The following is a 57,671-nucleotide window of genomic DNA, read 5'->3' as shown; positions in this document are numbered from 1 at the left end:
TGAGTAAAAACAAGGTACAAAAAGACTTTACCGTCACAGGCATAGAACATTTACACCGCGCAAAAGAACAGAATCGCCCTGTGATTTTACTGACAGCACATATGGGCAGTTTTTATTCGCTGCCGATTTTACTGGCGCCGTACGGTTTTCGCTTGAATACAGTCGCACGCACTGTGGACAATTCATACTTTAATCCATTGCCGCAACAGCTTTTTGAGCGCCTAAATTACCGCCTGACCGGAGCCAGAATGCCGGGGCGTTATGTTTACACAAATTATTCAAACAAAATGGATAGATATATCGTTACCGCCTGTAAGGAAAATGACACTTTACTGGTTTTGCCGGATATCCCCCGCAAATTCTTGCCGTCCAACCGGTGTTCTGTGCAGTTTCTTGGCAAAAAATCTTCGTTGCCCGGACGAATTATTGATTTAGGCTTAAAATATAATGCAGTTTTTTTAACAGTATGGAGTACGTTTGAACTTGAACCCAATTTTTCGTTTATGCGCCACCTGTATGTCGATCCGCCGATTACCGCCACCGATAAAAAAGAAATACTACAATACTACGCCGACAGGCTATCCAATATCGTTTATCAACAACCCTGGCAGTGGCTTGGGTCGATGATCATCAGTCAATATAACGAGGAAACCGGATAATGAAAAAACTATATATCCATATTGGGCTTCCTAAAACAGCCACATCAAGCATTCAAAGCTTCTTATTCAAGCAGAACGATACTTTCTTGAAAAAACATGGGTATCATTATATTAACACCGGTCTTGGCATCGATTTGAAATGTCATCATAATTTAATCTGGACACTCGGGTTACACCAAGGCCCTGATTTTGTTCCAAAAGACATTCAAAAACACAAGGACGAAACCCTGCAGAAACTCGCCGCTGAGAACGCACAACACAGCGACAAACACCTGATTATCAGCAGCGAGCTTTTGACCTTTCTCGACGATTTCAAAAAACTTGCACCGATTCTGGAAATCTTCAAAAACAGGGACATCAAATTTATCGTTAACCTGCGTCGACAGGATACTTTTCTCGAATCGCTGTATCAGCAAATCGTCAAGGATGGTCTCGATGAAACATTCAAAACATGGTTTTCCAAAACAAGAAATGCCGCAGACTACAACCAGTTGATCAAAAATATTTTACAAGTCACGGAAAAAGAAAAAATCGCTATCGGCACCTTCAATAATAGCCATAAAAGGGAATTCAATCCGATCAAGGCGTTTTTACCATTAATAGATATTTACGATGAGACAATTACCATAGAAAATATTTATACTAACAAACGTTTGCCAACCACCTGCATAAAAATAATACAGCTTTCGAATAGCCTGAATCTGAAAATAAACCATAGACTCGTTGATTTTTTTCTAAAACACAAAAACATAATGCGTCTTTTGGACAACAACGGGAAGTATCTCGACAATGAACAAAGAGCAGTCATCCGGGAAGAATACAAGGCTTCCAATAAAGCGCTAACCCAGCAGATTGAAATGCCTCTTGATGTCAAAAATGAAATCCTATCCTGGTAAACCGACAGGCCGCCGACCATGAAACATCAACCTGTAAATAAAAAATTCTTCGGGCAGATCTGTTCAACCAAACTGAACGGCATCGCTTGGCGTCATTACAAACAAGGTTGCGAAACAGTAATAATTTTCCCGATATAATTTCTGATTGTTCATCCAGGCATTATTTGACCAACAATCCCGTTATCTAGAGTACCACTATATTATACAAAACCATGCAGATCGATTATTCAGTATCGGTGATCGAAAACACAGCACAGATATGGCCTGGATCAATAATCATCAGTCAATATAAAAAAGAAACCACATGAACGAGCCGCTCACAATATTTACAACTGTCACGCCATCCTATTCCAGTTCATCTGAACTTCGGTTGTCGCTGGAGATGCTGCAAAGAGCCTTTCCTCAAGCAACATGGATAACGTACACGCCTGATACATCGCTGTCGATAAAAGAACTGATCGCACAAAATTTACCCGCAACAGGATATGTTTTATTTATCAAAGAACCTGCTATGCTTGTCAGCGAGTGTATGTATCCTATTTTAAAAAAACATCTTGCCGATGATCCTGACATTCTTGTCGCAATGCCCGTTGATCCGCCCCACGCCAGCACGCTACTTGCGCGCAACTACCATACATTACGCGGTTTTGAGCGATTCAGCCATAAACTCAGTCTGCAAGACAAAGCGCCCATTCAATACGATGGACGGAAATCCTGGGTGTTTCTAATTTCGGCGCAATCGCTGAATACATTCGATTTACCTGATGATCCTTTTCAGCTGCTTGATCAGTTGCCGGCTGAACAGGTGGCGATCATACCTCAGGCATATGCACATCCTTTTTATAATTATTACAACGAAACACGTTCTGATATTCTGCCTTTTGTACCGCAAAACATTCAGTCGCTGCTTGATATCGGCTGCTCTCGGGGCGGTTTCGCCGCAACAGTCAAACAAACACTACATTGCCGCGCTACAGGCATCGAGATAAACTGCAATGAAGCAGCGGTTGCCATGGAAAAACTTGATGCCGTATGGGTGGGTGATGTTTTGTCGATGAGTATTCCCGAACGGTTTGACTGCATCAGTTGCCTTGATGTTCTGGAACATATACCCGAGCCTGAAGCGCTATTATTCAAGATTAAACAGTGGCTCACACCGGATGGCAGCATACTCCTGGCCGTTCCCAATGTTGGTTTCTGGGCAATCGTGGAAGACCTGCTTGCCGGCCGCTGGGATTATGTGCCAACAGGCATAATGTGCAATACCCATTTGCGTTTTTACACGCAGCATTCCCTGCAGACATTGTTGAAAGCCTGCGGTTTGACTCCTGTTTCATGGAAGAAGCGCTATATCCCGATACCAGAACAACTAGAAACGGGTTTCAAACATTATCAGAACACAGGCTTTGATATCGACTATGAAAATTTATCCACTAACACTTTTATCGTTTTAGCGAAACCTGAAAAATAAACACACAGCCATTCCCTGAGTTGACTCCAAAGTTTATCTCTGATAGCTTCCTGAGTCTTCTAAAGAAGGCTTTCTTGCCTCCAAAGATATTATTACAAAATAATGAAATGGCATTGCCGTTGGGCCACCAAACAAGATCAAGGCGCATTACTGGAACTGTTCACTTCCGCATTTGGCCAACCCATGCCAACCGGGCTCTGGCAGTGGAAATATGCCTGGCAAGAAAAACCGGGTATTCTGGCGCATGTTGATGATGCCATCATCGCATATTATGGCGGCATCCCGCGCACCTTCAGCCTGAATGGCCATGCAGTCTCAGCCACACAAATTTGCGATGTCATGGTTGCCCCAAAAATGCGCGGTATTCTGACACGCAGAGGCCCATTTATGCATACTGCGGATACTTTTTTAACTGAACAGGCAGGGCCGGAAAAACCTTATCGTTTCGCTTTTGGCTTTCCTTCTCACCGGCATGCAAAGCTGGGTGAGAAATCAGGCTGGTATAAACGCTCCGAAACTTTTCTGGAAGTAAGTTGGGCTACTGAAACTTATCGACCTCGTTTTCCCTTTTGGATAAAAACCAAATCACTGACTGTTGAAGATAAAGCATCAGTCGATGTGCAGTGGCAAAGAATGCTGACTTCATTACCGGATTACCTCATACCGCAAAAGGATGCCAACTTTTTTGAATGGCGCTATCTTAACCATCCAAACTATATTTATTCTTCCTATATCGTTTTCAGGCGCTTAGGTAACACAATACTTGGCATGATCACAGTGCGCGACCATGGTTCTGACCAGGGCATGGAACTCATGGATTTGCTCGGGCCGCCACACCTGTTACCCACACTTTTTGAAACAGCGTTGGGAATCGCCAAGCGCGCTGACCGGAAGAAGCTTTTTAGCTGGATGACAGCAAGTATTCTTGCTCGCTTACCCAACCCAACAACAACGAATGAAATTTGCGGTATCTATGTTACACCCGACTATCAGCAAATTATCGATCAACAACACTTATCCTGGTGGTTCATGAGTGGAGATACCGATTTCAGGTAGTCCGGACATAACCTGCAGCAAGAACGGTTAACAAAATTTTTATGATCTCTGCCATACTGGTGAATTATCATGCCGCCCAGCATATTCTGGATGCAGCAACGTCCATCCTGACTCAACAGGATATCAAAAGACCCGAGATAATTGTCATTGATAATAGCACAAGCTATTCTGAAAAAGCGTTGTTGAAATCCCGTTTGCCGCATGACACCACATACATTTACAATTCTGAAAATTCCGGTTTTGCAAAAGCCTGCAACCAGGCATTTAGTCATTCCAGCGGTGAGTTTATTCTTCTGCTCAATCCTGACGCACGCTTATTACCGGGAGCATTATCGGCACTTGTAACCTGTTTAAAAAAACACCCGGATGCAGCTGCTGTCGGACCGCAAGTATACTGGGATGAAGACTGCCGCTTTCTGATGCCGCCCAGCACATACCCATCGATATGGAATTTTTATAAAGAAACCATTTCACAACTGCATCCCAGACTGAACAGTTACAAATCATTCGATTTCCGTAAAACGGCGCTACAGGTCTGGACATGCGCCAGGCCTCTCATTGTTGAAGCGCTTTCCGGGGGACATGTTCTCATTCGCCGTGAGGCAATTCAAAAATGTGGCGGCCTGTTTGACGAACGCTTTTTTATGTACTGGGAAGACACTGATCTCATGCATCGTTTAAAAAAAAGCGGTTTCCGTTTATATATGGAGCCAAGGGCAAGCTGCCTGCATTTTTACGAACATTCCCGTGCTAAAGAAAAACTCATCACCCAAGGTTGGTCTGTTTATCAGCAAAAATATTTCCAAAAAAATTCCTTCTTTCAGTTTGCAAACTGGCTCAAGAAACGGCTCTCACCCGTCAGAACACCCGATATTAAGCAAATTACCGTTAGCAATGAGAAACTTATTTTTCCCGTTCCGAAGGCGCTGAGGAATGCTTGGTTACTGGAATTAGGTACAACACCACAACTGATCCCTGCGATTGGCCATTTTGGCAGTGGCCCAGAAGCTGAAGTGGAAACGGCTTTATTTAAAAGACTGCAAGAAAAAAATTACTTTGCGCGTTTATCCACGCCGGACCCGAAGCCGAATTTGATATATTATTGGCAGTGGCAGGGCTATTCACCAAAGATTGATAATGGGCACCTCTAAAAATCCATACTTCGTTGTTCACAAAAAATGTTTCCTTACATATCAATCATATGCTGCGTCAACATTTTTTGTTCTCGACTTGTCTTGTTTAAAATTATGAATTTTTGGTAGTACCCTAATAACAAAACACACATTTTCAGCAAAATCATTGGAAAACATACTCGTTCCCTACCAAGCTGTCAAAAAAATTGACGGCAACTGCGTGCTGGTTTTCGCACCCCATCCCGATGATGAAGTATTCGGTTGTGGCGGCGCCATTATGCGGCACGTCGAACAACGGATACCTGTTCATGTCATTATCGTCACCAACGGCGCTTTTGGCATCGGTGAAGAAAACAAACAGGATCATATCTACCAACGCGAACAAGAAAGCATATCCGCTGCAGCCGTACTGGGCTATGGCAAACCCATATTCTGGCAATATCCTGACCGAGAGCTCGGTTATGGCGAAAAGCTGATTGCTGAGATTACACATGCAATCCATGAAACCAAAGCTGATCTTGTATATGCCCCTTCGGTTTACGAAATACATCCGGATCACCGCGCACTGGCCATGTCAACCGTTGAAGCGGTCCGCCGATTGGATCAGCCAATCCAGTTGGCGCTTTATGAAATCGGCCACCCGATACGACCCAACCTGCTGCTCGATATCAGCGATCTGGCGGCGCGTAAGATGGCAGCGATGGGTTGTTTCACATCACAAAACAAAATACAGCGTTACGACCTGGATATCGCCGCACTCAACCGCTATCGAACCTATACGCTGCCCGCCGAAATTACCGCAGCGGAAGCTTATCTGCTGACGAACACAACAGAATTGGCCAATGATCCATTAAAACTTTACCAGTCCGAACATAAGCGTCAGCAAAAAGAAAAAATGGTTTTAGACGCGAAAGATCTGCCCCTGGTCAGTGTCATTATACGCAGCGTGGATCGATCCACCTTATCCGATGCCTTGGATTCTGTCGCACTGCAAACATACCCCAATATCGAAGTTGTCCTGGTTAATGCGAAAGGTCAAGAGCACCAAGCAGTTGGTGATTGGTGCGGTCATTTTCCGGTAAATATGATCAGTACCGATGAACAACTCAGCCGCAGCAGTGCAGCAAACACTGGAATGCAAGCCGCAGCAGGTATATATGCGATTTTCCTGGACGACGATGACTTTTTTTATCCGGAACATATTGCAAATCTAGTTGCTGCTCTGCAAGCGCATACCAGTTATCGTTGTGCCTATGCCGGGATACGCGTCGAGTATTATGTTAACGAACAGTTTGAAACGTCGACCATATTTAATGAACCTTTTGATCAACGCCGACTTTGGGGACGAAATTTTATACCCATACACGCCATGATGTTCGAGCGTGCCCTCGTCACTGAAGGGTGCTGTTTCGACACGAACCTCGATTTCTTTGAAGACTGGGATTTCTGGCTTCAACTGTCGCAGCACACCTCTATATTACACGTAAACAAGATCGGCGCAGTTTACAAAAATTTTGGTCGCTCGGGTTTAGGACTCGATCAGGATAAAAGCTCTGTAAGAGCATTGAGGGGGAAATTCTTCAACAAATGGAAACATAACTTCAGTGGGGAACAACTGGACGATTTGATTGAATTCCGGGAAGAAGTCATAACGGATCTGCGCGGCAAACAGGCCGGCCTACGCGACCAGTTGGCGCATCTACGCGACCAGTTGACTCATCTGTGCGATCAGTTAACTTCCAGCAAAAATCAGGTCGCCACACTATTGCAACAGCAAAACCGGTTGATGCACGAAGCGCACGCGGCGAGTACACGAGAAAAAGCCCTGAAAAAAACAATCCAGGAGCTCATGCATTCAACTTCTTGGAAAATCACTGCACCTTTGCGCTTTATTTCCCGAATTATTCAAGGCCGCCACTCAGAGGCTTTCGTTGCACTGCGCCACCGTATTGCACCACTGCTAAGGGCTGTATACTGGCGAATTCCCGCCAGGTGGCGGGACAAACTTTTAATACTGGCTTATCGCATCGCCGGTCCATTCTTCTCGGGCATGAACCATTATGAGTCCTGGCGGTCAATTTCGAAATATTCCACCAATGACTTTCCCGCCAATGACGCAAGTTATCTGGCTAGTATGGTAGACATATCCAGATTTTCTCCACTTTCTGATGACAAACCCGGGCGCATCGCCATTCACGCACACATTTTTTATCCTGATCTGGCTATCGAGTTTGCGCAGTTTTTGCGTAAAATGCCGTTTACTTACGATCTTTTTGTCTCCGTACCCGACGAGCAAGCTAGCAATCAATGCAAACAACGATTTACAGAGCTGCCACAACTCGATCAGCTGACCGTCACGATCGTTCCAAACAGGGGGCGCGATCTGGCGCCAATGTTTTGTACCTTTGGCAACGCTCTGAAAGAATATGATTTTATCGCCCATATTCATAGCAAAAAGTCACTGTACAACAAAGGCGGCACTCATGGTTGGCGGGAATATTTATTAGAAAATCTGTTGGGTAGTGAGCAACAAATACGCAAGATTTTTACGCTTCTTACCGATGAGAGCAGAATTGGCCTTGTTTATCCACAAAACTTCGCCAGGCTACCTTACTATGCGCACACATGGCTATCCAATCTGACCAATGGACGCGCGTGGTGTAATAAACTCGGGATAAATCCATTTCCGCACGGCTATTTCGACTATCCCGCCGGTTCTATGTTCTGGGCCAGGGCAGAGGCATTAAGACCACTGTTCGAAGCACAAATCAGGCTTGAAGACTTTCCTGAAGAAACCGGGCAAACGGATGCAACGCTTGCACATTGCCTGGAAAGATTGCTGGTGCTGGTAACCAGAAAAACGGGATTTAACGCTACGATTCTTCACGACGCTCAATCAAACAGCTGGTCCCGCTGGCGATTTGAACAATATCTGGCTCGAAAACCGGAAAAATTTCAGACGATATTGTCTGATTCCTCCATACAGATTGTTGTTTTTGATATTTTTGACACACTCATCACTCGACCGTTACTCTATCCTGAAAAAATAAAATTGATTATCGCGCAACAGGCGAGTGAGGAAACAGGGAAAACCTATCTCGATTTACGTGCGACAGCGGAATCCCATGCACGACAAAAAGCCGGACGCGATATCAGCCTGGATGAAATTTTTGCAGAGCTGGCTGCCTTATCCAACCTATCCTCCGAGGATATCGCCAAACTGCGCCGTCTCGAGGAAACCATTGAAATGGCAGCTGCCACACCAAGGCCTGAAACAATCGCTTTGTTGAATATGGCGCACTCCCTGGGCAAACGTATAGTACTGGCCAGTGACATGTATTTACCCAAGCCGACAATCGAAACCATGCTTAAAAAAAATGGCATAACCAACTGGCATCAGTTATTTGTTTCATCCGATCTGGGTTTGCGCAAAGACACCGGAGACTTGTATCGCCATTTATTATCGACAGAACATGTAACGCCAGATCAAATTATGGTGATTGGGGACAACGAACACTCCGATGTGCAGATACCCGATAACATGAAAATGAAATTGCTTCATATTTTACGGCCTGTCGAATTGGCGCGCGCCATTCCGCGCCTGGGACCGTTAATTGAAAATTCCGTTTATCAGGATGACTTGAATATACAGCTTGCGCTCGGCGCCATCGTTCAAGAAAACTTTCAACCCCTGACATTCCCCAACTTCGATCCGTCAGACTTGGTTCCGGCTTCACCGAGAGCGGTCGGATTCAGCATTGCAGGACCCTTGATTCTATCCTTTGTTCAGTGGCTGACAAAAAAAGCAGCCGCTGACGGTATTCAACGTTTATTTTTCCTGTCACGCGAAGGTCATATTCTAAAATCAGTTTACGATCGATGGGTATCCAGTGATCCGCAAAAGATACCGTCAGACTATCTCATTCTTTCACGTCGTGCAGTCGTTGTGCCAATGATTTCAAATATTGATGACATTTTTGAAATCGCACGCACAAGATTTTTTCCAAATCAACTGACCATGTTTGTTCAAGAACGTTACGGAATTACCTTGTCGGCAAAAGAATGTGATGAACTTGTCCATCGCAAACTATTACCAAAAAACAAATTGGTAGAAGTTAACAATCAAAATATCGATCATCTGATTCCACTCCTTCAAGCACTTGAAAACAAAATTCTTGCGCAAGCCCAAGCCGAACACTCCGGATTAATGACCTATCTGCACTCAATGGGATTTGAAACTCACGATAAATCAGCAATTGTTGACATTGGCTATGCGGCAACAATTCAAGGCCGTCTGAATAAGCTATTGAACAAACCCGTACATGGTTACTATATGGTTACAGAGGATCGCGCGCAGAAGGTTTCTGCAGAAAACGCGGTTATTACTCAGGGTTGTTTCGGTCATTTTGTCAATGCGCTCAATGATCCTCCACTGATTTTCAAAAAAAGCTTTTCTATGGAAAAATTACTCAGTTCCGATGATGCACAAATAATTCGCTATCATCTCGAAAACGATGGCAGCATTCTTCCTGAATTTCGTCAGCTAACCGAAGCAGAACGGCAGACAATGGCAATGCGCGCTGAAATTCACCGTGGCATAATGGACTTTGTTGATCGTAGTATTACGATCAGAGACAAGTTAGTGAGCGATTTCGTTGTTCCTCCGGAACTGGCAAAAGACCTGTTTGAAAAATTTGTTGAACAACCGTCTGAATCAGAACTGGATATTTTGAGCAAATTAACACTGGATGATTATTACTGTGGCCGCGGCTTGGTGAATTAAGCTACTATATTAAAGTATGTTGTAATTATACAAATTGATGGAAAATCCTTTAATAACAATTGTCGTTATCAACTACAACTCCGGCGATATGCTGTCTAAAGCTATGGCAGCGCTGGCAACACAAACTTGCTCCAATTTTGAAGTCGTTGTTATTGATAATCACAGCACAGACGAATCCTGGCAAGCTGCTGAAGAGACAACCTTTTCATGCCGTCTGGTCCGATTAGACCGAAATATCGGCTTTGCGGCAGCAAATAATCTGGCAATAACAAACCATGTTCAAGGCGATTGGATTTTTTTGCTGAATCCTGACGCTTATCCTGAACCCGATTGTCTGGAAAAAATTACCGCATATATTATCGAGATGCCTGAAGTCGATTGCTTTGCATGCACCCTGATCAATGCAAATCAACCGGCACTGCTCGATGGCATAGGTGACATCTATCATGTATCCGGATTACACTGGCGCCACGGTCACGGTTCAAATCGCGCAATTATTCCGGCGGCACCTATGGAAGTATTTTCTGCATGTGCGGCCGCAGCCGTTTATCGTACTTCAACATTCCGTCAGTTGGGCGGTTTTGACGAAAGCTATTTTGCTTATTCTGAAGACGTTGATCTGGGTTTCAGGTTACGCCTTGCAGGCGGTGTCTGCATTTTGTTGCCTGACGCCAGAGTGCATCATGTCGGTTCCGGGATTACAGGACGTTCAAGCGATTTTTCAATTTATTATGGACACCGCAATTTGACCTGGACTTTTATCAAAAATATCCCTTCATTTTTATTGTTTTTTTTGTTGCCCATTCATTTGGTTATGACAGTATATGTAGGCTTCATGTTTGCGATTGCCGGCCGCTTTAGACCATATGCACAAGCCAAATGGGATGCCTTCAGGCAGTTAGGCCCGCGTTTAACAAAACGTAAAAAAATCCAGCATTGTCGCGTTTGTTCCTGTTTAGATCTTCTTCGCATCATGTGCTGGTATCCCCGCAGCCGCTTTTATAGATGAATATTCAAAAGACCGGACAGCACCATCACAGCACACCTGAACTACCTGTATCAATTGTGATCGTCAACTATAATGCAGGTGCATTATTGGCAACATGTGTTGCTGGCGCACTCAAGACATCAAAAGAAATTATTATTGTCGATAATGCGTCGACCGATTCTAGTGTTGCGGATTTAACTTCGCAATTTCGTGGGGAAACACGTTTAAGACTGATTCGGAATGACACGAATCTGGGTTTTTCTGCCGGTTGCAACATTGGTCTGGAAGCAGCGACTATGCCCTATATTTTGTTTCTCAATCCGGATTGCCTGCTTGAGAAACAGTCGTTGCAGCGCATGCTGCAGGTTCTTGAATCAAACCCTCGGTTCGGCATGGTCGGCGGCTACTTAATCAACCCTGACGGCACCGAACAAGGTGGTGGAAGGCGGGCCATCCCAACTCCTTGGCGCGCGTTTGTTCGCGCCACCGGTTTATATCACCTGAGTAAGTTTTGGCCAGAATTATTTTTTGACTTCCATCTGCACCGGCAGCCTTTACCCCAGGAACCCGTCGAAGCAGAAGCGATTTCCGGCGCCCTGATGCTTGTTCGTCGCAGTGCCATCGATCATGTCGGCAACTGGGACGAAGGTTATTTCCTGCACTGCGAAGATCTCGATTGGTGCATGCGCTTCAGGCAAAAAGGCTGGAAAATTATTTTTGTCCCGGATGCGCCCGTCATTCATTATAAGGGAAGCTGCAGTCGGTCGCGTCCTTTCTTTGTCGTCTGGCATAAGCACAAAGGCATGCTACGTTTCTACCGGAAATTTTTCCGTCACAAATATCCAAGTTTTTTTTCCGTTGCAGTCAGTTGTGGAATATGGCTACGTTTGAGCGCAGCATTACTATTTTGCTCGACGCGATATCTCTTTAAATTGTTAAAATTCAAGAATGGATAAGAGACATATCGGGCTATTAGGGGCTACCAGTCTGGTTGGGGAATGTATCTTGAATCAGTTGGTTTCAGACCACTGGCAAATCGTTGCTTTTTCGCGCCAAGTTAAACAACGAGATCACCCACAAATAAACTGGGTACAGTTAAATTCCACAAGCACATGCCAGGCTCAAAAGAAAAACAAAATTGCCTTGTGGATTTGTACAGCGCCCATTTGGATATTACCGGAACATTTTTCGCTTTTATTAGCCTGTGGTGTGCAAAGAATTGTCATGTTATCCTCAACCAGCCGTTTTAGCAAAACCGCTTCAGTCGATCCGGACGAACAGGTCATTGCACAACAATTGATCCAAGCAGAAAAAACCATTGAAATCTGGGCTACCGAACATCATATTGAATGGATTATTCTACGGCCAACATTAATTTACGGTCTGGGGCGGGATAAGAATATTTCGGAAATCGCCTGGTTTATTCTGCGTTTCGGTTTTTTTCCGTTATTCGGTACAGCCCAGGGACTCAGGCAACCCATTCATGCAAAGGATGTATCAACAGCGTGTATACTTGCGCTGAACACTTTAAATTTAAAAAATTGCACCTATAATCTAACGGGTGGCGAAACACTTACATATTGCGAAATGATCAAACGCATTTTCTCAGCACTGAACAAAGATCCTCGTTTAATCAGAATACCGTTTTGGCTGTTCCGGTTAACAATAACTATATTAAGATGGTTTCCACGCTACCGAAATTGGTCTGTCGCGATGGCGAAACGCATGAATCAGGACTTGGTATTTGACTGTTTAAAAACACAGCGGGATCTTCATTTTTCTCCGCGCCAGTTCACTTTGTCCAAAGAAGATTTGCCATCTATCAAGCAGCGTTTTTAATTTTAATGATATCTCCTTTTTCGCATCGTTTCTGAATGCTTACACACGATCTTAAGAATGAAACCAAAATTTAAAGTTCCACAGAATGAAATCATGGAAGTTCTTGGCAGTTTCAAGAAAACTTTCAACTCTATCGGTGTGTTCAGCGCAGTGATTAATGGTTTGATGCTCATGCCGGCGATTTACATGCTGCAGCTTTATGACAGCGTATTAACCAGCCGCAATGAAATGACTTTGTTAATGCTGACATTGATTGTCATCGGCGCATATATCTTTTTGGGTGCACTGGAATATGTCCGCAGTTTTGTTATGATTCGTGTCGGCGCAAAACTCGATACGCAATTAAATAAACGCGTCTATACGGCTGCTTTTGAACAAAGCCTGAAACAGGGAGAAGGAAATGCCGGCCAGGCCTTAAAGGATCTGACCAATATACGCCAATTCATGACAGGAAATGCCTTATTTGCGTTTTTCGATGCACCCTGGTTTCCAATCTATATTTTTGTTATTTTCATGTTCCACCCCTGGCTGGGCGTCTTTGCGTTGTGCGGAACTACAGTTCTCATTTTGTTGGCTTATATCAATGAAAAAATATCCCGCAAGCCACTCGATGAAGCGAACACCATGGCTGTGGTTTCAACCAATATGGCCTCCAATAACCTGCGTAACGCCGAAGTGATTGAGGCCATGGGGATGTTACCCAACCTGCAAGCACGTTGGGATAAGCTGCACAGCCGCTTCCTCAATCTCCAGGCAGATGCCAGCGAAAAAGCCGGCGTGGTTACGGCAATATCCAAATCGACCACTGTTGCACTGCAATCACTGATGCTGGGCCTGGGCGCATTGCTCGTTCTGGAAAACCAGATTTCCCCGGGCATGATGATTGCCGCGTCAATTCTAATGGGAAGAGCGATTGCACCGGTTCAGTTATTGATCAACGTATGGAAGCAATTTGGCAGCACGCGCAGTGCATACGACCGATTAATTAAATTGCTGGAGCTCAATCCCGCTCGTGAACCCGGCATGGCACTACCCAAGCCGACCGGCGTTATTACTGTTGAGAATGTCACTGCCGCACCCCCCGCTTCGCGTGTTCCTGTGATCAAAGGTCTGAGCCTGTCCGTTTCTGCCGGAGAAGTATTGGGCATTATCGGTCCAAGCGGTTCCGGAAAATCCACACTGGCCAGGCTTCTGGTCGGCGTCTGGCCTGCCGCGGCCGGCAAGGTTCGACTTGATGGCGCCGATGTTTACCTGTGGAACAAGGATGAACTGGGACCCAACATCGGCTACCTGCCGCAGGATATCGAATTATTCGGTGGGACGGTTTCAGAAAATATTGCCCGCTTCGGTGAAGTCGACCCCGAAAAAGTCATACTTGCCGCCAAACGTGCCGGGGTTCATCAAATGATTTTGAATATGCCGGAAGGATATGATACCAAACTCGGCGATGGTGGCGCCGGATTATCCGGCGGTCAAAAACAAAGACTCGGTCTGGCGCGCGCTATGTATGACGACCCTGCTTTAATCGTTCTGGACGAACCCAATTCCAATCTTGACGACATTGGCGAACAGGCTTTACTGACCGCCCTGCTGGATTTACGTAAACGTGGCAAGACAATTATTTTGATCACACATCGAAGCAGTATCATCAGTGTGACCAACAAGCTATTGTTTTTACATGAAGGCATCGCGAAATTATTTGGCCCAACCCAACAAGTACTTGAGGAACTGAAGAAGCAGCAACAAAAACAACACCAGGGACAGCAATCTCAACCAATAAAGGAACCACCTGCCACACAAGTGCAACAGAAACCTATCCAAACTGTCAATATTGGTGATCCAAACATTTGAAAAGCTATACAACACGGTGAGTAAGTATCAGAATGATACGAGTATTCAACAGGAAAAATTATGACGGTGCAGGCAGAAAACAACGCGATCAAATCTGAATTTAACCCGGCGGAGCAGTCTGTTCAGGTAAAAACCGATGAAACAGCACACTCCAGAATTGGCTGGTGGATAGTGTTGGTTGGTGTAGGCGGTTTTATCTTATGGGCGTTTTTTGCGCCCCTGGACAAAGGTGTGCCACTCACTGGTACAGTTACGGTCGACACCAATCGCAAAGCCGTTCAACATCGTACGGGCGGCATTATTGATCAGATTTATGTCAAGGAAGGAGATCATGTTGAAGCGGGCCAGGTTCTGGTGCGCATGAACGATGTTCAGGTCAAGGCTCAAGCGGAGATTACACGCACCCAGCTCATTACTGCACGTACGGTTGAAGCCCGTCTGATCGCCGAACGCGATGAGAAAAGCACCATCGAATACCCGGATAATCTAATGGCAGAATACAATGATCTGCGCATAAATAATAACATTATCACCCAGAACCAGTTATTTAAATCGCGCCGGCTTGCCATGCAACATGAGATAGCTGCACTGGATGAAAATATTGCGGGCCTAACGGTGCAACTAAAAGGACTTGAAGCTTCCAGGAACAGTAAAAAGCAACAGCTCGGCCTTTTACAAGAACAGCTCGACAGTATGCGCGACCTGGCAAAGGACGGTTTTGTGCCACGCAACCGGGTACTTGAGCTTGAACGCATCCATGCGCAGCTGAACGGAGAAATCTCTGCTGAAACAGGTGAAATAGGCCGTACTCAGCGCCAGATTGCAGAGTTAAAACAACGCCGGATACAACGTTTTCAAGAACATCAGAAAGAAGTACGCCAGCAATTGTCCGATACTCAGCGTGAAGCGGACGCGCTCAGCAGTCAGCTCATCGGTCAGGAATTCGAGCTGGACAATGTTCTGGTCAAGGCGCCTGTAGAAGGCATTGTTGTCGGCATGAATGTTTTTACACAGGGCGGCGTTATTCCACCGGGTTTTCTGTTAATGGACATTGTTCCCAGCGATGACCCTTTAATGATTACAGGACGCGTACCGGTACACTTAATCGATAAAGTACATCCAGGTCTTCATGTTGATCTGATTTTTTCAGCTTTTAACCAAAACAAAACACCTAATATACCCGGTGAGGTTGTGCGGGTGTCTGCGGACAGGTTGACGGATGAGCGCACCGAAGAGCCCTATTATCAGTTAAGAGTCAAAGTCACTCCGGAAGGTATGAAACTGCTTACCCATCATCAGGTGCGCGCAGGGATGCCTGTTGATATATTTGTCAAAACAGGGGAACGTTCCTTGATGAATTATCTGTTTAAACCCATTCTTGACCGTCTCCATGCATCTATGAGTGAAGAATAAATGGCATTTACAAACATTTGTCACAAAGCGATATATATTTTCTTACTCACAGGACTGGCTGGTTCTCCCCAGGCATTAAGCCTGCTCGATGCCTATGAAGCGGCGCTGGAAAATGATCCGGTTTTCCGCTCGGCTTTGCATGAGAACGAAGCCGGACTTCAAGTTGAAGCGATCAACCGTGCGGGATTATTGCCGAATTTATCCATTACGCACACAGATAGTAAGAGCATAGGCACAAACGATCAAAGAACACCGACTCCCGGCATATCAAATAATCTAAATTTTCACACACAAGTCAGTGCATTAACATTGCGTCAGCCTATCATGAACATGGAAGCCGTTGCCAGTTACCGTCAGGGACAAGCGCAGGCCTACTCAAGTCAGTCCCGGTTTGCCGGACAAAGCCAGCAATTGATTGTAAGACTGGTTGAAGCTTATTTTGGAACACTGCTTGCACAACATCAATTAAGACTGACGCAATCGCAACTGGACTCACTGACAGAACTAAAACGCATCAATGAGCAAATGTTATTAAAGGGAGAAGGCACGACAACAGATGTTCTGGAAACACAATCGCGGCATGCGCTGGCAATGGCGCAATTGATTGAAGCACAGGATGAACTTTTTGTCGCGCAATTACGTCTGGAATCAATCATTGGCAGGGAAGCAACACAATTACACGCACTGTCTGATGTCTTTCGCATCGATACTGTCTATTTGCCTGATTTTGATGACTGGCGCGCACTTGCTCTTGATCGCAATGCAGAACTTGTCACACAACGGCATATCGTTCAATCAGGCCAGGAAGAAGTGCGTAAGAGCTACGCAGGACACACACCGCGCGTCGACTTTGTCGCCAGCCTCAGTAGAAATAAAGCCGCCTCGTTTTTTACGGCGGACCGGGAGGTTCAGCTTGCGACCGTCGGGATCGAAGTCAATGTGCCGCTGTACGCCGGCGGGCGGGTGAATGCCATCACGAGTCAGGCCAAAGCCAACCATGCACGCGCAAAAGCCGATCTGGATGCCATGATGGATAACGTGCTGGTTGAACTGCGCCGACAATACCAACTGGTTTCAAGCAGTGTCCGGCGTGTTGAATCTTTGGAGCTGGCTGTAAAATCAGCAAAAATGCTGATCCTCGCTACTGAGAAAAGCATACAGGGCGGAATTCGCATCAATCTCGATTTGCTGGATGCCCAGCAACAGCTTTTTAATAGCCAGCTTAATCTGGCCGAAGCCAAGTACAATTTTCTGCTTGCGTACCTGCGGTTAAATTTAACGGCAGGTACGCTTGTTTTGGAAGATTTGCGCAAAATTGCGTCTTATTTCAAGCCGGTTGATTTTGAATTGAAGTAATCAATGCGTATCTACTGGCAATGCATTTTTCAATGCATTCTGGTAGGCAATTTTTGCGGTGCCAGCTATCGCAAGCCTGGCCTTTAGTTGCGCAATTTCACTTTCAACAACACGCAAATTGGTTATTTGCGCCTTGGCTTCCTCGCTCAGAGATGACAACGCATATTCCGTACCATCAATTACAATCTTTTGTTCTTTCTCAGTCATTTCTACCCCTGAAATTAATTAATCATAAATTCGTATTTGACAGTCTACTGTAAAAAACGAAGATCTTACAGTCTGCTTGCCAGATCAAGCAAATAAAGCTCATAAGCAATTAATACACTATAGCCTGACAAAATCGCATAATTTATATGCCCGACTCTTACCCGGTAGAAAACTCTTACATTATGGTGAATAATCAACATGATCAATGCCAATGATGTCAGGGCCATTTTAAACGTAATGAATTTTTCGACGCTATCATCAATCAGAACGGCCATAAACCAGTTAAGTTCTTCCCCACCGTGAGCAAGAATCCTTAATGTAAACAATGCGTCACAAATGCTCAAAAAAAGAATCCCCACGACACAGGCCATTAAATGATCCGCATAACGATCCACATAGGCAGCACCCCATCTTGCTCCGCTCCGGCGACGCTCATTCATCCGTCTGCCTTGTTTAAGTCCTAAATGATAGGCGCAGAAAAATGGAACAGCTCCGCGGCGGTCCTGAGTGCGCAAATCATGTGTTATTACCGTACTCACAATAAACCCCTTCTATGAATCCAAATTTTCAAAATATATGTCCTTTAGATATAACAATTTCTCGTACACGCACATTTTTTCTGCTGATTGGTTCTCAATTTCAAAACATTATTGCATAGCAAGTACAATCAACACACTGTTTTTCATGCCCATGCTAGCGGAACTTTGCAATCAGAAAAACTGAACAAGCGTACAACCGGTATTTATTTACTGTAAAATCCTCACAAATTCCCTAAAAGTCTTTAGCCACGGTCAAATCAAATGAATTCTAAAAATATATCCAGTAATTCTGCAATATTCACAATATTTTACCTAACGATACTGCTTGTGCCGCTTATATTGACCGCCTGTGGCTTCAAGCTACGCGGACAAATTTCCTCCTTACCCTTTAAAACATTGTATATCGCAGCGCCACCCGGTCATACCATCGGATCCGATTTAAGACGCGCTGTTGATGCAACAACCACAACAAAAATTGTCGACAGTATTGATGAAGCAGAAGCCGTTTTACAGGTACTTAATGCGAGTACTGAAAGAAGAATCCTGTCGCTTTCGGGCGGTGGGCGTGTGCGGGAATTTGAGTTGATCTTCAAAATGACCACCCGTCTGGTTGATAACAAGGGCATTCAAATAGCGCCGGAAAATACAATTACCCTGATGCGGATCCTGCCGTTTCTCGATGCACAGATTCTGGCAAAAGAAGCCGAAGAGCAAATGCTGTATCAAGACATGCAGGCGGATGCCGTGCAACAAATAATCTGGCGGCTGTCGACTATCCGTAATTCGCAAGTCAATCCGGACACTGAATCAGCCAACTGATTGCCGAAATGCGCATAAAGGCAGAGCAACTGTCCCAGCAACTGCAGAAACAATTTGCGCCACTCTATACAATCTTTGGCAATGAACCGCTGCTTGTTATCGAAGCCGCTGATTTAATCCGCAGCCATGCACGTCAACAAGGTTTTAGTGAACACGAAATTTTTACCGTCGATCATCACTTTCATTGGACGGATATCCTAAATGCTGGCAGCAATCAGTCATTGTTTGGCGATCGAAAAATCATTGATATCCGTATCCCGTCTGGAAAGCCTGGTCGGGAAGGCGGCAAAACGATTACGCACTTTTGCCAGAAACTGCCACAGGATATTGTCACTTTAATCACGTTGCCCAGACTGGACAAACAAAGCCAGTCCGGACAATGGTTCAAGGCGGTTGAGAATGCAGGCATTACGGTTCAGATCCATCCTGTCGAACGTAATCAGTTGCCTGCATGGATTAAACAGCGCCTCGATATGCAACAACAAACGGTTAACCGTGACACCCTGTGTTTCATCGCAGACAAAGTTGAAGGTAACTTGCTGGCCGCACATCAGGAAATACAAAAGCTTGCCCTGTTGTTCCCGCAAGGCCATCTGGAATTCGACCAAGTTAAAAACGCTGTACTGAATGTAGCCCGATATGATATCTATCAATTAACCGATGCTATAGAGACCGCTAATCCGGCACGCTTCACGCATATTCTGATGGGGCTGCAGGGTGAAGGCACGGCCCCGCCTTTAATTCTTGCAGCACTGGCCGAATTCGTCCGCCAGCTGATTGATCTGCGCAAAGGACTGGATCAAGGACTACCGCCCGGCCAACTGCTCAAATCGGCACGCATTTGGGGAAACAGGCAAAATACAATCATGGCAACAGCCAAACGTATTCCAGTTTGCCGGTTGCAACAGTGTCTAATCCACGCTGCGAAAATTGATCGCGTCAACAAGGGCATGGCCACGGGGGGCGGCAATCCCTGGAATGAATTACTGCAATTGGGTTTGAATATGATTTTAACAACCCATTCTTACGCCAAACAAATTTAAGGTAGTTTCTGGAGGCGCCGGAAACAGATCGGTCATTCTGCTTTTATCCATGCTTAGCTCAAAAATTGGTTTTATAATTCAGACTATATTTAAATCATCATGAGAAAACTTTCAGAGATAAAACAGAACCAATCTCAAGCGCCGTCAATTTTCGGCAATGGCGGAAAACGGGATAGTTCCTTATCCTCTCAGACTTTATTTTGACCCAAGGACATTTAATGGTTGACCGAATTGAATTTATTAAATCTTTTATCGCACTAATAACGGTAACAATGCTGCTTGCTTCGCACACCGTTATTGCCAGCCAATCAACATCTACGCCTGCTTGCGATGAACAATCCGGGAAAAAGCAGCACTGCCTGTTTGAATTGCCCCAGGAAACGATTGAAAAACTCAAAATCGACGCCGGTTTTGGCTGGGGGATTTTTAGTGGCAGCATTTATAACGGTAACGATAAATACATTATCACGCAACTGGAGGTCAGCATGACGCCGATTCATGATCATCACCATATGGAAATGATGGGCGGCATGCATCATGATATGCCGCATGAGACCCGTATTCATCACATCAACATGAACCTGAAACCGTTAACCAAGGGCGCAATATCCATGGCGCTGGACAATGACGTTGTGCATGTGCACGACTTCGAATGGAAAGTACTCAAGGCATTCGGTCATAAAATTCAATAAATGCAACCAATCTGTCAACCGAACAACATTACCCCGGGATCATGCAGCAATCGATAAAAAACATTCGCGCTATACTGATCTATGCCACGATTGTTTTTCTGATTTCGTTCATCTATTTCATTTATGCTTTCTCAGTTCATCCGATACCGGAAGAACGCGAAACATTTCTCAGTGAAATCGGAGAGACCTTCGGGAAAATCGGTTTGGGTTTATTGTCGTTTATCTATTTTCGGACTTTGATGAAACTTGTTCTGGGTCAGGGTAAACTTGCGCAGCGTTTGCTGCCGGATTATCAATCGCCAATTCATTCTTCAGCGCTGAACCGGTTACTCACCTGGATGAACCGCACACATGTTTATTTCGGCATCGCCGCCGTTGCTGTTATCCTGCTGCATATTTCACTGATGGGTTTTTCCCGGTACAGTCACATCCTGTTCTTCCCGGCGCTGCTTGCACTGGTCATCTGGCAGGGTCTATTTGGTCTTTTTCTGACCTGGCGCTATTCTCCGGCGGAAATAAAAAAATTCTCACATGTCGTACATGCCCAGTTTGTTACTGGTATTGCCATCGGTATTTTTGCATTTTTCGGACATATGCTGATCGATAATTGATCAGTAACTTGGCGGTTTCTGTAAGATGGTATCGTGCACTGAGGTCAGCATACTCGGATAATCCTTGCTAAAATGCAATCCTCGGCTTTCATGCCTGAGCATTGCGCTGCGCACAATCAATTCGGCAGTATCTACCAGATTACGCAATTCGAGCAAATCGCTGGTTACACGAAAATGGGTATAATATTCATTGATCTCCTCGCGCAACAGTTCAATCCTGCGCTGTGCACGTTGTAAACGTTTGGTGGTTCTGACAATACCGACATAACTCCACATGCATCGCCGCAGTTCGTCCCAGTTATGCGAAATGACAATCTCCTCATCGGCATCGGTAACGCGGCTTTCATCCCAGTCGGGAATTTTTGGAAGTGTAACAGGCGTCTGATTGTTGATATCCCGGGCAGCGATCCTGGCAACGACCAGACATTCAAGCAGCGAATTGCTGGCTAGTCTGTTAGCACCATGCAACCCGGTATGGGCAGTTTCTCCAACAGCATATAAATTTTTCAGATCCGTTCTCCCGACATGATCTGTCAGAATACCGCCACAGGTGTAGTGCGCAGCAGGTACGACAGGGATGGGCTCTTTTGTCAGGTCGATTCCGAGTTTCGAGCAGCGTTCATAAATAGTAGGGAAATGTGCTTGTAGAAAATTGGCAGGTTTATGAGAAATATCGAGATAAACGCAATCCAGACCTCGTTTTTTCATTTCAAAATCAATTGCTCGCGCAACAATATCGCGTGGCGCCAATTCGGCACGTTGATCATGTCCGGCCATAAAGCACTCGTCATTGGGCAATTTCAACAACCCCCCTTCGCCACGCACAGCTTCACTGATTAGAAACGATTTGGCATGCGGATGATAAAGACAGGTGGGATGAAATTGAATAAATTCCATATTAGCAATACGGCAGCCAGCACGCCATCCCATCGCAATACCATCACCCGTTGCTGTATCAGGGTTGGTTGTATATAAATAAACCTTGCTCGCGCCGCCTGTCGCAAGAACAGTATTCTGCGCTGTAAACGTACAGACCCGGTCTCTCGTTTTGTTCAACACATATGCGCCAAGGCAACGCCGATTATTTATTTCTGGATTACCGTAAACTTTATCACTGGCAATCAAATCGACAGCAATATGGTGTTCCAGAATTTGAATATTTGGAGAACTGCCAACTTTTTCGGCCAGGGCCTGTTGAACCGCCTTACCCGTCGCATCGCCGCTATGAATAATCCGCCGGATGCTATGCCCGCCTTCTTGAGTCAGATGGTAGCCTGTGCCATTATTATGATCACGGGTAAATTCAACCCCTTGCTCGATGAGCCAGTTTACGCTTTCTCGTGCATGTTCCGCGATAAAACGAACAGTGGCTTCATTGCATAGACCTGCGCCGGCGACCAATGTATCCTGTATATGTTTTTCAGGCGTATCCTCATCCGACAACGACGCGGCAATACCCCCCTGCGCCCATCCGCTTGCGCTGTCATTGATTGTTTGTTTGGTGATAATACATACCCGCTGAGTTTGCGACAGATTCAACGCAAGCGTATAACCCGCAAGGCCACTACCGATGATTAGCGTATCAAAATGTTGGGTATGCATTCGCTTGGATTACTCATTTTAGGCTTTTTTTAGTTTTTGTGCGTACTATCATAACAGACTGCATAACCCAAAAGGAATTTACCAACACCCCCACAAATTCATCAATTGTGACACTCTATTTTATTGGCAAGCGATTAATTTAATCGAACCACGTTGATGGATACCTGTAATATCAGTCGAGTTTTCATCACTTTCAAGCGTAAGCGCGTGCCATGTGCCATCGAAATTTGATGCGTTCAGTTTCGCTGCAAATGTTTCAGCCCAGACCTCTACACCTTCCTCGTGGTCAGTGCTAACAATAGTCAGTTTGATGTTTTTACCCGTTAAAATAGCATTGCCATGTGAAGCTGACACACCATTTTCGCCATAATCGACCGATCCGTAAAGTGCAAAATGCCCGCCTTCCTTTTTATAAATACCAAACTTGTATTTCCAGTAAGGATCTCCAGACTGATTGAATACTTGCCAGCAAAATTCTCCAAGATATTTATCGGCAAACGTTTTAGAAGAAATCAGGAGTAGTAACAGGCAGATCAGGAGCAATAAACTGTGTTTATGCATGATTTCTTTTCCTTTTTTCAAGAAAATACTTTTTTAAAATAACTAAATTTTTCAGCTTAATAATTTCTATCACGGATCGAATTGCGTCCGAATAAAGATAAACCAAAAACATATTCATTCGCGATTCAATACGGTAAAATCGCGCCCAGCAGTAATTCTGAAAGATATTGTTTGTATGATATGAACCAGAATTCCCTGCTTTAAAAATAAAAGTACAGATAGCAACATTATAGACTGTTGCTGATGTCAACATGTTCAACTTTATAGACTGTAAATCAAAAGGAAATTTTATGACAGCAAATATTCCTGGTTATACCTATGGCACCGCCGAAGTGGCAAAATCTCCTTTGTCGGTGGATGATTTCGCCAATCTAAAACAAGCCACCTTATTTGGCGATGAAGATGTTCGTTATCTCAAAATGTCGCATGATATCCTAAAAGACCAAGTTGAACAGATTCTGGATGTATGGTACGGCTTTGTTGGCTCCACACCATTTCTGTTGCACTATTTTACGAAAAAGTCCGACAACCAACCCAATATGGACTATCTGGGTGCAGTGCGTAAACGTTTCGGTCAATGGATACTGGATACCGCAAACGCAGACTATGATCAAAACTGGCTGGATTATCAATATGAAATCGGTCTGCGCCACCACAGCACTAAAAAAAATAAAACAGATAGCGTAGATTCACAACCGATTATTAACTTGCGTTATGTACTGGCGTTGCAGGTACCGATTACCACAACACTGCGCCCGTTTCTGGAAAAAGGGGGCCACTCCAGTGAAGAGGTAGACAAAATGCAGGACGCCTGGCGTAAGTCAGTGCTCATGCAAGTCATTTTATGGTCCCAACCCTATATTCAGGAAGGACAATTTTAGTTTACAAAAAGTAAGAGCAGCGGGAACGCTGCTCTTTTTCATAACGCTTCAAGTTTATTTAACACCGATCCTTCTTGGCCTGCCCCGGTGGACAATGATAACCCGCGCCATTTCCGTGCGGATATCGGGAATCGTAGCGCGGATAGGGGCGCGGTGCATTAGAGTAAGGTTCTCTATAAGGAGCTCTATATACTTCTCTATGCGGTACAGCATGACGGCCGCCATGATCCGTAGCAACATGCGCACCCACTGTTGCACCCAGTGCACCACCGATATACGCACCGTCCCAGCCGCCCAGCTCGTTTCCAATTGCCGCACCTACAGCGCCACCGATTCCCGCCCCGATTGCCGCATCCAAAGCGTCATTGCCTGCATGAACACCGAATGACATCAGTATAAGCATTGACAACAAAATTCCTGTTTTCATATTCATGATAATCCTATTCAAAAGACATTAGTTTTTTAATCGTAATCTATACTTTGAGCTTTAGTTTTGGAATGAAGAAACCAATCGTTGCAACGTATGAATGCACTACTGCATGCATCAACTGCAATATGTTTCATCATTTCTGAGAAGAAAACCCATTTTCAAGATTTTGATAAAAGACATTTCTTAAAAATTGATCCAAATTATTTTCAAGTTGCTTCAATTTAACAACTTCTGTATGGGTACGTATGTAAAGCTCTTGTTTATCCAATTTTTCATATCGGCTTACTTCCATACCGCCAATTCGGTAACGGCTTCGACGTTGTCTTTCCGTGCTGTCCCTAAGGTCGAATTCTTCAATATTGGAATGGGGAAAACGTTTTTCCTCCGACATGCGATCATAGATAAAAGTCGAATAAGTAAATTTATCGCTGTAGAAAGAAAACTGATATTTTGTAAATGCATAATCAATTGAAAACTTGATAATGAAACCACCGACAATCACAAAAATTATGCCCAGAATAAAAGCCACAAGCATCGACCCGGACACATTAACGTCCCATCCAAGCTTTTCATGCAAACCGATACTGATCAGGGTTGAATTACTGGTGACAAATCAAGTATGAGTCTTTCTTAGGATTTGTTTGTGAATTTTTCCACATCTTTACAATTTAATTGGTTGTAGCCTATGACTTAGTCAGTTTTAGTCAAACCGAGCAAATAGCCCCAAAAAGAAGTATAGCTATTGGATCGCTGTAATAAATCCGGATAACAGGAATGATATTAATCGGATTATGCTCTATCAGCTAACAAGACTGGTAAATTTTGATTCAAAATCATTGTCATAGGAGCTATATCATGCTTGTGATTGCCGTACAGCAAACATCTAATGCGTTTTCATATACGGTACGCAGTAATGACAGATGCGATGAAAATTGTTTTGCGCAAGCGTCAGCTGTTGTTTGCTGTCCAACAGAAATGATCGGGCGCTTAACTCCTGAGGAAATCACCGGACCCAGAATACTATGCAGCAATTTTCATTTATTGCTGAGCAGCAGCGGGAATAAGATGGAAGGTATAGTAGTTTCTTTAGTACTAGTAAGCTTAGTAATGTCCTTGTTTTTTTCCACCCCTTCCAGGGCAGATTATGTAGGAGTGCATATCGTTGGAAAAGAGTACATTGAAGAGGGGGTAGATATCGGCAATACAGTATCGTTTTACCCGAAAAGTGTGGCGGACATCACTGAGCATCTGATAGAAATAAATAATAGGTCCCACGCTGTTTTTTCTGTTCAAGCTTTTTTCTGGCAGGATGAAAAGGGATTTGTATATGAGGATACAAGGTTTTTGCTTGAAGCAATAGCTAAGAGCGGGCATACAATGGATGTAATTGTTTTTTTTGATGAACCGCTGTGGGTCATTAGAAGAGCGTGTTGGGCAGGAAATCAGTTAGCATGTAAAGATGTAGCTCAGGGCTTCCCAGAGACTTTAAGAAATCTGACACAGATAGCAACAGAAATACAAAGCTATGGTATCAAGGTGGCACATACCGAAGCACACACAGAGGTTTATTACCAGTACGCTGAGCAAGGTAAGCTAGGAATGGTTTATACAGCGGATTTTATTGGTTCGATATGCTATGGACCGGTAGATGGTTGTGGGGGGCAGTTTGGCGTGCCCAGACTGCCACAAGTAAATTATATTAAATTTGTTGTTGAGCAAATGCACTTGAACAATAGTGACGCAAAATTAGCATTAGTTCCAGGTGTTGCCATAGGAATGGGGGGCTTAGCCGATTGGAATGAAGCAGTAACCCAAATTCTAGGTTATCGAGATTTCTACTTACAGCACAATTTTGACATTGGTGCGTTTATAGGGTTTGGTTGGAATAGTTTTGGCGATTTAACAGGCGCTCGAGATGGGTTATATCCAAGTGAAATTATGATACTGTTCAATGATCTCCATACCCAATAACCCCAGTTGATCGCTGAAACAAAACCTACTCCCCCGTCCTTCAAGAGTCAGCCGGATAACCCTATTATGAGCTTCCGGTGCGTTTCTTGGTTGATGCTCTTCGCGTATTTGTGTGTGCGCGTTTTGGCGTATGTTGCAATGGGAGAGTAGCAGCGGGACGTACCGAAAGGGATTCCGCTACTCTTCCAAACAACATCCAAATTTTTTCTAAATGGCGTCTTCAGATTAACCCGCGCATGATGTCATCTTGCCGATCCTCTAGAATCAGTTCTTCTTTTAAATTGTTTTTTGTTTCTTCAACGGACTCACCTTGCCCATTAGCGCCGGGAATTTCGGGACAGATAGCCTAATAACCGCCTTCCGGAGCGATTTCGATAATTGCTGTAAATTCTGCCTTCATCATGAAAATTCCTTTACTTAACTATCATTATCAAGTACAAAATTTATTATACTCAAACTCCCGGTATTTAAAATAAATACTTGGTGCGTATTAGTCCTCAACATCCAATCAAGTGTTGTTACAACTGCGTCGCTTATTTTCCCCACCAAAACCCCCATCTCCCGATTTGTACCAAAAACAATGCCTTTTTGCACATTAGCCTTGTCAATCATTGACTGATATAATGCTGCCCCTGTTGAGTGTCTGTAACTGTATATTTTGAGGAATTTTTTTATGTCCCGCCCTATCCGTAATATCGCGATTATTGCCCACGTAGATCATGGCAAAACCACGCTGGTTGACAAGTTGTTGCACCAGGCGGGGACTTTTGCCGCGCATCAGCAGGTTTCGGAGCGCATCATGGATTCAAACGATATCGAACGTGAGCGCGGCATCACAATTTTGTCCAAGAACTGCGCGATTGATTACGAAGGCGTTCATATCAATATCGTCGATACGCCGGGGCATGCGGATTTTGGTGGGGAAGTCGAGCGGGTTTTGTCGATGGTCGATGGCGTATTGCTGCTGGTCGATGCGGTGGAAGGGCCGATGCCGCAGACGCGGTTTGTCACCAAAAAAGCGCTGGCGTTGGGATTGAATCCGATTGTGGTGGTGAACAAGGTCGACCGGCCGGGCGCGCGCCCGGATTGGGTCATTGACCAGACATTCGATCTGTTCGACAAACTTGGCGCGAGTGATGCGCAGCTCGATTTTCCAGTGGTGTATGCATCGGCGTTGAATGGCTATGCTTCTCTGGATTACACGCAACCGGGCGAGAATATGCGTCCATTGTTCGAGGCCATTATCGAGCATGTCAAGGCGCCTGAAGGCAACCCCGATGAACCGTTGCAGTTACAGATCAGCACGCTGGATTATTCGAGTTTTGTCGGGCGCATCGGCATCGGCCGTATCCGGCGTGGGCGGTTGAAACCCGGTCAGGAAGTTATGGTGATGACGGGTGATAAGGTGGCTCGAAAAAAAGTGAATCAGGTGCTGTGTTTCCGTGGCCTTGAACGCGAACAGGTGGCTGAGGCGCTGGCTGGCGATATTGTGTCGATCAACGGAATTGAAGAGCTCAGTATCGGCACAACAGTTGCAGACGTTGATAATCCTGAAGCCTTGCCGATCAGTATGGTTGACGAACCGACCATATCGATGACATTTCAGGTCAATACCTCGCCGTTTGCTGGACAGGAAGGCAAGTTTGTCACCAGCCGTCAGTTGCGCGAACGGCTGGAAAAGGAGTTGCTGACCAATGTCGCCATGCGTATGGAAGAAACCGGCGACACCGATGCGTTTCTGGTTTCAGGCCGCGGCGAACTGCATCTGACGATTCTGCTGGAAAATATGCGCCGGGAAGGTTATGAACTTGCAGTATCGCGCCCGAGGGTGGTGGTGCGCGAGATTGACGGCGTCAAATGCGAGCCGTTTGAAATGCTCACGGTTGATGTGGAGGAATCCAGTCAGGGCGGCGTGATGGAAGCGCTGGGTGAACGGCGCGGCGAGTTGCAGGATATGGTTTCTGATGGCAAAGGGCGCGTGCGTCTGGATTATCGTATTCCGGCGCGTGGCCTGATCGGCTTCCAGTCGGAATTCATGACCATGACGCGCGGCACCGGCCTGATCAGCCACGTGTTTGATGAGTTTGCGCCAATACGCTCGGACATTCCGCCGCGCAGAAACGGCGTACTGATTTCGGGCGAGCATGGTGAAGCGGTGGCGTATGCGTTGTGGAAACTGCAGGAACGCGGACGCATGTTTGTCAGTCCGGGAGACCGACTTTATGAAGGCATGGTGATCGGCATACACAGCCGCGATAACGATCTGGTGGTTAACCCGATCAAGGGCAAGCAGTTGACCAATTTCCGTGCGTCGGGTACCGATGAAGCCGTAGTGCTGACCCCGCCGATACAGTTGACGCTGGAATCGGCGATCGAATTTATCGCCGATGATGAACTGGTTGAAATTACGCCGAAAACCATCCGTATCCGCAAAAAACTGCTGCTCGAGCATGAGCGCAAACGTGCTTCGCGTGCGGCTGCTTGAAGATCCAATAAGGAACCAATGCTGGCAGGATGAGCACTAATCAGGTGTGTAAAAAATTGTTGGATTTGAAATACGTAGCAGATAAGCCCTTGTCAATCCACGTCTTTGATCTTGACAAGCCAACGTCTCAAGGGCAAAATGCTGCCTCTTGTCTTTCCGTGTGGCGAATTAGCTCAGTGGTTAGAGCAGCGGAATCATAATCCGTTGGTCCGGGGTTCAAATCCCTGATTCGCCACCATCTTTACGTTTGTCTGGTGTTGTTTTTTATTTGAATAGCCTTGAGTTGAATGTTCTGAATAGAATGAACAAAAAGCGGGTGCTTCAGTGCATAACCATGATCATATTGGCGTGTATGGTTAGTCATGGCTACGCGCAGATGATCAGGAATTTTCCGATAGACAGCAAGTTTGGCAAACTTAAATCTTATTCGTATCCTGAATTTAAAATCGACAAAAAAACAATGGTGATGGGCGTCGGTGGTCAAATCAGGGATACCAATAATCTGCTGGTCATGCCGACAATGCTGACACAAAAAGGTCACATCCGCTACCAGGTTGATAATATGGGATTTTTGCATCGTATCTGGTTTCTGACACCGGAAGAAATACAGCTGGCCAAAGAGGAAGAAAAGCAGCTTAAAAAACAGAGTCCACAAAAAAAATTCTCAATTCCATTCTTTCAGTGAGTAACAAGCTTTATATTAAAACGTTTGGCTGCCAGATGAACGAATATGATTCGGCCAAAATGGCCGACGTATTGCATGCTGCGCATGGCATGGAACAGACCGATGATCCGGCGCAAGCGGATGTTATCCTGTTTAATACCTGTTCTGTGCGTGAAAAAGCACAGGAAAAAGTGTTTCATGATCTCGGGCGCGTCAAACATCTGAAGGCGTCAAATCCAAATCTATTAATTGGCGTGGGGGGTTGTGTCGCCAGCCAGGAAGGCAAGGCGATTGTGAGCAGAGCACCGTTTGTCGATATCGTTTTTGGCCCGCAAACTCTGCACCGATTGCCACAACTGATTGAAAAACGCAAAACGACCGGGAAATCGCAGGTCGATATCACATTTCCGGAAATTGAAAAATTCGATCACTTGCCGCCCGCGCGCACAGAAGGGGCAACCGCTTTTGTGTCCATTATGGAGGGGTGCAGCAAATACTGCAGCTTTTGTGTGGTGCCTTATACGCGTGGCGAGGAAGTCTCCAGACCATTGGTCGATGTATTAACCGACATTGCGGTGCTCGCCGATCAGGGGGTCAAAGAAATTACCTTGCTCGGGCAGAATGTCAATGCGTATCTCGGTGTCATGGATGATGGTGAAATTGCAGATTTTGCGTTGCTGATCGAATGCATTCACGATATACCGGGTATTGAACGCATCCGTTATACCACGTCGCACCCGAAAGAATTCACTGCGCGATTGATCGCAGCTTATGGTGATTTACCCAAGCTTGTCAGCCACTTGCATTTGCCGGTGCAATCGGGGTCAGACCGTGTTCTGGCTGCGATGAAACGCGGTTACAGCGTGCTGGAATATAAATCGATTATTCGCCGGTTAAAAGCCATACGTCCGGAAATTTCCCTGTCGTCCGATTTTATCGTCGGCTTTCCGGGAGAGACAGAAGCTGATTTCGAGGCGACCATGAAGCTCGTGGAAGAAGTGAATTTCGACGATTCCTTCAGCTTCATTTACAGCGCCCGCCCCGGCACGCCGGCGGCCGATCTGCCTGATGATACGCCGCATGCTGTCAAGCTTGAAAGACTGCAACGCCTGCAAGCGCAAATTAATCAGCAATCACGCAAAATCAGTCAGCATATGATTGGCAGTCGGCAGCGTATTCTGGTAGAAGGCATTTCCAGGAAAAATGCGGATGAGATTTTTGGCCGTACCGATAATAATCGTGTCGTCAATTTCGCCGGGGATAAGGGTTTGATCGGCCGTTTTATTAATGTGCAGATTACCGATGCACTGCCACACTCACTGCGCGGTGAAATAACCGATGTATAAAAACATGTATTTTGCTTGCAAAGTTTGCCTCCTGCTGACAAAATCAAGTTATCTAAACAGCAACATTCAACATTGAAACCCAAACCAATAGAGATTTCATTTACACCTGCAGATAATCAACGACTGGCAAATTTGTGCGGTGCACTTGATGAAAACCTGAAACAGGTTGAAACAGCACTCGATGTTACCATATCCCGACGCGGTGAACATTTCAGTGTGCATGGCGAATTTAATCAGACACAGCTTGCCGCGCAGGTCTTAAGACGATTCTATAACCAGTCGCGCCATCATTTGAGTCTGGAACAGATTCAACTCGGACTCATTGAGGCCAAAGTTCCAAAAAAACCGCTTGAACAAACCGATGAAGAAGTGTTTGCAACGGAAGATGCTTCTCCGTTGCTGATGACGCGTCGCGCCAATTTGTACGGCCGTACACAACGCCAGACACAGTATCTGCACCAAATCCAGAATCACGACATTACATTTGCCATCGGTCCGGCAGGCACCGGAAAAACCTATCTGGCTGTTGCCAGCGCAGTTGATGCCTTGGAGCGGGAACTGGTGACGCGTCTGATACTGGTAAGACCTGCGGTAGAGGCTGGCGAACGGCTGGGTTTTCTGCCGGGCGATCTGACACAGAAAGTGGATCCTTATCTGCGTCCGCTCTACGATGCGCTGTACGATTTAATGGGATTCGATAAAACCAGTAAACAGTTCGACCGTCAGGTCATAGAAATCGCGCCACTGGCATTTATGCGTGGCCGAACGCTGAATCAGTCATTTATTATTCTGGATGAGGCGCAGAATACCACGCCGGAACAAATGAAAATGTTTCTGACACGTATTGGGTTCGGTTCAAAGGCCGTGGTTACAGGCGATATTACCCAGATTGATTTGCCGAAGCATCAAAAAAGCGGCCTGACCGAAGTCAAGCAGGTGCTAAAAAACATACGGGGTATTGCGTTTACCCATTTTGGCTCTGAAGATGTGGTCAGGCATCCGCTGGTTCAGCGCATTGTAGATGCCTATGAAAAACATGACCAACAGGAACAGGATGCTGAATAGCTTTCTGTGCAGATTGTTTTAATCCTGAACAGGATATGGTGAAATCTTTCAAACTCGCTGTGCAATATGCAACCAATGATTCGGATATGGCGGAATTGCCAGTGCGTCCGCAATTCAGACGCTGGGTTAGATCGGCGCTGGGGGAGGATGCGCAGGATGCCGAAATTGTGATTCGCATCGTGGATACGGCTGAAGGACGCGCCTTGAATCAGAGTTATCGCGGTAAAGATTATGCGACCAATGTGTTGACCTTTGTCTACGATGACACCGATCCATTGTCCGGCGACATTGTGTTATGCGCAGACGTGGTAAAAAAAGAAGCGCAGCAGCAGCATAAACCGCTGATGGCGCATTATGCACATCTGACCGTTCATGGCGTTTTGCACCTGCAGGGCTACGATCATATCGAAAATGATGATGCGCTGATTATGGAAAAAATGGAAACCAGCATTCTGGCCCGCTTTGGTATTCAAGACCCCTATGCAGAGTCATCTGCGGTAGCGCCATCAGAATAATGCATTTTATCCTTTTTTATATGTACTTTATCAATCAAATTAAACCAGTATATGGACGATCCCTCGCCTAAAACGGGTTGGCTTGAGCGTGTCAGTAACATGCTCTCGCGCGAACCGGAAGATCGAAAGCAACTCATCACGTTACTGCACTCGGCTTTTGAACGGAATCTGCTTGATTCGGATGCGCTCAGCATGATTGAAGGCGTCATGCAGGTATCTGAAATGCAGGCGCGCGATATCATGATCCCGCGTTCTCAAATGGATGTGATCGATATCAGCGAAACACCGGATAAATTTATCCCATTTGTCATAGAAACCGCGCATTCGCGCTTTCCGGTAACAGAAGGATGCGAAGACAATGTCATTGGTATTTTGCTGGCGAAAGATCTGTTGCGTTATTATGCAGGAGAAGAAGAATTTAATATCCGGTCTATGTTGCGTCCCGCTGTTTTTATCCCTGAATCCAAACAACTCAATGTGCTGTTGAAGGATTTTCGTAAGAACCGCAATCACATTGCGATCGTCGTGAATGAATATGGCGACGTGGCCGGGATTGTCACCATTGAAGATGTACTCGAGCAAATAGTGGGTGAAATAGAAGACGAGTATGATTTCGATGAAGATGAAGATAATATTGTGCTGGAAAAAGAGGACCATTATCGAATAAAGGCGATCACGGAAATTGATAATTTCAATGAAGTTGCTGGCGCCAATTTTAACGATGATGACTATGACACCGTCGGCGGACTGGTGCTGAACAAGTTTGGCAGACTACCAACTCGAAATGAATCGGTCGTTATTGATGATTTTAAATTTACGGTATTAAGTGCGGATAGCCGCAGATTATATATGCTGAAAGCCGAGAAAATAGTCAGCGAACCAGAGGAATGAAGTAAGGCGCATCAATTTGGCGATGTGCGTACGACTGTAAGCGTTGCCGATTTTGTGTAAAAATAGGACTAATGCCTAAAATAACCGTACGCACATTTGAATCCAAAGCTTTTGATGCATTGCACCGTTGTGGATTGCCACCCGTTCTGGCCCGCATCTATGCAGCGCGCGGCATTGAAAATCCTGAGCAGCTTGAGACGGGGCTGGCTCGTCTTATTCCCTTTGATCACATCAAGCATATTAATTCCATGGCCAGTCTGCTGGCCGACGCAATCGAAGCCGGGAAACGCTTGCTCATAGTCGCTGATTACGATTCCGACGGCGCAACAGCGTGCGCAGTTGGCCTGCGGGTGTTGCGCAAAATGGGCGCGGTTGTTGATTATCTGGTGCCCAATCGTTTCGAATATGGATATGGCCTGACGCCAGAGATCGTTCAACTGGCCTATACAACAAAGCAGCCCGATGTGCTGATTACGGTGGATAATGGCATTGCCAGTATCGATGGTGTACAAGCAGCAAAAGCGTTGGGCATGGACGTATTGATTACCGATCATCATTTGCCCGGCGATGAGTTGCCTGACGCGACGGCGATTATCAATCCTAATCAGCCGGGTTGCACGTTTCCAAGTAAATGTATTGCCGGTGTCGGTGTGGTTTTTTACTTGATGCTGGCCCTGCGCGCAACGCTTCGTCAACGGGGTGCTTTTCTGGATAAAAAAGAACCGAATCTTGCCAGTTATCTGGATCTGGTTGCACTCGGCACGGTGGCGGATGTTGTCCGGCTTGATGACAATAACCGCATTCTGGTACAGCAAGGCTTGAGCCGCATTCAAAAAGGAGTGGCCTGTGCGGGGATCAATGCACTGCTTAAGGTCGCCCGCCGAAATCCGAAACAAACGTCTACCTACGATTTGGGCTTTATATTGGGGCCGCGGTTGAATGCTGCCGGGCGCCTGGATGACATGTCACTGGGGATTGAATGCCTGATTACAGATGATGCGGCCTATGCTGAAGAGATTGCCCGGAAACTGGATGCACTCAATGTTCAGCGCCGTGAGATCGAGTCGGATATGCAGGACAGCGCGTTATCCAAGCTGGAAAATACACTGAGTGCGGAAAATGACCGAATCCGGTCCGCTTTCAGTATTTGTTTGTTTGATCATGAATGGCATCAGGGCGTCATTGGCATTCTGGCATCGCGTATCAAGGATAAATATCATCGTCCGGTTATTATTTTTGCACCGGGTAATGACGGTGAAATGAAAGGCTCGGGACGCTCCATCAAGGGTTTTCATTTACGCGATGCGCTGGATCTGGTTTCCAAACGTTATCCGGGATTGATTCAGAAATTTGGCGGCCATGCCGCTGCCGCCGGCTTGACGATCCATGCGGATGGTTTTGAGAAATTTTGTGACGCATTTGAGGAAACCGTACAATCATTGCTGACCGAGGCGGACTTGACGCGCGTGATTGAGACAGACGGCGATCTGGAGGACTCTGAGATCAATATGGAACTGGCGGGCCACCTGACCGGGCAAGTCTGGGGACAGGGGTTTCCTCAGCCGGCTTTTAATGCGACATTTTATGTTGAGAACCAACGTATCGTGGGTGACAAGCATCTGAAATTGAAATTGAAAAAAATGGATCCGGACTGTGCTGGAACCAAGGTGTCTTCCAGTATGAGCTATGACGCTATACTGTTTTTTCATAATGAGCCATTACCCGATATGATCAATGCGGTTTATCGATTGCAGATTAACGAATTTAATGGCAGAACAACACTGCAGTTATTGCTTGAGCATTGGTCTCAAGCAGAAAAACAGTTGGACAGTGATTCGATAGCATCATGAATATCGAATTTTTTCAGGACAGTGCGCTTTTTCATTTGCCGCATTTTGCGACGAGTCTGGCAATTGGTTTACTCATTGGTTTGGAACGTGAGCGTAGCCCGAACTCTCGCGCAGGATTGAGGACATTTGCGCTGGTTGCCCTGTTTGGGACGCTGGCCGCGATGTTGTCGGAAAAAACAAACGCGGCTGGGTTTCTGGTGGGCGGGTTGCTGATTGTCGGCTTAATGACTATTGCCGCGTATATGCGGCACCGGGACGAAAGTGCTGTCGATCCCGGCACGACTACGGTTGCTGCAATTATTATCTGTTATGGCCTGGGCGCAATTGTCTGGTATGGCGATACCAAATTGGCGGTTATGCTGGGCATTATTACGACGATACTCCTGTATTTTAAAACTGAACTGCATGGTATTACCCAGAATCTGGGACGGCGCGATTTGGTTTCAATTTTACAGTTTGCAGTACTCACTTTTATTATCTTGCCCATATTGCCGGATGAGAATTTTGGACCTTATCAGGCCATTAATCCTTATCAAATCTGGTTAATGGTCGTGCTGATTTCGGGTATCAGTCTGGCTGGGTACGTAGCGTTGCGTTGGGTGGGAAAACGTCAGGGGGCTTCGCTGTTGGGTTTGTTGGGCGGCCTGGTTTCCAGTACGGCAACGACGCTCGTCTATACAAGACTGAGCAAGGACAATCAATATTTTATGCAACTGGCGATTGTTGTTATTTTGATTGCCAATCTGACCGTGCTGATTCGTCTTGCAATTATCAGTTCAGTCGTTGTGCCCGGTATCCTGCCGCAATTGCTGCCGGTACTGGGCAGCGGTCTGTTGTTTGGGCTCGGTGCGACAGTTTACTGGTGGCGTCAATTCAATCAACACAGTGATATTCCTGTCCCTGAGATTAACAATCCGGCAGAGATTCGTATCGCTGCGGGATTTGGTTTGCTTTATGCCGTTGTGCTTTTTTTTGCAGCCTGGTTGTCCGATATTGCCGGGAGCAGCGGGCTGTATGTCGTCGCTATGGTATCGGGCCTGACGGATGTTGATGCCATTACCCTGTCGAGCTTGCATCTGTTCAAACTTGGAAAGCTCGAAGCGGCTGAGGCTATCACCGCGATTTCACTGGGTATAATGTCCAATATCGCTTTCAAACTCGGTCTCATTTATTTTGTCGGCAGCGCGTTAATCGCACGGCGGTGCGCTATCGGTATGATTGCTACAATGACCGGGATTGGTTTTGCGTTGTTTGTTTTTGTCTCGTGACACATCATTCAACTTCAGCCCGTTTGCGGTTGAGTACGCGAAATTAAAGCGGGTATTCCGTTTTTCTCCAGTATGGCTTTTTCCAGAGCCTCATAATTTATTTCAAAATCAACGGACAGTCTTGCTTGGCTGTTTTTTTGTGCCAGAAAATTGTTAATGGCATCTATGACGTTTTGCTTGTAATCAGCGTATTTCGCTTCGTCTTCTTCCAGCGGCGGATGAAGTTCAATATATAATTGATTGAGTACCCAGCCTAATTTGATGGGTTGGTTGACGATATTAACCTGGGTTCCCAACGGAACCTTGTCGAATAAATTTTCTATATCTTCCGGGTACAGACGAATACACCCCGATGAAACGCGCATACCAACGCCGAATGGCTTAACTGTTCCATGGATAAGATAGGACCCCTTGCCGATACTCAGCCGCATAGCATGGCGGCCTAACGGATTATCCGGGCCTGGCGGTACGATATCGGGCAGCGGTGGTTCGCCAGAGGCAATTCTGTGTTTTTTGATTGATTCCGGTGGTGTCCAGGTCGGATCTTTCTTTTTTTCAATAATTCTTGAAATGCCTAATGGCGTATCCCAGTCCATTCTACCGATGCCCATTGGAAATGTCATCACTACCGGTTTCTCGCCTTTTTTGGGTTCGGGAAAGTAATATAGCCGCATTTCAGCAAGATTCAATACCAGACCCTTGCGCTCGGCCTGCGGGAAAATATAGCGGCTGGGCAGCACGACTTCTGAACCGTCATCCGGCATCCAGCGATCGACATTGGGGTTGGCCAGCACAATTTCAGTCTGCCCAATGTCATACTGGCGCGCAATATCCAGCAGCGTATCTGCCCGGCCAGCCTGTGTCGTGCGTATTTGGCCAAAAATATCAATTTCCGCAGGCGGCAGTATCCAGGTTTCAGCACGAGTCGATGAAAAAACAAACCCGTTGGAAATGACGAAAAATAATAGAATAAACCTATGCATAAGCCATCTCTTGCCCATTGATTGAAGAATTGTTACAGGCTGAATAATAACTGATATTTATTGTTTGAAACAGGTAAATGCGAATGATTTGAAGTAATACGATTGATAAATCTGCAAATGCAGAATCGTCAAATTTATCTAGAACGAGTGGTTGTGATTGAGTGAACGCCTTGCTGTACTGGATTCTGATGACTTGTTCATTGTTAAAAAACGGCGACGCCATTTTTCACACCAAGATTCCAGGGACGGCTGTATACATGAACCTGTTTGGTGGGCTGTTTTTTGTGATTGAGTAGCCGTCCATTGATGTGCGTCCATCCGAGAATACCCTCGCTCAAATTATAAGCATCAAAGCCCTCTTGCCGCAGTGACCGGGTATAGAATCCACTGCGATAACCAATCGTACAATAGACAATAATCCTTTGATTTTGGTAAACAGAGCGGTTGCGCTCGAATGATTCTTGATCAATGGCGCCATCAATTATGGAAACATTCCGCTCTTCTGGTGTGCGTACATCGACAATGATGTAACCGGAATCATTGTTATTCCTGGATAATTGATGCAATGATGTACCGGAAAACTCAGGGATATCTTCAAATTCGAGTTTTACCAGTGCATAGGCTGTTTTGGTGAAAATTTTGGGTGAAACAATGCAGGCCATCACAAAAATGACCAGTCCAAGTAACGCTATAGCTAGAAATGCTTTTATTGTCTGCATGGAATGATCATAACAAATACGCAGCGAAAAAAACAATAGGGATGCGTTAGACCGGATGTTACATCGGGCAGGCAAGCACTTTCGTACGATGTGGATTTTTGGAAAACACGATTACCCGCAGTCCTGAGTGAATTTGTTCAAGAAGGAATTTGGGATTGTTGAAGAATGAATCAGAGCAGATGAAGAACGGGGTGCGACAGAAAGTTGGGTCTATATAAAAATATAGACCCAATATGAAAATTAATTACTGACAGGCATTTCTGCATCAGCAACAATCTTGTTGATATCAGCACATTTAACGACAACAACCTTGCCGTTATGTACTTTAGTTCTGCTTTTTACTGTAGCATTAGCATCCAGGTCTTTGCAATTCATCCAGTTCAAAACATTCTCGGCGCTAACAGGTGTTAGTGAAGACTCCAGGTTTCCGCTGGCCATTGTCGCGGTAGATCCAAAAATAAACATTGAAGCGAAAGCAGCGATTGCAATTTTTTTCATTTTAATTCCTCTCTCTTTGATTTAGTGTTTAAAATCATTTTAATCTTGCCAGAACTCCACCCAGGCAATAATCATGATTAAGTATATAACAGGTTTCCGGATTCAAGCCAATGTCTTCTTAAACTGCGAAGAATCATAATTGTTGCAAGAATCCAGAAAAACGAGTCAATTAGTCAACGAAGCATCCAACTTAATCATGGTCGCAACATTTAAAGTCCATGACGAAATGACTTGTCTAAAATATTACACTACCATATTACTTACTTATTTGACATTTGCAATATTAACATTCCACTTTATTGCAGTCTAGGCATAGCCTTTTACAAAATTTATTACGTCAAATTATTACGTCAAAAACTACAGGGCAATCATGAATCTGAAGTGTAAGATTATCAGATAGGGTCATTTAGAGCATGTGTTTTTCTGCCACAGCCAGCTTTGCAGTGTCTGCCGGATTGATTTCTGCCGGTATGTATTGTGTATACAAAGTGCGCTTGGTTGACCGTATTTATTGGCCTTTTGCGCTTTATCCGCTGTTTTTTGGGATACAGCAGGCTGCTGAAGGATGGCTTTGGTTGGTGCTGGAGACCGGGAACATCGAATCGATGTGATTACCTGCATTGAGTTTTGTATTTTTTTCACATTTTTTCTGGCTATTCTGGATACCTTATTCATGTTATGCCATAGAAACCTCAAACGCCAAAAAACGGCTTTTTTTCATCATGGCGGTGACGGGGGGGCTGTTTGGCCTGGCTATGGTTATTCCCGTAGTGTTATTTGCTGACTGGATGACAGTATCGTTGATACATCAATCGATATCGTACGAACTGAAACTGTTGTTCGATGATTTTGTGCCGCGTCTGACAGTGCGCGGAGCGTATGTATTAATCATACTGATCCCGTTATTGCTGTCGTCGCAAAAATACGTGCGTTATTTTGGAGTCATTATCGCCCTGTCGGTATTGGGGACTGTTTTATTGTATGCAAAGACATTTATTTCGATATGGTGTTTTTTTGCAGCGGTGTTTTCTTTTTATTTGCTGTATATGATTATCGGTTTGAAAAGGCAAAAAGCGATACACTACTAGACTCAGAAAAAGAAAAATTAACTTGAGCCTATCTAAAATTATGATTTGGAAACCGAATGTAACTGTCGCTGCAGTTGTCGAACAAAAGGGAAATTTTTTACTAGTGGAAGAAAAAATTTCTCCGGATACCATTACAGTATTCAATCAGCCGGCTGGACATCTGGAAGCGGGCGAGTCGTTAGTTCAGGCCGTTATTAGAGAAACGCTGGAAGAAACCGGTTATACCTTTACACCGGAATGGCTGTTAGGCATTTATCAATGGCACTTCTCTGAAAATGATACAACCTATTTGCGTTTTGCTTTTTCGGGAAGTGTCTCTGATTTCGACCCGGATTATGTGCGTGAAGCCTGCATTGTGAATGCAAGCTGGTATGACTTGCCGCAGATTGAGGCGCTGACCATGCGCCATCGTAGCCCTCTCGTTAAGCAATGTATTCAGGATTTCTTGGAAGACAAACGCTATCCATTGGAAATATTGACGCACTATAATTAACGTTATGGGAAAAAAGCATGTAATTGTCGGTATGTCGGGTGGCGTTGACTCATCCGTGGCGGCCTATCTGCTCAAGCAGCAGGGCTACGCTGTGACCGGCTTGTTTATGAAGAATTGGGAAGATGATGACACTGAAGAGTACTGCTCTTCTCGCCAGGACTTTCTGGATGCGGTTTCGGTCGCTGATATCCTCGATATTCCAATTGAAGCGGTCAATTTTTCAGCGGAATACAAGGACCGTGTTTTTTCCAATTTTCTGAGGGAATATCAAGCTGGGAGGACACCGAACCCGGATGTGTTGTGTAACGCCGAAATCAAATTCAAGGCATTTCTGGATCATGCGCATAAACTAGGTGCAGATTATATTGCGACTGGGCATTATGCGCAGGTGAATGAATTTAATGGTAAATTCCAATTGCTCAAAGGCGAGGACGGTACCAAGGATCAAAGCTATTTTCTGTACCGTCTGAATCAGGAACAGCTTGCCAATACCCTGTTTCCGATAGGACATCTCTATAAGCGTGAGGTAAGAAAAATTGCGAAAGACCTCAATTTACCCAACTTTGCCAAGAAAGACAGTACCGGTATCTGTTTTATCGGCGAGCGTCCGTTCCGCGAATTTTTAAACCGCTATCTGCCGCATGAACCGGGTGATATTCAGACGCCAGAAGGCAAAGTGGTCGGTAAACATGTCGGATTGATGTATTACACCATCGGGCAACGGCAGGGACTGGGCATTGGCGGGACACGGGAAGGGGGCGATGAACCGTGGTTTGTCTGCGGTAAAAATCTTGCAGAGAATGTTCTGATTGTAGTGCAGGGACATGACCATCTCCGCCTGTTGCAGCCTTCACTTAACGCTGCTGATTTAACCTGGGTCGGCGGTGAAAAACCGCACTGCAACTGGGTGTATGCGGCAAAGACACGCTACCGCCAGAAGGATGCGCCATGCACGATTGCAAATTTTAACAATGGAGAATGCCAGGTTGATTTCGCGCAGGTTCAGTGGGCTGTGACGCCAGGACAATCGGTCGTCATCTACGAGAGCAGGGTTTGCCTGGGTGGAGGGATTATCGTTGAATGACAATTTTCTTTCTGAATAAATTTATTTTGAACGCTAGGCCGGAGCGGAATGATGCCTGCCATAAACTATACATTGAGGTATCAAATGATAAAAAAAATTATTGCGTTATTATTTTTGCTGATCTGTTCATGTGCTGTCCATGCAGAAGAAAATGACTTAATCAAAGCGATTGAAGGCAGCGCGCGTTCATGGCTTGCATTGGCCGATGACGGTCAATATGTCGAAAGCTGGAGGATGGCGTCTCCACATCTTCGCCACAACAAGACTGAAGCAGACTGGATAAAAACCATTAAAGCCATCCGTGAACCGTTGGGGTTAATGGAAGCGCGGTATATCGCGACTGCCGGTTATACCGATGGCGCATCAGGGTTACCCAAGGGTGAATATGTCGTGGTTCAGTTTTATGCAACGTTCAAAATAAAAGGACTGGCATTGGAAACGATAACACTGTCCAAAGAAAAGGATGAAGTATGGCGGGTTGCTGATTATAAAATCAAGTGAATTCGAAGTTCTGATCCATTTTTACGTGTGGTGTGACATGTTGTTGCATTGTCGCTAAGGCATAGGGGTGTCTAAAAATATAGTGTTGTTTTTCAGGTAATCGAAAGAAGGAGAGTTAGCGTGAAGCGTTACATCAAGTCACTGGTTTCGTCATTATGTCTGTTTGGTTTGGTGGCCAGTTTCAATCCGGCTCATGCCGCGACGACCAATGAAATTGAAACTGTGTTCAACTGGGCGGAAAATAATTTTCCTGGACTGTTTCCCAGTCATCAGGCGACTCAAACGATTGATCCCTGGTTGTTCAGATTTTATCGAGCCACGGGAATATACGTGGGTGTCAAGAACGATGAAGTTTTTGTGCTTGGCGGCCCCTGGGGACGGGAGAGTCCGACATTTGTTGAAAAAATGCCAAATGTACTGGCGCTCATACAACGTACTAACGGCAACGGAAACGTGCCCGCATGCAGTAATACGACGCAATTGCTCGAGGACATGGTTATCACCCAGAGTGGCAATGTCGTCAGTATTACAACGAATGGCCAATGCATTGATGTGCCCGCTCCTGAAAACGCCAATTTCTGCGTGCCGCCTGCGCCAATTCAGCCGACCGGTATTTCCGTATTAAGCACCGCCAATATTACGTCATTCCAGACGACCGGCATAACAATAGGTTTCCCGGGTATTCCAAATCCTTTAGATTCTTTTGCTCAAAATATATCCACGTGTATCGCAAATACTCAGGCGGATGCAATCAACCTTATCGTGAACAGCGATATCTGCTTTGATGTGACCAACCAGTTTTCATCCCAGCCCAGTGGATTCGGTATTACTGTCAATCCGCCAATTACTATTGCAACCATATCTACAAGTTCCAGTCAGCAAGTTTCCGATTGTTTTGCGACAAATGCGTCGAGCATCGTCGATGTATTACCGGAGAGATCTGGCTCAATGTGAATGGCAGTTTCGTGCCGAGTGACGATCTTGGCTCAAGTTTCTGATTTTTTTATTCTGTTTGATGCGCTGCCCGCAGGCTGTGTGTCTTCTTGTTTCAGTCTAGTTTGAGGATGTTATGCAATTTTCCCCGATTACCGCAGTGTCGCCACTTGATGGCAGATATCAACAAAAGGTCGCTGCGTTGCAGTTTTTTTTTAGTGAATTTGCGCTGATACGTTTTCGCGTACAAGTGGAAGTTGCCTGGCTTAAAGCGCTCAGTAATGAGCCGGGAATTGTCGAGGTTCAGCCATTCACCGATGAAACCAATGACCAACTCGATACACTTGTGGCAAATTTTTCGGTATCCGATGCGGAAGCTGTCAAGGCGATTGAAGCGACAACCAATCATGACGTCAAAGCGGTTGAATACTGGTTAAAACAAACACTTGCAGATAATCGTGAAATTGCCAATGCATCCGAATTTATTCATTTTGCATGTACATCCGAAGATATTAACAATCTTTCGCATGGCTTGATGCTTAAACAAAGCCTCGAGCAGGTCATGTTGCCCGCATTCGATCAAATCATTGCCATATTGACCAAACTGGCGCATCAATTGGCGGAAATGCCCATGCTTGCCCGTACGCACGGACAAGCGGCGACTCCAACCACGTTGGGCAAGGAGATTGCCAATGTCGTCTATCGTTTGCAGCGCGGTAGAAAGCAGCTTCTGGATGTATCCATACTGGGCAAAATCAATGGCGCGGTCGGTAATTACAATGCGCATTTGTCTGCATACCCGGATCTGGACTGGGAGCATATTGCGCAATCATTCGTTGAATCGCTGGGGCTGACATTTAATCCTTACACGACGCAGATTGAGCCGCACGATACTATCGCGGAACTGTTTGACGCGTATGCGCGTATCAATACCATTTTGCTGGATTTGAACCGGGATGTTTGGGGATATGTTTCACTGGGTTACTTCAAGCAAAAAACAAAGGCAGGCGAGGTGGGTTCATCAACGATGCCGCACAAAGTGAACCCCATTGATTTTGAAAACTCTGAAGGCAACCTGGGAATTGCCAATGCGATACTTCGGCATTTAAGCGAAAAATTACCTGTTTCACGCTGGCAGCGCGATCTGACGGATTCGACAGTGCTGCGCAATATGGGTGTAGCGATGGGACACACGCTACTTGCGTATGACTCCTGCGCCAAAGGTCTCGCCAAACTGGAAGCCAATCCAGATCAACTGGCGCATGATCTGGATAATACCTGGGAAGTATTGGCCGAACCGATTCAAACAGTCATGCGCCGTTTTGCCGTGCCGAATCCCTATGAACAATTAAAAGCGTTGACGCGTGGCAAAAGCGGTATAACCCGGGAGGTGCTCCATCAATTTATCCGTGGTCTGGATATTCCGGAAGCTGAAAAAAACAGGCTGCTGGCCATGACGCCGCAAAATTATACGGGTATGGCCAGCGTGCTTGCACACAGAATAAAAAATTAACGAATGTTGATATCCCGCACTACTTTGACATCAATCCTTTTCTTGGCATCGTAAAAATATTTCTGAAAAAGCTTGAAATCCTGAAAATCGTCCTTATAACCCCCTGATAATCTATTAGGAGGAACGATGCAAAATTCACAGAATCCGCAAGATACACAACCCGGTGAATCTGAAGAATTGCTGGAAACTAAAAAGGATGGAGCGTTTGAGGCTGTCGATGAAATAATTCAGACTGGCGAACAAGGAGAAATAGCGCCAGCGCCGCAGGCTGACCCGGATCAATTGCTGAAGGCGGCAGAATTGAAGGCGGCTGAACATCATGATGCCTGGATACGTGCAAAAGCAGAGACTGAAAATATTCGCAAGCGCGCGCAGACCGATGTCGCCAACGCGCATAAGTATGCCGTTGAAAGTTTTTCTGCTGAGTTACTGGTTGTCATGGATAGTCTGGAAGCAGCATTGGCCGTCGAAAATGCCAGCGTCGAAAATTTCAAGAACGGCATGGAACTCACACAAAAGCAATTAACCACAGTATTTGACAAATTTAATATCAAAGTCATCGATCCCGAGGGTGAAAAATTTGATCCGCATCAGCATCAGGCAATGTGTACCGTAGATTCCGAATTAGCGCCCAATACCGTCGTGCAGGTTATGCAAAAAGGCTACAAATTGCATGACAGGGTTATCCGGCCTGCGCTTGTGATGGTTTCCAAAGCAAAAGATGCCTGATTGGCGCTTGAAATTTGATAATGTATCTCCATTTATCTAATTAATTCATAGACTGTTTTTTTATTTATAAGGATCTTAACATGGCAAAAATTATCGGTATCGACTTGGGTACGACCAATTCGTGTGTGGCGATTATGGAGAACGGCAAACCCAAGGTGGTTGAAAATTCAGAAGGCGCCCGCACGACGCCGTCAATCGTTGCCTATACGGAAGACAACGAAATTCTGGTCGGTGCATCTGCGAAACGCCAAGCGGTGACTAACCCGAGTAATACCTTGTTTGCGGTAAAGCGGCTGATTGGCCGTCGTTTTGACGAGGACATGGTACAAAAAGATATCAAGATGGTGCCGTACAAGATTATCAAGGCAAGCAACAGCGATGCATGGGTCGAAGTGCGCGACAAAAAAATTGCGCCGCCGGAAGTTTCTGCGCAAGTGCTCAAGAAAATGAAGAAAACGGCTGAGGATTATCTTGGCGAACCTGTAACCGAAGCTGTCATTACCGTTCCGGCCTATTTTAATGATTCCCAGCGTCAGGCAACCAAGGACGCAGGCAGAATTGCCGGTCTGGAAGTCAAACGGATCATCAATGAACCCACGGCTGCTGCACTGGCATTTGGGCTGGACAAGAAGGAAGGCGACCGCAAAATCGCCGTGTACGATCTCGGTGGCGGTACTTTTGATATCTCTATTATCGAAATTGCAGAAGTCGAAGGTGAGCACCAGTTCGAAGTGCTGGCAACCAATGGCGACACTTTTCTGGGTGGTGAGGATTTTGATTCGCGCGTTATTGAATACCTGGTCGATGAATTCAAGAAGGAAAACGGCATTGACCTCAAGCAGGATATGCTGGCGTTGCAGCGTTTGAAAGATGCGGCGGAAAAAACCAAAATAGAGCTTTCTTCCAGTCAGCAGACCGAGGTGAATCTGCCTTATATCACAGCAGATGCGAGCGGACCCAAGCATATGGCGGTCAAAATTACGCGTGCAAAACTGGAGAGTCTGGTTGAAGAACTGATAGAGCGTACAGTAGAACCATGCCGTATCGCGATGAAGGATGCCGGAGTTTCCGCTTCTGAAATTGACGATGTGATTCTGGTTGGCGGGCAATCCCGTATGCCTAAAGTTCAGGAGAAAGTAAAAGAAATCTTTGGCAAGGAGCCGCGTAAAGATGTGAATCCTGACGAAGCAGTTGCGGTGGGTGCTGCTATTCAGGGCGGTGTGCTGCAGGGCGATGTTAAGGACGTGTTGTTACTAGACGTGACGCCATTATCGCTGGGTATTGAAACACTTGGCGGCGTGATGACCAAATTGATTCAAAAAAATACAACTATTCCGACCAAGGCGCAACAGGTGTTCTCGACTGCGGAAGACAATCAGACTGCTGTCACGATTCATGTGTTGCAGGGTGAACGTGAAATGTCTTCAGGTAATAAAAGCCTGGGTCAATTCAATTTGACCGATATTCCGCCAGCACCGCGCGGCATGCCGCAAATTGAAGTCGCTTTTGATATTGATGCCAACGGTATTTTGCATGTGTCAGCGAAAGACAAGGCAACAGGCAAGGAAAACAAAATCAAAATACAGGCGAGTTCCGGCTTGTCGGATGAAGAGGTCGAACGCATGGTCAAAGATGCGGAAGCGCATGCGGAAGAAGACCACAAAATCCTGGAACTGGTTTCCAGTCGCAACCAGTGCGACGCGATCATCCATTCGGTGAAAAAATCACTGAAGGAACATGGCGATCAACTGGATGAAGATGAGAAATCCAAGATTGAAGCGGCATTGCAGGATGCGGAAGCAGCCTTGAAGTCGGATAATAAAGATGAAATCGATGCTAAAACCCAGGCGTTGACCGAAGCGTCGCATAAACTGGCCGAAAAAATGTATCAAGGTCATGACCAGCAATCGCAAGCGCAGCCGGGTGCAGCAGATGCTTCATCTTCGGATAGCCGCGAAAAATCAGTTGAAGGCGAAGTGGTTGACGCCGAGTTTGAGGAAGTTAAAGACAAAAAATAAATTTTGTAGATCTGGCGTACTTGGCGCAGAGGCGGCAAAAGAGATTAATAGACCTCTTTTTCGTGCTCTGCGCTTTGTTGTTTGCTTGAAAATCAATGAACTAGGAAAAGCGGAAGTATCGATACACACTGAAAATGGTGACAGGAACTAAATATGGCCAAGCGCGATTATTATGAAGTACTCGGTGTCAATCGGGATGCCGATGACAGCACAATTAAAAAAGCCTATCGTAAATTGGCGATGAAGCATCATCCCGACCGGAATGCGGGAAATCCAAAATCAGAGGAATTGTTCAAGGAAGCCAAGGAAGCCTACGAAGTATTATCCGATGCCAACAAACGCGCAGCATACGATCAATTCGGCCATGCCGGAGTGGATACGAGTGCGGCAGGCGGCGGAGCAGGTGGAGCACAGGGATTTGCCGACGCATTTGGGGATATATTTGGCGATATCTTTGGCGGGCGTGGGGGGCGCTCGAACGTACACCGGGGTTCAGATCTGCGCTATAGCCTCGAGGTTACGCTTGAACAGGCGGCGAATGGTACTGAAACCAAGATTCGTATTCCTACAATGGATGCCTGTGAGACGTGTCACGGAGATGGCAGCAAGCCAGGCAGCAAGCCCCAAACCTGTCCAACCTGTCATGGCCATGGTCAGGTCAGGATGCAGCAGGGTTTTTTCTCGATTCAGCAAACCTGTCCGAAATGTCATGGCAATGGCAAAATAATCACCGACCCATGCGGCACATGCCACGGCACCGGGCGCGTAAAACGGCATAAGACATTGAATGTGAAAATTCCGGCCGGCGTCGATGATGGAGATCGTATTCGTATTGCAGGCGAGGGTGAGGCCGGGACAAACGGTGGTTCCCCAGGTGATCTTTATGTCGTCATCCATCTTGCGTCACACTCTGTTTTCCATCGCGACGGTGATCATCTGCATTGCGAGATACCGATCAGTTTTACAACGGCTGCGTTGGGCGGTGAGATCGAAGTGCCTACACTCGAAGGGCATGCCAAAATAAAAGTACCCGCCGAAACGCAGACTGGCAAGATTTTTCGCTTGCGGGGCAAGGGCATTAAAGGCGTGCGCAGCCATGGCAAGGGGGATTTGCTTTGTCATGTCATTGTAGAAACGCCGGTGAAACTGACTGCGCGCCAAAAAGAATTGCTTGAAGAACTGGAAACGATCAGTCTGAAAGATGGCCCCCGCCATAGTCCGCGCGCCAAATCGTGGATGGATAAGGCGCGTGATTTCTTTTCAGACTGAGAATCTGCTCAAGATCTCACTGAAGCGCGCATTACGGCGTTAAAATAGAACTCAAAATGCTCACATACTTTATGTATGCTCCGCTTTTGAGTTCTATTTTGCCTTGTACTGCATCACTTGATTGAGATCTTGAATAGGTTCTGTGGGACTTCTGAGGGACATCGAGTAGATGATTAAATCTGTCGCCGGAATCAGACTGAAGCAGAACAAACCCTGATAAGCATAATGTCACGATTACACAACCTGTTTTGCTATAGCCTCCTGGTGTTACTGGGTATGAACGCCCCACTGGGTCACAGTGTGACGCCGGATGATGACCTTGGACTGACTGTCAGTCAATCAGGCGCCGGTTTTTTGGACTCCGATTCTGGCGATGTGCATATCGGGCTTACCCCGGAACAATACGAGGCGGGACTGAGGCATCTGGAAAAGGATCTGGAAGCACGCTACGCCAGGGCGCATGCCAATGACCGGCAGCACCTGGCAGCCCAGTTGCATGTTATTCAAAGTCATTTACAGGGCGTCAAACAAAGCTACCAGAAACATATCGAGGATCTAACAACGCGCATCGTGCAGCTGGAGTCTATCCGGGGCCAGGTTGCAGATGACCTGTTGAACCGGACCCAACAAGCATTGGCTGACGGCGATAACCCGCAAGTCGAGCAGTTGTTGCAACAACTGGAAACCCAGTCGGACAACGTGAATACCGTTACCGCAGAAATAAATTATCAGCGCTGTCAGATCGCCAAGGACGAGATCCGCTATCGTCAGGCATCCACGTTGTGCCGTTCCGCCGCGCAATTGGCGCCTGACAGGACGGACTATCTTTCAGATCTGGCGGGACTGGCGTACACGCTGGGCGAATACGACAAGGCGGTCGGTTATTATGAGCAGGCACTGGCCAATTCCATCAAAACAGTTGGTGAAGATCATCCCGATGTGGCGATTAGCCGAAATAATCTGGGCACGGTCTGGGATGCGATGGGTGACTATAAAAAAGCCATTGGTTATTACGAGCAGGCGCTGGCCAGCGACATCAAAACTTTTGGGGAAAATCACCCCGATGTGGCGATTGACCGCAATAATCTGGGAATGGCCTGGTATGCGCTGGGCGACTATAAAAAAGCCGTTGTCTATCTGGAGCAGGCGCTTGCCAGCGACATCAAAACGTACGGAGAAAATAACCTCCAGGTGGCGGCGTACCACAATAATTTAGCCGGCGCCTGGTATGCGCTGGGCGACTATACAAAATCCCATGAATACCTGGATCAGGCATTAAAGATTTTTGAGAATGTTTTGGGAGAAAACCATCCGGATACACGCGGCGTGCGGGCAAATTACCAGCAATTGCAGTCGGAAATACAGGGTCGGGAAAAGGAATCCGGTGCATTGGAGTAATGGAGAAAGAGGGAACTGGATAACCCGTTCGATTACTGCAAGGATCGAGCTGCCTTTGTTTAAAAAATGTAAATTTCAGATCGACTGCTTTCGACCCAAAGCCGCCGGAGGGATAGGAAAGGTCCATGTTTCAACATCAACAGAGATAACGTCAACCATCAGCCGCGAGCGTTTTTGGCGCGTCCGCCGGATGGTTTTGTTAGCGACTGTTAATAGCTATTAAAAGTAATTTTCTAATAAAAGTGTATATGTAAACGAGTTGCCAAAAGCCTCTTTTCCAGCTTCACATTTCAACATAAACTCGGCAAAGTGACGATCATCTGCAAATACCTGGCATCCGGCTGAAAAAATATCATTATCTGGGTTCGCTGCGCCGTTTCGAGGCCCTCTGTGGATATTGATTCCAAACTTCCCGGTTTGTATAGAATTCTTATCGATATCTAATGAGCCATCTCTATCACTATCTCTGTAAACAGTTACGTTTCCTAGACGCTGACACAGTGCCTTATGAGCGCCTTGCCGACCTCTTTTATGAATATCAATTTTATATGCGGACTTATATTGACCTTCCATCAAAATGGCAGTGCCTTTGCTGTTTATAGGGTGTTTTAGATAATGTGTGCTTGGGTCTGTAGTAATTGGATAATACGTAACATCCCAGTTCCCCATAAATCTATGAAAAACAACTAACAGATCGTCAAATTTCTTTGTGTCTAAGTTTTTAGATCGTATGCCAACAATATTTAGGTTCCAATCTATTGATGGAGTATCATATACACGGTATCCCTTAAAATTCATCACTGAAACAATATTTTCTACAGTTGGTTTTTCCATGATTTTACCTCGTATTGATGTAAGGACTGAACGCCGCCAACTAGAATTAGATGCCCGAAATGACGCAATATATTACGTCAAAAATGAAATCTAACACCTCAAGTTGCATACTATCTCTTTAATTTATTTGATGATACGCTGATTTAGTCTTCATCATAACAAACTTTGTTATTGGAAGTTTATTGAAAAAAATTGACAGACCGGTTTTGGCCGATACCTGATATTCTAATAATGCCAACTGTACGCTTGCTAATTTGCTTGTGCTGTTTTAGAAAATAGTACGCGTTATAATTCAGACTAACTTCTCAGGTTACCATCAGATTCTAACGACAACTATAATTCACCTTAATTTGCCACGACCACGACACTCATTCGTGGACGCTATAATGACCGCTGATACTAACCCGCAACCAGGGAAAGCAAGCGGCGTTATGCCGGGTGTTAATTACAGCGGATCATGAAACACATTCACGACCATTATCCTGTTTACTAATTTTCCTGGATTGTGGCAAAAGACACCAGGTATGAAAAGTATTTACAAGTTAAGTTGCGACTTGTTCTTATGTTGTTGCCAGGTTTCAATTGTCCACAGTTGATTTTTTAGGAAAGATTGAATATGAAAATTAATATTACAAAAAAAGAATACAGATTGTTACTTGATATTCTCTATCTTGGAGAGTGGATGTTAACAGCGCACGACCAGGAAGAAGCGCCGGAAAAAAAGCAGTATCAAGATGTAATCCAGAAATTTTATTCATATGCTGAAGAAATGGGTTATGAGAATTTGATAAAGGCTGATAAAGCATTAAATAAATACTTTGAAACAATGGAGTATGAAGAGAACAGTAAAGTTAACGAGATCATTGAGAACTATGATAATGCAACATTCTGGGACGAATTAGTGACAGGACTTGCGATGAAAGACGCTAAAGAAATTGTAGGAAATGATGCGTTCAATAAGATGTCTCCCGAAGAAAGAATACAATTATTGTACCCATTGGAGGAAAAATATCATGAGGAATTTATGGCAAATGATCTGGCCAATCTTCAAATAAAAAAATGAGGTGCGCCATAACCTGTACTGATTTGTCGCTGTAGAGGTGGAAATAATTCTTCGAATGTCCTTGGTCATTGATTTCCTGCCAGCCTTAAAACATTATTTATTCATTTGACACCAGAATAGTTAGTGTGTTTGAATACTGTTACGTATTTCATAACGGAGTAACTCAACATGTCAAATCGTGGCGGAAAAAGAGAAAACGCAGGCAGGCCTGGCGGACAAGGGAAGTATGGCGAGCCGACAACCACAATACGCATACCGAGAAGTCAGAGAGATAACATTAAAAACTTTCTTGACGCATACCAGTGCAAAAAAGAAAATTTCAGTCATGAAGCAGACCGTGTGGATGAGTTTTTGATTCCCGCGATGAGCAATCAACCAACCCGATTGCCACTTTTTTCTACCAAAGTTGCCGCAGGTTTACCCAGTCCTGCAGATGATCATGTCGAGAAACGTCTTGATATCAGTGAATTTCTAATTGATCACGCCGATTCGACCTTTTTCGTGACGATCAAAGGAGAATCGATGATTGATCTGGGTTTGTTACCGGATGACAAAGTTGTGGTAGATCGATCAAAAAAGCCAGTTATCGGTGACATTGTGCTTGCAGTGGTTGATCGGGAATTCACCATCAAGATCCTTGACTACGGGGCGAACAAGATGCCAAGACTTATGCCGGCCAATTCATCGGGTACTTACAGACCCATTTACATTCGTCCGGATACACAGTTTGAGATTTTTGGTGTAGTGACAGGATCATTCAGACGTTTCAAATGAGCACGTTGGAGCCATGTTATGTATTGCTTGATCTGAAAGCAACCGGTGCAACCCAACTCAAGATCATAGCTGTGAAACTGGCCTGATTCGTTATGAGAACGGTATTGAAGCGGGCCGATGCACTACGCCCATCATTCTGAAAGCTGGCTGTTCATGGCCGACAGCCGTTTTTCTCAATTACAACATTAATACCGGTTACTGCTTCAGACCTCCTCAAGAACTAAGCCGGGTACGTGGGTTGCCTGGTCAGAATTCAATCAGCATAAATAGCTTCAACCGGATAGCTTTAGCCGGTCAGTTTTAAACAAGCGTCAACAATCACTCGGCGGCTAAGTTCATTCCGGGGCAAAGCAAATAGCCGTAATCTTATTGCCATCAGGATCCCGCAGATAGGCTGCGTAAGCATGTGGCGCAAAACTGCGTGGACCAGGCTTGCCTTCATCGGTACCGCCATTGGCCAAACCGGCTTCATGAAACTTATGTACCGCATCCCGACTGGTTGCCGCAAATCCAACAGTCCCGCCATTTGCACTGCAGGCAGGCTCGCCATTTGAAGGTGTGAGAATCACAAATTCAAAAGATTCCTTGCCATACATCATGGCGGTATCGTGAAACTTGCCAAGATTATTAATGCCCAGCGCGCCTAATACAGCGTCGTAAAAAGTAACGGCTGCATCAAAATTATTTGTACCTAATGTAACATGGGTAAAAATTGCCATAGTAGTTTCCTTAATTAAAATAAGGCGTAGTGTAGTTCATTTTTTATGGAAAAGATTTTTTTATAACGTGGCCGGATTTGGTTCCTGTTTTCCTGGCAACGGATTTTTGAAACGCCTATTACATGTCGCTAATCGACCCAAACTGGCCAGTGAAATAGGAAAAGGTTCATTTTTAACAGGGACAAAGTTGGCGGTAGCGGGCTAATGCAAGGAGTGCAAGCGATGCGATATTGGATCTGTTTGACAACCTTTGTTACGTGTTAATTTATTATTAGCATTGATAGCCACCTCCAAACTTTTCAATTGCTTTGTCTATCTTCATTTTTAAAGAGAACAGAAATATTATTTCTAGAAGTAAAAGACAATATTTTTAAAAGTAAAAACAACGGGGGCGGTGTCTCGCCCCCGTTGCCCACCGCTATATTAGAATGAGGGTGACGACCTTGGTCGCCAATATAACTAACACAGGATGTATTCTGACTTTCAATTCAATAACCATGAATAATCCTCAAGTCTAGATCGTAAAGTTGCGATGAGAAACGGTTACACCGCACCACACCATGGCGATCTAGGACACCATGCCTAGTCGGTGGATGACAGATGCCACCTGTCAGAGCCACTTTTGCCTAGTTTTATACTTGAAGCATCAGAAATTCTTTAATTCCTTCATTTTACAAACACATCACCTCTCCTAACCGGGGGTTGACACTATGTTAGGGTCTATATAGAAACCAAGAAAATGACCCAGAGCATACAAGACTAGAATTACACCGATTACGGCAAATGAATCGGCCAAAATAGTATGCCTCCACTTGGAAACCCAGATATTAATATTGCCTTCTATTTCTTTCAGATGCGCTCTATAGTGTGCTATTTGTGCACCTATACCAAAGCTAACTAACCCACCAAACAGAATTACCCAATAAACAATGCCACCCGGAATCTGCCGACCCGAAATCATGCCAACTAAGAGTACTAAAAAGCTGACTCCAGTAATTGCCAACAAATAATCAGGCCAGTACTTAAGTTGAATATTTTTGAATGGATTTACCATTAACTACTCTTCTTTGAATCCAATGGTCGCCACTCCCATTCCTACAGCGAAAAGGAGATTGGAAACAAGTTGAACAATCCACCCACCAACCACAGCACCGCCTATCGCCATTAAGCCAATAGTGATAGATTTGAAAAATAAGATATATATGCCGTAAAAGAATACCCCTGCAAGAAAAAACCCTCCACCTACTTGAAGTAGATATCCAAGTCCCATAAACAGCACCAATAAAAACCTTTGCATAGCTTGCTCCCATCGTTATTGAGCCCGACAACTAGCTCATGTACATGAACGACAAAAGAGTTATCATCTTTATTAGTTTGCTAACTATATATCATCCTAAATAGCACGATATGCAGACCTGAATATCATGCCAGTACAGGCTTTCTACTTTTATTAAAGAGAATTATTTAAAGAAATAGACTGGCTAGTTCTGGCCGATAGTGCTCTTTCCAATGATTTCAGTCGACACCGCTTATTCAAATTTCTTGAATGCATCAGATTAAATTCAATTTGTTATCACTGAGTGATTGTTATTTCCTGTCATTTTTCTGCATTACAAAATATTTTCTGTTTCAATCCGGTTCGAAATGACGTGCAGGAGTCCATATTTAAGCGTTACAATCCTGATAAAGAATCGTTAAATACAGTACTTTTTTGAATCACCTGAAGCGTTGCAGAAATTCCTGGCGTCAATGCGCCTGAATTCGAAATCATCTGTGACAGTGAAAGCCCGAGTCATCCAACGTTACGCAATCAGAAATTGGACGGTGCGTAATCGTTAAAATTTTAATGTTTAAGTGTTAAAGGGGTGAGATTTATGGCAGCAAGTGAATCAGTACGTAAAAAGCACTATTCTGAACGTATTGTCCCGTTTACGGCCGGCGATGGCCGGGAACTGAATTTGATTAATGTCCGTGGAGAACGTGCGCCTGAGAAAGGCCCGGTGATACTGGTTCATGGCGCAGGTGTGCGGGCGAATATCTTTAGAGCGCCGGTGGAAGAGGATTTTGTCGATGCGCTGGTTGCGGCCGGATATGATGTGTGGCTTGAGAACTGGCGCGCCAGCATTGAATTTCCGCCGAATTTGTGGACGCTGGATCAGGCGGCGCTCTACGACCACCCGCAGGCGGTCAAAACGATCTTAAACGAAACCGGCGCGGGTACGCTCAAGGCGGTTATTCATTGCCAGGGGTCGACCAGTTTTACCATGTCCGCGATGGCGGGGCTGGTGCCCGAAGTTACGACCATAGTCAGTAACGCCGTTTCATTGAATCCCACGGTTCCCAATTGGTCCACTTTCAAGCTCAATTATTTCCTGCCGGTTGTCAAGCTGCTCACACGTTACCTGAATCCGCACTGGGGTGTGGAAGCACCTAATTTAAGCGCCAAACTGATCACGCTTTTTGTTAATCTGACGCACCATGAATGTAACAATGCGGTGTGCAAGCAGGTCAGTTTTACCTACGGTTCCGGTTTTCCCGCATTGTGGAGTCATAAAAACCTGAACGATGAAACGCATGAATGGCTGAAGGAGGAATTCGCCGAGGTGCCGTTGCGTTTTTTTGACCAGATTCTGCGTTGTATCAAGCGCGGCAATCTGGTGTCTATTGAAGGGTTTAAGGAATTGCCTGCCGATTTTGCTGCTGAAGGCCCCAAAACAGACGTGCGTTTCGCATTTTTTGCCGGACAGGATAATCTGTGTTTTCTGCCGGTCAGCCAGCAAAAATCGTATGAATATTTTTCCAATATCCGGAAAGATTACCATACGTTGCATTTGTTGCCGAACTATGGCCATCTCGATGTGTTTATGGGGAAAAATGCCGCCAGAGACACTTTTCCGCTGCTCATTGCCGAGCTGGACCGGTAAAAAAAGGACAGGTCATGGGAAATGTTTCCGGGAAGTACAGCACACTACTAATTCTGTAATTGATTTGTAAAAAGGGGGATAGTTATGTTGATGATACCCAGACGCATCAAGCAATACACCGGGAAATATGCGCTCGTCGACGGCATTCCGTTCAAACTGCCGGTATCCGCTGTGAATTCACCTGCATTGATGGCCATTTTTCCCATCAATCTCGAGAAATCCAAAGCGTTTCTGCCCAAAAGCGTACAACCGTTCTGCCTGTGGAACAGTGGTCTGCTCATTGTGACCGTGATCGATTACCGGGAAACGCCCATTGGTAAATATATCGAATACAGCATCGGCATCGCCTGTACGCATGGCGCTAAACCGGCGCCCAAACTGTTGCCCGGTGTATTGCCCAATTTATTCAAAACAGGGCAATATGTCATCGACCTGCCTGTTTCATCCGAAGTGTCTGTAAAAGGCGGGAAAGGCATCTGGGGTATGCCCAAGCATCAGGGTCAGCTCGATTTTAAAATTACCGATGAACTGGTCAGCAGCCAGTATGACCTCGACGGCCAGCTGGTCGCTTATGTGGAGATCAAAAAACCGCGCTTTAATTTTATTCCGATCAAAGTCCGCGCCTCCAATTACTGCGCGTTTCGCGGCATGCTGATGAAATCGGATATTCTGCTCAACAACAAATTTGGCGTCCGTCTGTTTGGAAAAGACAAGGCGCGTTTTGTCATTGGCGATCATCCGCGGTTGCAGGCGATGAAGGATCTTGAAATCGGCGATGCCATCGCTGCGATATATCTGCCCAGCATACACGGCATCCTCGATGACCACATCGAAAGCTGGTTTCTCGATTATGACCAACTGCCCGAAAAAGCGCCCGAAGGCATGGAATCGGTGATCGATCTGGGCCTGAGCGAGGAATGGCTGCCGCCGCCCAGTGCGCCGGTTCCGCCAAAATAAATTACAGGGAATCCCGGATATATTGGGATCTTTTCCGTTCATTGCTAAAAAAGGGTTGATATGCCAGATTCTATGCATACTCCACAAGGCGCGGCAGTTGAAGAGCAGGCTGCATCCGGAATCAAACGCGCGCTTATTTTGCCAGGCGGCGGCCTGCGGTTATCGTATGCCGCTGGTGTTCTCGATGAGATTTTTTCGCACGGCCTGAAATTCCATTTGATGGACGGCACGTCCGGCGGGTCGCTCAATCTGGCCATGCTGTTGTCCGGTTTGAAGGCCGATGAAATGT

Annotated in this window: 55 protein-coding genes and 1 tRNA gene (2 of these 56 cut by a window edge); 43 read left to right on the top strand and 13 right to left on the bottom strand. The window is 45.5% G+C overall.

Annotated features, from left to right (window positions below):
* From MRK00_04740 to MRK00_04685, 12 genes are all read left to right on the top strand, one after another.
* Positions 1-659 carry the 3' portion of a lysophospholipid acyltransferase family protein gene (locus MRK00_04740; GenBank protein MDR4516678.1) on the top strand. Its footprint begins 268 nt before the window's first position, so only the last 659 of its 927 coding nucleotides appear in the window; its start codon lies beyond the left edge, outside the window; it ends in the stop codon at positions 657-659.
* Positions 659-1,555 carry a hypothetical protein gene (locus MRK00_04735; protein MDR4516677.1) on the top strand — a complete coding sequence of 299 codons (897 nt, stop codon included), beginning with the start codon at positions 659-661 and terminating at the stop codon, positions 1,553-1,555. Before MRK00_04740 ends, MRK00_04735 begins: the two co-directional genes overlap by 1 nt.
* Positions 1,556-1,859: 304 nt before the next feature.
* Positions 1,860-3,026 carry a class I SAM-dependent methyltransferase gene (locus MRK00_04730; GenBank protein ID MDR4516676.1) on the top strand — a complete coding sequence of 389 codons (1,167 nt, stop codon included), beginning with the start codon at positions 1,860-1,862 and terminating at the stop codon, positions 3,024-3,026.
* A 102-nt stretch (positions 3,027-3,128) separates the two neighbouring features.
* Entirely contained in the window at positions 3,129-4,082 is a 954-nt protein-coding gene (locus MRK00_04725) for a GNAT family N-acetyltransferase (GenBank protein ID MDR4516675.1), read from the top strand.
* A 41-nt stretch (positions 4,083-4,123) separates the two neighbouring features.
* Positions 4,124-5,233, top strand: a complete 1,110-nt coding sequence (locus MRK00_04720; protein ID MDR4516674.1) for a glycosyltransferase family 2 protein — start codon at positions 4,124-4,126, stop codon at positions 5,231-5,233.
* A gap of 148 nt (positions 5,234-5,381) precedes the next feature.
* Positions 5,382-9,998, top strand: a complete 4,617-nt coding sequence (locus tag MRK00_04715; protein MDR4516673.1) for a PIG-L family deacetylase — start codon at positions 5,382-5,384, stop codon at positions 9,996-9,998.
* 37 nt (positions 9,999-10,035) lie between these two features.
* Positions 10,036-11,007, top strand: a complete 972-nt coding sequence (locus MRK00_04710) for a glycosyltransferase family 2 protein (protein MDR4516672.1) — start codon at positions 10,036-10,038, stop codon at positions 11,005-11,007.
* On the top strand, positions 11,004-11,942 hold the full coding sequence (locus MRK00_04705) for a glycosyltransferase family 2 protein (protein MDR4516671.1): 939 nt from the start codon (positions 11,004-11,006) through the stop codon (positions 11,940-11,942). Before MRK00_04710 ends, MRK00_04705 begins: the two co-directional genes overlap by 4 nt.
* Positions 11,935-12,825 carry an NAD-dependent epimerase/dehydratase family protein gene (locus MRK00_04700; GenBank protein MDR4516670.1) on the top strand — a complete coding sequence of 297 codons (891 nt, stop codon included), beginning with the start codon at positions 11,935-11,937 and terminating at the stop codon, positions 12,823-12,825. Before MRK00_04705 ends, MRK00_04700 begins: the two co-directional genes overlap by 8 nt.
* 57 nt (positions 12,826-12,882) lie before the next feature.
* Positions 12,883-14,676: a type I secretion system permease/ATPase gene (locus MRK00_04695; protein MDR4516669.1), complete on the top strand. Its 1,794-nt coding sequence runs from the start codon at positions 12,883-12,885 to the stop codon at positions 14,674-14,676.
* Between the two features lie 60 nt (positions 14,677-14,736).
* Complete coding sequence (locus MRK00_04690) at positions 14,737-16,089, top strand: HlyD family type I secretion periplasmic adaptor subunit (protein ID MDR4516668.1); 1,353 nt, start codon at positions 14,737-14,739, stop codon at positions 16,087-16,089.
* Positions 16,090-17,445 carry a TolC family outer membrane protein gene (locus tag MRK00_04685; GenBank protein ID MDR4516667.1) on the top strand — a complete coding sequence of 452 codons (1,356 nt, stop codon included), beginning with the start codon at positions 16,090-16,092 and terminating at the stop codon, positions 17,443-17,445.
* Here the strand turns inward: MRK00_04685 and MRK00_04680 are convergent, their stop codons facing one another.
* Together MRK00_04680 and MRK00_04675 are read right to left on the bottom strand one after the other, a co-directional pair.
* A complete protein-coding gene (locus tag MRK00_04680) occupies positions 17,446-17,652 on the bottom strand; it encodes a DUF6447 family protein (GenBank protein ID MDR4516666.1) in 207 nt (68 codons plus the stop codon).
* A gap of 65 nt (positions 17,653-17,717) precedes the next feature.
* On the bottom strand, positions 17,718-18,191 hold the full coding sequence (locus MRK00_04675) for a DUF5658 family protein (GenBank protein MDR4516665.1): 474 nt from the start codon (positions 18,189-18,191) through the stop codon (positions 17,718-17,720).
* Positions 18,192-18,518: 327 nt separating this feature from the next.
* Here MRK00_04675 and lptE point away from each other — a divergent pair, with 327 nt between their 5' ends.
* From lptE to MRK00_04655, 4 genes are all read left to right on the top strand, one after another.
* On the top strand, positions 18,519-19,010 hold the full coding sequence (gene lptE, locus MRK00_04670; GenBank protein MDR4516664.1) for an LPS assembly lipoprotein LptE: 492 nt from the start codon (positions 18,519-18,521) through the stop codon (positions 19,008-19,010).
* Positions 19,011-19,018: 8 nt separating this feature from the next.
* Positions 19,019-20,053 (top strand): DNA polymerase III subunit delta, encoded by a 1,035-nt coding sequence (gene holA, locus MRK00_04665; protein MDR4516663.1) that lies wholly within the window; start codon positions 19,019-19,021, stop codon positions 20,051-20,053.
* A 218-nt stretch (positions 20,054-20,271) separates the two neighbouring features.
* On the top strand, positions 20,272-20,745 hold the full coding sequence (locus MRK00_04660) for a hypothetical protein (GenBank protein ID MDR4516662.1): 474 nt from the start codon (positions 20,272-20,274) through the stop codon (positions 20,743-20,745).
* A gap of 41 nt (positions 20,746-20,786) precedes the next feature.
* The gene (locus MRK00_04655; protein MDR4516661.1) at positions 20,787-21,356 is read left to right on the top strand and encodes a hypothetical protein; all 570 of its coding nucleotides are present in this window, start codon (positions 20,787-20,789) and stop codon (positions 21,354-21,356) included.
* Here the strand turns inward: MRK00_04655 and nadB are convergent, their stop codons facing one another.
* Positions 21,357-22,958, bottom strand: coding sequence for an L-aspartate oxidase (gene nadB, locus MRK00_04650; GenBank protein ID MDR4516660.1), 1,602 nt, complete (start codon positions 22,956-22,958; stop codon positions 21,357-21,359).
* A gap of 120 nt (positions 22,959-23,078) precedes the next feature.
* Complete coding sequence (locus tag MRK00_04645; GenBank protein ID MDR4516659.1) at positions 23,079-23,540, bottom strand: hypothetical protein; 462 nt, start codon at positions 23,538-23,540, stop codon at positions 23,079-23,081.
* A 269-nt stretch (positions 23,541-23,809) separates the two neighbouring features.
* Here MRK00_04645 and MRK00_04640 point away from each other — a divergent pair, with 269 nt between their 5' ends.
* Positions 23,810-24,400: a protoglobin domain-containing protein gene (locus tag MRK00_04640; GenBank protein ID MDR4516658.1), complete on the top strand. Its 591-nt coding sequence runs from the start codon at positions 23,810-23,812 to the stop codon at positions 24,398-24,400.
* A gap of 58 nt (positions 24,401-24,458) precedes the next feature.
* Here MRK00_04640 and MRK00_04635 read toward each other — a convergent pair whose 3' ends face one another.
* Positions 24,459-24,827, bottom strand: coding sequence for a hypothetical protein (locus tag MRK00_04635; protein MDR4516657.1), 369 nt, complete (start codon positions 24,825-24,827; stop codon positions 24,459-24,461).
* Positions 24,828-24,963: 136 nt separating this feature from the next.
* On the bottom strand, positions 24,964-25,407 hold the full coding sequence (locus MRK00_04630; GenBank protein ID MDR4516656.1) for a hypothetical protein: 444 nt from the start codon (positions 25,405-25,407) through the stop codon (positions 24,964-24,966).
* A gap of 278 nt (positions 25,408-25,685) precedes the next feature.
* Here MRK00_04630 and MRK00_04625 point away from each other — a divergent pair, with 278 nt between their 5' ends.
* From MRK00_04625 to MRK00_04580, 10 genes are all read left to right on the top strand, one after another.
* Positions 25,686-26,801, top strand: coding sequence for a hypothetical protein (locus MRK00_04625; GenBank protein ID MDR4516655.1), 1,116 nt, complete (start codon positions 25,686-25,688; stop codon positions 26,799-26,801).
* A 673-nt stretch (positions 26,802-27,474) separates the two neighbouring features.
* Positions 27,475-29,286: a translational GTPase TypA gene (typA, locus tag MRK00_04620; protein ID MDR4516654.1), complete on the top strand. Its 1,812-nt coding sequence runs from the start codon at positions 27,475-27,477 to the stop codon at positions 29,284-29,286.
* A gap of 162 nt (positions 29,287-29,448) precedes the next feature.
* Positions 29,449-29,524, top strand: a tRNA-Met gene (locus tag MRK00_04615).
* Positions 29,525-29,587: 63 nt separating this feature from the next.
* The gene (locus tag MRK00_04610; GenBank protein MDR4516653.1) at positions 29,588-29,971 is read left to right on the top strand and encodes a hypothetical protein; all 384 of its coding nucleotides are present in this window, start codon (positions 29,588-29,590) and stop codon (positions 29,969-29,971) included.
* Positions 29,968-31,296: a tRNA (N6-isopentenyl adenosine(37)-C2)-methylthiotransferase MiaB gene (gene miaB, locus MRK00_04605; GenBank protein ID MDR4516652.1), complete on the top strand. Its 1,329-nt coding sequence runs from the start codon at positions 29,968-29,970 to the stop codon at positions 31,294-31,296. Before MRK00_04610 ends, miaB begins: the two co-directional genes overlap by 4 nt.
* Positions 31,297-31,368: 72 nt before the next feature.
* On the top strand, positions 31,369-32,361 hold the full coding sequence (locus MRK00_04600; GenBank protein ID MDR4516651.1) for a PhoH family protein: 993 nt from the start codon (positions 31,369-31,371) through the stop codon (positions 32,359-32,361).
* 35 nt (positions 32,362-32,396) lie between these two features.
* Positions 32,397-32,876 (top strand): rRNA maturation RNase YbeY, encoded by a 480-nt coding sequence (gene ybeY / locus MRK00_04595; protein MDR4516650.1) that lies wholly within the window; start codon positions 32,397-32,399, stop codon positions 32,874-32,876.
* 51 nt (positions 32,877-32,927) lie between these two features.
* Entirely contained in the window at positions 32,928-33,767 is an 840-nt protein-coding gene (locus tag MRK00_04590) for a CBS domain-containing protein (GenBank protein ID MDR4516649.1), read from the top strand.
* 71 nt (positions 33,768-33,838) lie between these two features.
* The gene (gene recJ, locus MRK00_04585; GenBank protein MDR4516648.1) at positions 33,839-35,617 is read left to right on the top strand and encodes a single-stranded-DNA-specific exonuclease RecJ; all 1,779 of its coding nucleotides are present in this window, start codon (positions 33,839-33,841) and stop codon (positions 35,615-35,617) included.
* Positions 35,614-36,885 (top strand): MgtC/SapB family protein, encoded by a 1,272-nt coding sequence (locus MRK00_04580; protein ID MDR4516647.1) that lies wholly within the window; start codon positions 35,614-35,616, stop codon positions 36,883-36,885. Before recJ ends, MRK00_04580 begins: the two co-directional genes overlap by 4 nt.
* A 14-nt stretch (positions 36,886-36,899) precedes the next feature.
* On the opposite strand, the gene MRK00_04575 is transcribed toward MRK00_04580, so the two are convergent.
* From MRK00_04575 to MRK00_04565, 3 genes are all read right to left on the bottom strand, one after another.
* On the bottom strand, positions 36,900-37,868 hold the full coding sequence (locus tag MRK00_04575; GenBank protein ID MDR4516646.1) for a L,D-transpeptidase family protein: 969 nt from the start codon (positions 37,866-37,868) through the stop codon (positions 36,900-36,902).
* A 203-nt stretch (positions 37,869-38,071) separates the two neighbouring features.
* Entirely contained in the window at positions 38,072-38,587 is a 516-nt protein-coding gene (locus tag MRK00_04570) for a rhodanese-like domain-containing protein (GenBank protein MDR4516645.1), read from the bottom strand.
* Positions 38,588-38,827: 240 nt separating this feature from the next.
* Complete coding sequence (locus MRK00_04565) at positions 38,828-39,085, bottom strand: hypothetical protein (protein MDR4516644.1); 258 nt, start codon at positions 39,083-39,085, stop codon at positions 38,828-38,830.
* Between the two features lie 413 nt (positions 39,086-39,498).
* Between MRK00_04565 and MRK00_04560 the strand changes: the two genes are divergently transcribed.
* The 11 genes from MRK00_04560 (at position 39,499) to MRK00_04510 (ending at position 50,111) form a co-directional block, all read left to right on the top strand.
* The gene (locus MRK00_04560) at positions 39,499-39,696 is read left to right on the top strand and encodes a hypothetical protein (protein MDR4516643.1); all 198 of its coding nucleotides are present in this window, start codon (positions 39,499-39,501) and stop codon (positions 39,694-39,696) included.
* A 9-nt stretch (positions 39,697-39,705) separates the two neighbouring features.
* Positions 39,706-40,173 carry a hypothetical protein gene (locus tag MRK00_04555; GenBank protein ID MDR4516642.1) on the top strand — a complete coding sequence of 156 codons (468 nt, stop codon included), beginning with the start codon at positions 39,706-39,708 and terminating at the stop codon, positions 40,171-40,173.
* 40 nt (positions 40,174-40,213) lie between these two features.
* Positions 40,214-40,666 (top strand): NUDIX hydrolase, encoded by a 453-nt coding sequence (locus tag MRK00_04550; GenBank protein MDR4516641.1) that lies wholly within the window; start codon positions 40,214-40,216, stop codon positions 40,664-40,666.
* A 4-nt stretch (positions 40,667-40,670) separates the two neighbouring features.
* Positions 40,671-41,750, top strand: coding sequence for a tRNA 2-thiouridine(34) synthase MnmA (gene mnmA, locus MRK00_04545; GenBank protein MDR4516640.1), 1,080 nt, complete (start codon positions 40,671-40,673; stop codon positions 41,748-41,750).
* Positions 41,751-41,834: 84 nt separating this feature from the next.
* Positions 41,835-42,251: a DUF4019 domain-containing protein gene (locus tag MRK00_04540; GenBank protein ID MDR4516639.1), complete on the top strand. Its 417-nt coding sequence runs from the start codon at positions 41,835-41,837 to the stop codon at positions 42,249-42,251.
* Positions 42,252-42,371: 120 nt separating this feature from the next.
* Positions 42,372-43,205: a hypothetical protein gene (locus MRK00_04535; protein MDR4516638.1), complete on the top strand. Its 834-nt coding sequence runs from the start codon at positions 42,372-42,374 to the stop codon at positions 43,203-43,205.
* Positions 43,206-43,320: 115 nt separating this feature from the next.
* Entirely contained in the window at positions 43,321-44,697 is a 1,377-nt protein-coding gene (purB, locus tag MRK00_04530) for an adenylosuccinate lyase (GenBank protein ID MDR4516637.1), read from the top strand.
* 126 nt (positions 44,698-44,823) lie between these two features.
* The gene (gene grpE / locus MRK00_04525) at positions 44,824-45,426 is read left to right on the top strand and encodes a nucleotide exchange factor GrpE (protein ID MDR4516636.1); all 603 of its coding nucleotides are present in this window, start codon (positions 44,824-44,826) and stop codon (positions 45,424-45,426) included.
* Positions 45,427-45,506: 80 nt separating this feature from the next.
* A complete protein-coding gene (gene dnaK, locus MRK00_04520; GenBank protein MDR4516635.1) occupies positions 45,507-47,444 on the top strand; it encodes a molecular chaperone DnaK in 1,938 nt (645 codons plus the stop codon).
* Between the two features lie 153 nt (positions 47,445-47,597).
* A complete protein-coding gene (gene dnaJ / locus MRK00_04515) occupies positions 47,598-48,713 on the top strand; it encodes a molecular chaperone DnaJ (GenBank protein MDR4516634.1) in 1,116 nt (371 codons plus the stop codon).
* 225 nt (positions 48,714-48,938) lie between these two features.
* The gene (locus MRK00_04510) at positions 48,939-50,111 is read left to right on the top strand and encodes a tetratricopeptide repeat protein (protein MDR4516633.1); all 1,173 of its coding nucleotides are present in this window, start codon (positions 48,939-48,941) and stop codon (positions 50,109-50,111) included.
* A gap of 219 nt (positions 50,112-50,330) precedes the next feature.
* On the opposite strand, the gene MRK00_04505 is transcribed toward MRK00_04510, so the two are convergent.
* A complete protein-coding gene (locus MRK00_04505) occupies positions 50,331-50,945 on the bottom strand; it encodes a hypothetical protein (protein ID MDR4516632.1) in 615 nt (204 codons plus the stop codon).
* A gap of 616 nt (positions 50,946-51,561) precedes the next feature.
* Between MRK00_04505 and MRK00_04500 the strand changes: the two genes are divergently transcribed.
* Positions 51,562-52,008 carry a hypothetical protein gene (locus MRK00_04500; GenBank protein ID MDR4516631.1) on the top strand — a complete coding sequence of 149 codons (447 nt, stop codon included), beginning with the start codon at positions 51,562-51,564 and terminating at the stop codon, positions 52,006-52,008.
* Positions 52,009-52,176: 168 nt separating this feature from the next.
* Positions 52,177-52,782 carry a translesion error-prone DNA polymerase V autoproteolytic subunit gene (umuD, locus tag MRK00_04495; GenBank protein ID MDR4516630.1) on the top strand — a complete coding sequence of 202 codons (606 nt, stop codon included), beginning with the start codon at positions 52,177-52,179 and terminating at the stop codon, positions 52,780-52,782.
* Between the two features lie 335 nt (positions 52,783-53,117).
* Here umuD and MRK00_04490 read toward each other — a convergent pair whose 3' ends face one another.
* The 3 genes from MRK00_04490 to MRK00_04480 all read right to left on the bottom strand — a co-directional run bounded on the left by MRK00_04490 (position 53,118) and on the right by MRK00_04480 (position 54,798).
* Positions 53,118-53,501 (bottom strand): VOC family protein, encoded by a 384-nt coding sequence (locus tag MRK00_04490; GenBank protein MDR4516629.1) that lies wholly within the window; start codon positions 53,499-53,501, stop codon positions 53,118-53,120.
* Positions 53,502-54,192: 691 nt separating this feature from the next.
* Positions 54,193-54,555, bottom strand: a complete 363-nt coding sequence (locus MRK00_04485; GenBank protein MDR4516628.1) for a hypothetical protein — start codon at positions 54,553-54,555, stop codon at positions 54,193-54,195.
* 3 nt (positions 54,556-54,558) lie between these two features.
* Positions 54,559-54,798, bottom strand: a complete 240-nt coding sequence (locus MRK00_04480; GenBank protein ID MDR4516627.1) for a hypothetical protein — start codon at positions 54,796-54,798, stop codon at positions 54,559-54,561.
* Positions 54,799-55,375: 577 nt separating this feature from the next.
* On the opposite strand from MRK00_04480, the gene MRK00_04475 reads away from it, so the two are divergent.
* From MRK00_04475 to MRK00_04465, 3 genes are all read left to right on the top strand, one after another.
* Entirely contained in the window at positions 55,376-56,425 is a 1,050-nt protein-coding gene (locus MRK00_04475) for an alpha/beta hydrolase (GenBank protein MDR4516626.1), read from the top strand.
* 84 nt (positions 56,426-56,509) lie between these two features.
* Positions 56,510-57,382 (top strand): acetoacetate decarboxylase family protein, encoded by an 873-nt coding sequence (locus MRK00_04470; GenBank protein MDR4516625.1) that lies wholly within the window; start codon positions 56,510-56,512, stop codon positions 57,380-57,382.
* Between the two features lie 72 nt (positions 57,383-57,454).
* On the top strand, positions 57,455-57,671 hold the 5' portion of the coding sequence (locus MRK00_04465) for a patatin-like phospholipase family protein (protein ID MDR4516624.1). The gene runs 1,328 nt beyond the window's last position; only the first 217 of its 1,545 coding nucleotides appear in the window; it begins with the start codon at positions 57,455-57,457; its stop codon lies off the right edge, out of view.

Origin of the sequence: Nitrosomonas sp. (genome assembly GCA_031316255.1) — a bacterium.
Classification (GTDB): Bacteria; Pseudomonadota; Gammaproteobacteria; order Burkholderiales; family Nitrosomonadaceae; genus Nitrosomonas.
This window is presented reverse-complemented; position numbering and strand designations above follow the sequence as displayed.

Coding starts and splice junctions, on each gene's coding strand:
- MRK00_04560 (MDR4516643.1), top strand. CDS start 39,499: ATGTGTTTTTCTGCCACAGCCAGCTTTGCAGTGTCTGCCGGATTGATT.
- MRK00_04690 (MDR4516668.1), top strand. CDS start 14,737: ATGACGGTGCAGGCAGAAAACAACGCGATCAAATCTGAATTTAACCCG.
- MRK00_04475 (MDR4516626.1), top strand. CDS start 55,376: ATGGCAGCAAGTGAATCAGTACGTAAAAAGCACTATTCTGAACGTATT.
- MRK00_04590 (MDR4516649.1), top strand. CDS start 32,928: ATGGACGATCCCTCGCCTAAAACGGGTTGGCTTGAGCGTGTCAGTAAC.
- MRK00_04720 (MDR4516674.1), top strand. CDS start 4,124: ATGATCTCTGCCATACTGGTGAATTATCATGCCGCCCAGCATATTCTG.
- grpE (MDR4516636.1), top strand. CDS start 44,824: ATGCAAAATTCACAGAATCCGCAAGATACACAACCCGGTGAATCTGAA.
- MRK00_04640 (MDR4516658.1), top strand. CDS start 23,810: ATGACAGCAAATATTCCTGGTTATACCTATGGCACCGCCGAAGTGGCA.
- MRK00_04565 (MDR4516644.1), bottom strand. CDS start 39,085: ATGAAAAAAATTGCAATCGCTGCTTTCGCTTCAATGTTTATTTTTGGA.
- MRK00_04485 (MDR4516628.1), bottom strand. CDS start 54,555: ATGGTAAATCCATTCAAAAATATTCAACTTAAGTACTGGCCTGATTAT.
- MRK00_04635 (MDR4516657.1), bottom strand. CDS start 24,827: ATGAAAACAGGAATTTTGTTGTCAATGCTTATACTGATGTCATTCGGT.
- MRK00_04625 (MDR4516655.1), top strand. CDS start 25,686: ATGCTTGTGATTGCCGTACAGCAAACATCTAATGCGTTTTCATATACG.
- typA (MDR4516654.1), top strand. CDS start 27,475: ATGTCCCGCCCTATCCGTAATATCGCGATTATTGCCCACGTAGATCAT.
- holA (MDR4516663.1), top strand. CDS start 19,019: ATGCGCATAAAGGCAGAGCAACTGTCCCAGCAACTGCAGAAACAATTT.
- MRK00_04510 (MDR4516633.1), top strand. CDS start 48,939: ATGTCACGATTACACAACCTGTTTTGCTATAGCCTCCTGGTGTTACTG.
- MRK00_04550 (MDR4516641.1), top strand. CDS start 40,214: ATGATTTGGAAACCGAATGTAACTGTCGCTGCAGTTGTCGAACAAAAG.
- mnmA (MDR4516640.1), top strand. CDS start 40,671: ATGGGAAAAAAGCATGTAATTGTCGGTATGTCGGGTGGCGTTGACTCA.
- MRK00_04680 (MDR4516666.1), bottom strand. CDS start 17,652: ATGACTGAGAAAGAACAAAAGATTGTAATTGATGGTACGGAATATGCG.
- MRK00_04700 (MDR4516670.1), top strand. CDS start 11,935: ATGGATAAGAGACATATCGGGCTATTAGGGGCTACCAGTCTGGTTGGG.
- MRK00_04705 (MDR4516671.1), top strand. CDS start 11,004: ATGAATATTCAAAAGACCGGACAGCACCATCACAGCACACCTGAACTA.
- MRK00_04685 (MDR4516667.1), top strand. CDS start 16,090: ATGGCATTTACAAACATTTGTCACAAAGCGATATATATTTTCTTACTC.
- dnaJ (MDR4516634.1), top strand. CDS start 47,598: ATGGCCAAGCGCGATTATTATGAAGTACTCGGTGTCAATCGGGATGCC.
- MRK00_04570 (MDR4516645.1), bottom strand. CDS start 38,587: ATGCAGACAATAAAAGCATTTCTAGCTATAGCGTTACTTGGACTGGTC.
- ybeY (MDR4516650.1), top strand. CDS start 32,397: ATGGTGAAATCTTTCAAACTCGCTGTGCAATATGCAACCAATGATTCG.
- umuD (MDR4516630.1), top strand. CDS start 52,177: ATGTCAAATCGTGGCGGAAAAAGAGAAAACGCAGGCAGGCCTGGCGGA.
- MRK00_04655 (MDR4516661.1), top strand. CDS start 20,787: ATGCAGCAATCGATAAAAAACATTCGCGCTATACTGATCTATGCCACG.
- MRK00_04575 (MDR4516646.1), bottom strand. CDS start 37,868: ATGCATAGGTTTATTCTATTATTTTTCGTCATTTCCAACGGGTTTGTT.
- MRK00_04695 (MDR4516669.1), top strand. CDS start 12,883: ATGAAACCAAAATTTAAAGTTCCACAGAATGAAATCATGGAAGTTCTT.
- MRK00_04490 (MDR4516629.1), bottom strand. CDS start 53,501: ATGGCAATTTTTACCCATGTTACATTAGGTACAAATAATTTTGATGCA.
- recJ (MDR4516648.1), top strand. CDS start 33,839: ATGCCTAAAATAACCGTACGCACATTTGAATCCAAAGCTTTTGATGCA.
- MRK00_04725 (MDR4516675.1), top strand. CDS start 3,129: ATGAAATGGCATTGCCGTTGGGCCACCAAACAAGATCAAGGCGCATTA.
- MRK00_04660 (MDR4516662.1), top strand. CDS start 20,272: ATGGTTGACCGAATTGAATTTATTAAATCTTTTATCGCACTAATAACG.
- purB (MDR4516637.1), top strand. CDS start 43,321: ATGCAATTTTCCCCGATTACCGCAGTGTCGCCACTTGATGGCAGATAT.
- MRK00_04710 (MDR4516672.1), top strand. CDS start 10,036: ATGGAAAATCCTTTAATAACAATTGTCGTTATCAACTACAACTCCGGC.
- MRK00_04735 (MDR4516677.1), top strand. CDS start 659: ATGAAAAAACTATATATCCATATTGGGCTTCCTAAAACAGCCACATCA.
- MRK00_04480 (MDR4516627.1), bottom strand. CDS start 54,798: ATGCAAAGGTTTTTATTGGTGCTGTTTATGGGACTTGGATATCTACTT.
- MRK00_04730 (MDR4516676.1), top strand. CDS start 1,860: ATGAACGAGCCGCTCACAATATTTACAACTGTCACGCCATCCTATTCC.
- MRK00_04470 (MDR4516625.1), top strand. CDS start 56,510: ATGTTGATGATACCCAGACGCATCAAGCAATACACCGGGAAATATGCG.
- MRK00_04610 (MDR4516653.1), top strand. CDS start 29,588: ATGAACAAAAAGCGGGTGCTTCAGTGCATAACCATGATCATATTGGCG.
- dnaK (MDR4516635.1), top strand. CDS start 45,507: ATGGCAAAAATTATCGGTATCGACTTGGGTACGACCAATTCGTGTGTG.
- MRK00_04505 (MDR4516632.1), bottom strand. CDS start 50,945: ATGGAAAAACCAACTGTAGAAAATATTGTTTCAGTGATGAATTTTAAG.
- nadB (MDR4516660.1), bottom strand. CDS start 22,958: ATGCATACCCAACATTTTGATACGCTAATCATCGGTAGTGGCCTTGCG.
- MRK00_04500 (MDR4516631.1), top strand. CDS start 51,562: ATGAAAATTAATATTACAAAAAAAGAATACAGATTGTTACTTGATATT.
- MRK00_04540 (MDR4516639.1), top strand. CDS start 41,835: ATGATAAAAAAAATTATTGCGTTATTATTTTTGCTGATCTGTTCATGT.
- MRK00_04580 (MDR4516647.1), top strand. CDS start 35,614: ATGAATATCGAATTTTTTCAGGACAGTGCGCTTTTTCATTTGCCGCAT.